We start from the raw sequence: 56,011 nt of genomic DNA on the forward strand, positions 1-56,011 counted from the left end.
CGCCGCCGAGATGGCCGCCCGCGCCGCCGGCGACAGCTCCGGGGGCGCGGCCGCCGCCCGCTCGAAAGCGCGGGCGGGCACCTGCGCACGCATCCTGACCCACCATTCCTGGAACGACACGATCCGATCGTCGGTGACGGGGAGGATCGCGACCGGGATCCGCCACCGCGCGCACAGGATCGCCGTGACCTGCGTCAGCGTGCGGCCCTCGGCAAGCAGCAGAGTCCGTGCCAGATGCGTCGCGATGTCGAGATCGCCGACGGTAAACCAGGGCGTGCCCATTCCGTGCGCGGCCAGATCGCGTGAGACCGTCTGCGTGTCTCCGAGGCGCCCCCAGCCGCGCTCGTCGTCGCCGACGCGCGCCAGTCGATACATCATGGTGTCGAGATCGGGGCAGAAATTATATTGTCATAATAAGTGGACGCTCACACGAACACGGCGACCCAGGAGAGCACGACCAACAGCCCCGGGATCAACGCGACGAAGAGCCGGCGCGGTCGATGGTTGCGAATGGCCAGGACGGTCATCCAGATCACGAAGGCCGTGGCGACGCACGCCAGGATGGTCGTGATCCAGCCCGTCTGGTATGTCAGCGCCCCGCCGGAGAGACTCTCCCATTGGCAGTATCTGCCGGCGGGGAAAGCCGTCTTGTGGCCTTCGACCAGCGATGTCGCCCCCTGAGTCACGACGTCCGGCGGCACAGGTCCGGTGATGCAGGCGTACTCGGCGTTCCCGCCGACACTGAAGTACTGGAAAACGGGCATCGCCAGAACGGGCAGCACACCCAAGCAGGCGAAGATGAAGAACACGAGGGAGCTCCCGGACGTCGTGGTCCGGGAGCTCCGCTCAGGTTGCTGATTGGTCATGTGGCTCGACGTTACTAGCAGTAGCTCGACACGAGCCCGAAGCCGTAGTCAAGCGACGACCAGCACTTCGGCGGGGCGGTCCAGCCAACGGAGGACTGCTCACTCAAGGTGAGCCGGTTGCCCGATGTCGATTCGCTGAGGCCCATGCAGTCCGTGAGGGACAGCCACGGCTGAAGGACACATCCGGTCGCGTTGACCGACTGCACCAGGCCGGAAGAGATGCGTCCGGTGGTGTCGGCACCGCGGAAGGCCATGATCTGCACGGCGACTTCCTGCTGTCCGTTCGGGTACGACGGAATCGCCTGCGGCGTGCGGAAGCCGATCGCCATCGAGTTCCGGTTGCAGTTGTCCCCGAAGTCGTTGTAGTCGGCGTAGGCGTTCACGTCCGAGGCCATGGCTTTCAGACCGGTCCCGGTGTTGACGAGGGCGGCCCACCACTCGTAGTCGTAGTTCTTGGCGAAAGGCTGGTCCTTGTAGCCGGCGGGGCATGCGGCCAGGCCGCGGGATCCTGCCTGATATGCGGGATTGGCGGTGGTGATGTTCACTTCCATCTCGAACCCGTCATCTGCGGACAGGTTGGAGGTCTTCGAGTCCGTGCCGTTCCAGGTGTAGTACTGGTCGAACAAGATGCGCAGCGGGTCTTCTCGCTGGATGATGATGTCGGCGTACTCCGGGAACCAGTTCTTCGCCTGGGGTGGCAGCGACTGGATCCCCATGTCGGACTTCTCGGTGCCGACGTTGGCACGCCGTTCGTCCAACAACGCGTCGATGCGTGCCGGGTCAACGGGATCCGCCACAAAATCGGGACCGGTGCTTTCGATCTCGAGCTCCGCGCTGCGCTTGGCGGCGTAGCGCGCTTCAGCCTGGTCTGCTGGCACCTCGATGATGGCCGCGACGAACTGCGGCTGGGTGCCGTAGCTCTGATCGAAGTTGCGCAGGAAGTCGTCGACCGATGTCTGAGGGTTCGCGCTCAGCTCTCCGATGATCTCAGGGTTCTCGAACCGCCAGGCAACAACGGGATGACCGTCGATCTCCTTCGTCTTCACGGCGTCGGCAGCACTCTGCGTCGCGCTGAAGGGGACCGTGACGCGCGTCACTTCGACGGTGCTCTCGGCCGTGGCCGTTGACGCCACGTCCGTGCCGCGCCCACTTGAGGACTCGTTGGTCGAGGCGTTCGCAGCCAGTGGCATCGCCAGCGATACCGCGAGTAGCGCAGCTGCTCCAGCCGCTGTGATGATCTTGCCTTGTTTCTTCATCTCATTCTTTTCGTGAAGTCGTCCGAGATCGAGACAGATGCAGCCGGCGAGGGTCGAGCCGCTGGGTCTTCGCGGAGAGCGAGGATCGCGCAAGCCAGAGCCGCGAGGAAGCTGACCATCGCGAGCCCCCAGATGAAGACCGCCGACTGGAAGGGGAGGATCATCGCGGCGAGGAGGAGGGCGACGCCCACGAGAGGAAGGATGAGTGTCACGCGCTGCGCGAATGTCTGCGGCATCGTCGTCTTTCTGATCGGGCCGCATCATCGGCGACCAGGCCCTCACCGACGGCGGCGCCCGCGTACATCGTTGCTGTCGCCGCGGTGACGCCTCTAGACATTCGACCGCTTCGTAGCCCCAGGGCTACGACTTCAGATCAGAGGCTGATGACGCCCAGCTCGGTAGCGCGGAGCACGACCTGGAGACGGTTCTCCACGCCCCACAGCTGGTTGATGTGCCGAATGTCGGCCTTCACGGTGCCTTCGGCGTAGTGAAGCTCGTCAGCGATTTCGGCGTTCGAGAGCCCCTTCGCGATCAGCTCGATCACCTGACGTTCCCGGTCGCTGAGCGCGGGGGAGTCGATGGCGCTACCGTCGCTGGCTTCGATGGCCGCTCGGACGAACCGCTCCTGGACTTCGGGGGAGACAACGCGGTCGCCGGCGTGGGCGGCGATGATGGCGTCGATGATCTGTTCGGGGGTGGAGTTCTTCACGAGGTAGCCGCAGGCTCCGGCTCGCAGCACTTCGAGGGCGCGCCATTCGGTGGTGAAGGTCGTCAGGGCCACCACTCGGCATCGAGGATTCCACCCCAAGACAAGTCGGGTCGCTTCGACCCCACTGAGCTCGCGCATCCGAATGTCCATGAGGACGACGTCGGGGTTGCCTGTCTTGCAGGCCACGACCGCTTCGGAGCCGTCCGTCGCTTCGCCCACGAGCGTGACTCGATCATCATCATCGATGAATGCGCGAAGGGCGTGCCTCACCAGGGGATCGTCGTCGACGACCACTACGCGCACGGTTGCACTCACGTCATCACGGTATCGCGGGGCCGTTGGCCGATCTCTAGCCCTGGGGCCATGATTCCGTGACCCGAGGACTCGTAGGGTTGAAGCAAGCATCCATGGTGCCGGCGACCTCCGCGAGGTCAGGCCGATGAAGCACTTGAGCGAAGGAGACCAGCGTGGGACTCGTCAACAACTACGGCATCGAAACACTCGTGCGTGTCATGGACGCCACGACCTACGACCTGGGCGACTGGCTCTGCCAGATCATGGGTATCTGTGCCTGAAGGCCGTCTGGCTTCCAGCACGAATCGGGAATCTACTCTGGCTGCACGGACTTCCATCGCGAGGATGCTGCGCTCTCCACGATTCTGGGAGCAGCGCTCTCTTCATCCCGTTGCGCGACTCGTTCTCGTCCTGGTCGTAGGTGTGCTGTTTCTGGTCGCCATCGGTTTCATCGTGGCAGGCGGGAAGTTCACGCGGTACGACCTTCTCGCCGTCGCGTTCTACGCGGGGCTCGCAGCGTTCGCGTGGCACCCGATGACTGCAGCGTTCATCGTCATGCTCATCAGCAGCGTCGGTGTCGTCTTCACAGAGAGCGGCGGCGACCTGCTTGAGCTCGCAATCGCGCTCAGCCTGGTGGCTGTGACCTGCGCGCCGTGGGTCATCGTGGCGCACGTCGTGCTGCTGGGCTTGCTGACGACATTCATCGCAGTGGACACCTCGACCCTGGCGACGGGCGGAGTGTTCGGCATAGTGGGCATCGCGGCGATCGCCTTCCTCGTCGGGGTTGCGTTCCGGCTGGTGGCTGCCCGAGAAACAGTCCTCGTCGCTGAACGTGCTCGAGTGGCCCAGAACCTTGCGGCGATCGCACGGGAGGACCAGGAGCAGATCGCCGACGAGCTTCACGACGGGATCGCGCATGACCTCACGCTCATCCTGTTCCACGCGCGGGCGCTACCTCGACAGCCGGACCAGGCTGCGCGAGAGGTCTCGCTCACAACGATCGAGGAATCGGCCGAGCAGGCGCTCCACAGCATCCACTCGCTGCTCTCCCTGATGCGCGACACCGCGACGGAAGGGCCAGAGACCCGCTCAAGCCGGTACGACGGCAGCGCGGTCGAAGCAGTCAACTCGCTCGGCGATCTCTTGCGCGACGCTGGGGTCCAGACGAAAATCGCCGTACCCAGTGCGCCGCTGGAGGTGGCGCCGGCGGCCGAGCAGGTCCTCATTGAGACCGCGATCGAAGCGGTCATGAACATCATCAAGCACTCCCCGAAGTCCAAGACGGCAAGCATCGAGATCCACGACGGAAACGACCGCGTGGAGTTGATCGTGGAGAACGCCGGCTCCTCGTCCGCGAGTAGCGCGAATCCCGCACCGGGCGGGCGGGGTCTCAGGAGAGCGCGGCAGCGCCTCGAACAGATCGATGGGCAGCTGGAATCTGGGCCTACTTCCGCTGGGTGGATGCTTCGGGCGTCCGTACCGAGGTGAGCAGAAGTCGCTCGAATGAAAGCTCCCGAATGGGCTGCATGGTGGTCTCCAATGAGAGACGGATCAAGACCTTCGCTTGATCGATAGTCCCAGGGCCATGGATGCGCTTTCGGGCCTGAAATCCCTGACGATGAGTGACGAGCCCGACATAGAGTCGGCCGGGCGTTCTACGGAAACTCACTCTTCGACCATTGGAGGAAAAGTGCGGGAATTGACTATCGGATCCACCGAGATCTCGGATCGCTCAGCGGCGTATGTCATTGCTGAAATCGGGCACAACCACGGTGGGGACCTCGAGGCGGCGAAGAAGTTGTTCACGGCGGCAGCTGAGGCCGGCGCATCCGCGGTGAAGCTACAGAAGCGGGACAACCGTCAGCTCTTCACGAAGGAGATGCTCGAGAAGCCGTACAGCGGGCGCAACAGCCACGGTGCGACGTACGGCGAGCACCGTGAGGCGTTGGAGTTCGGCGAGAGCGAGTACCGGGAACTCGCCGCATTCGCAGCAGACCTCGACATCGACTTCTTCACGACCGCCTTCGACAATCCGAGTCTCGATTTCATCGTGCGGTTGGGACTGCCTGCGATCAAGATCGCATCCGGCGACCTGACCAATTCCCCGCTGCTGGAGGCGGCTGGCCGCACCGGCATCCCGGTGATCGTGAGTTCGGGTGGTGCGAACCTGTCCGATGTCGTGACTGCCGTCGGCGTGCTCGATGGGGTGGGTGCGCGATTCGCTTTGCTCCAGTGCACGGCGACGTATCCCGCGCAGGCGGAGCAGCTCAACCTGCAGGTGATCGACACCTACCGCCGGCTGTTCCCGGACACGGTGATCGGCTATTCCGGCCATGATGTGCTGGCAACCGTGCCGGTGGCGGCGTATGCGTTGGGGGCGCGGATCGTCGAGCGCCACTTCACCCTCGACAAGGGCGCACCGGGGAGTGACCACCATTTCTCGCAGACACCGGCGGAGATGGCAGCGATGGTCGAGGATCTCGCCACAGCGCGTGCCGCGCTCGGTTCCCCTGTGAAGCGACAGATTCCCGAGGAGGCTCCGGCGCTGGCGAAGATGTCCAAGACCCTCGTCATCCAGGGCAGCCACTCCGCAGGAACCATCGTCGAGCACGACATGCTCGCCGCGAAGACCTCAGGTCGCCCGGGCATCCGCCCAGCTGCCCTCGACGAGGTTCTTGGCGCCCGGCTGGCTCGAGATGTGGACGACGAACACGTGCTGAGGTTGTCGGACCTCGTCGACGCACCGCTGTGACCTTCGGCAGGCCGGTCGCGCTCATCACGGGCGCGGCCGGCGGCCTCGGAGGCGGCATGTGCAGAGCGTTGATGGCGGACGGATGGACCGTTCTCGCCCATGTCCGGCGCGAGGAGCAAGGTCGCGAGCTCGCAGACGCCGGCGCCAACATCGTGACAGCCGACCTGGACTCTCGCGTGGGAGTTGAGGACCTGATCGGGCAGGTACAGAGCGCCACTGGGCGGCTCGACGCACTGGTCAACAACGCAGCCCTCGGTTACGGACCACCAGACGCCGTTCGCGAGGAGACGACCGACGGTTTCGAATCGCGGCTCGCGGTCAACGTTCTGGCACCTTTGACGATGGTGCACGGTCTCGGCCACCTGCTTTCGAGAGGTGGGCAGGTCGTCAACCTGGCATCGACGAATCAGGAACTCGTCGAAGACGGAGACCTCCAACTGACCGCTGAGTGGACGCGGGAGCGTTCGTATCGGCAGTCGAAGGCTCTTGTGCTTGTCCTCACGGAGGTCTACGCCCGGCAATGGGCGGCGCGGGGTATCGCCGTGAACGCGATCCATCCCGGTACGCGGTTGCCGACGAAGATCGTGCTCGAGAGTGGCACTGAGCCGATTGGTTCGCTCGAGCTCGGAATCGACACCTGTGTCGATCAGCTCCTCACACCCCAATCCCGTACTGGACAATTCATTCGCGCCGGCGAGGAACCTCTCGATCTCGATACGTTGTACCCCGACCGCTCGAGGAATGACGACCTCGTCGAGCGACTGGAGGGGCTTGTCGTATGACGCTGAGCATTCGCGCATGGGTATCGGTTCGGTTCTTGACCTTCTACGTCAGCTGGGCGGTCTTCCAGTCGTATTGGGGGCTCTGGCTTGCCGAACGTGGCTTCTCCCTTTCCGAGATCGGCACGGCGGTCGCCTGCTCGTTGATGGCGCGCACGCTGACCGTCGCGGTGATCTACCCGGCGCTCAATCGCCATGCGACTCTGCTGCGACTGAGCAGGATCGTCCCGTGGGTGATCACTGCGGCCGCGATTCCCTACCTCTTCGTCGTCGGGTTCCCGATGCTGCTCGCGGTGTCGATCGTCTTCGGGCTGATCTACCCGATCATGCTGCCGCTGAACGAGACAGTCGCCACCGTCGCTGCCCGGCAACAGTTACTTCCGTACGGGCCGACGCGCGCACTGGGCTCCGCCGGTTTCATGGTCGGCACGCTGATCGCGGGGTGGCTGAGCTCCGCACTGGGCCCAGAAGTACTCGTCTATGCCCTGATCGGATCATGCCTGCTGGCAGCGGTCATCGGCATCATCCACCCCCGCGAGGCTGAGGCTCTTTCGGTGCGGGGATCCGGCACCCGAGGGTTCGCCAACCTGTTCCACGATCGGGCGTTCCTCGCATGTCTTGCGATAGCGATCCTCGTGCAGGGCTCACATGCGGCCTATTACAGCTTCGGAGCCATCCGCGCGGGGGAGATCACGACGCCCTTGATGGTGCCATTCCTCCTCGTGCTCGCGCCGTTGAGCGAGTTCATCTTGTTCTCGCTTGCACGTCGTCGTTTCGAGGGCTTCGGGTATCGAACGCTCTTCGCCCTCGGCGCGATCGTCGCCGCAGTGCGGTGGGTCCTCCTCGCCTTCGCGGGGAACTGGCTCGTCTTCGCCCTCTCGCAGGTACTCCATGCGGGTTCCTACGCGACGACGCATATCGCCTTCACCATGTACGTCCGTGATCGCGTCGCGATCGAGGACCAGTCTGCGGCGCAGGGACTGTACGCCTCGTTGGCCATGGGACTCGGCACGGCAGTCCTGACCTTCGTTGCTGGGTTACAGGTCGGCGCCAGCTTCACCACCGCGCTGCTCTCGATGGCTGTCGCTGCCCTCGCCAGCCTCCTCTTCCTCCCGATGATCCGAACCGACCGAAAGGCCATGTCATGACGCTCGACCTCACCGGCGCCAACACCCTCCTCGTCACCCCCTTCCGTGCGGATGGAACGCTCGACGATCGCTCGCTCGAACGGCTCATCAACCATGTCATCGATGGTGGAGCGCGCGGCATCATCCTCCTCGGCTCCACGGGGGAGTTCTTCGGCCTGACGCACGAGGAGCGACTCCGCGTCATTCGCAGCGGCGTCGCCTACGTCGATCAGCGTGTGCCGGTCACTGTTGGCGTCGGAAGCGACGGTGCGGCAGAGTCGATTGAGCTGAGCGCAGCGGCCGAGTCTGCGGGTGCGGACTGCATCATGGTCATCCCACCCATCTACTTCGACACCAGCGCCGCAGCGCAGCTCGCCCACTATACGGCTGTGGCGGCATCCACCGAGTTGGACGTGATGTTGTATGACGGGTCCAACGGGATTCGTCTCGACCCGGAGGTTCTTCGTCGAGCACACGACACGGCACCCAACATCAGGTACGCGAAGATCGCGACCGCCGACCCTGCACTCTTTGAGGCTTACCGCGATGCCGCACCGGCGGTGACGACGATCGTCGGAGAGGACATGATGCTGTTCCAGGGACTCCGCGCGGGCGGACGAGGCTCTGCCACAGCGATCGGCAACATCCTCCCGCGTGAGATCGCTGCGCTCCACGACGCCTTCGAGAATGGCCACGTAGATGCCGCATACGAGATCGCAACGCGGCTCTCCCCGGTCACGATGTATCTCTCGATCCCCAAAGGCGGGTTCATCGCCAAGTTCAAGCAAATCCTCGCCCTTCAGGGCGTCATCGAGTCAGACCACGTGCGAGCACCCCTGCGCGCGCTGACAGACGAACAGAAATCAGAGCTCACCCACGACGTGCTGCCCCTGCTGGCGCGCTGATGGTGGACCAGGTCGACGGGGTGCTCTTCGATCTCGATGACACCCTTCTGAACCACTCAGGGGCGGCCGACCGCGCCTTCGTACAGTGGGCGACCGAGGAGCACATCGACCCGAACGAGCGGAACCGGAAGCTCTGGCGGGAAGCCGAGGATCGCTTCCCGCCAGCACCACACCGTGGAGTGACCATGGAAGAGACGAGGTCGCTCAGGATGGGGAACTTCCTCTCCCGAGCTGTCCCTGACCGACCAGTCAGCGAGCCGGACGACCTTGCGAAGAAATACGCCGCTTACCTGACCTGTTACGAGGACAGCTGGGAGCTCTACAGCGACACTCTCGATTGCGTCCGGCGACTCCGCGAGCGCTTCCGCGTCGGGATCCTCACCAACGGCGCATCTCTGATGCAACGCCGCAAGCTCGACCACACGGGCCTTGGCGCGGCAGTTGATCTCGTGGTGGTCTCGGAGGAGATCGGCTATGCGAAGCCTGCGCCCGAGGCGTTTACGATGTCGTGCGAACGACTGGGTGTCTCCGCTGGGTGCGTGCTCTACGTGGGAGACAACCCGCGCATCGATATCGAAGGGGCCGTGGGAGCGGGCCTACAGGCCGCCTTGATCATTCGAGACGCTCCACGAGGGGAGCGCGCCCTCGAAGAACTGACGATGCTAATGCTTGCGAAGCCGCGCTAACACGTGCGATCTGAAGGGCACGGGCATCACGTTCGAGACTGGATGACCGTCGATCGTGGTAGCCCCGGCGGCTCTACGAGGCTAGGGTCGTTCGGGGAGTGAGAGGTCGCAAAGGGGCGGTCTCTCGAAATGCTCCGACAGGCTGGCGGACGCTGTGGCGTCTCGTCTTGGCGGCCTGCCAGCCGACCAGCTCATGGTCGCAGACACTCGTGACGAGATGTTCCTTGCTGCCGTCGAGGGCATGTTCATCGTTGGTCTGGTCGCCGCTGTCTTCGGGATCGTCGTCTTCCACGTCGCTCTGGGAGAGAGCCTGCGAGCTAACCCCACAGAACAGATCCCGATGGGGAGACGCCCGAAGGTGTCGCCGCGCGGGTCGGTCCAGCTGCGGGCACTGGGTGCCGGCCTAATCGTCTTAGGTGCCGTGCTGATGCGTACCGCTGGGTGGCACTGGACCGCGATGGTACTGCTCGCTGGCCCTGTCGCCGCACTCGTCGCGATCGGTCTGCACAACAGAAGGGTCAGTCGCGGCGCTTCATGATCTTGTCGACGCCGACGAGACCGGCGAGCTTCACGGCATCTCTGCCACCGATGATCCGGTTCAGCATGAACTTCTGCGGGAACCGGTCGAGCAGGGGGTTCTCTCCGTCGAACGATCTCGCGGTCTTGGCGGCGAAGATGCGGGTGGTGTCGAGGGCGCTGAAGCTGTCGATCGAGATGATCGAGTTCTCGGGATCACCCCAGACCAATCGGTCGAGCGACTTCGTCCCGGCCCAGTGCTGCTTGATGCGCGCCGTGATGCCGCCCGGGTGATCGGTGGCGCCGACATAGGCCTGGCGGTACTCGTCGAGTGCCATGACGTAGAGCCCTCGGACGCCGTCCCACTGAGTGAGGTCGGTGACCTCGACCATGCCGCGCTGGCTCTTGACCGCAAGCTGCACGGCTTGTTCGAACTCGGCGCGATCGAGCGAGGCGAAGTGGGCCATGTTGAGGTCGAAGTTCTCCAGTGCATAGGCGTGGAGCGCCGCACACCATTCGTCGGTGTAGACGCGGTGCTGTGCGTCTTCGTACCGCTCGTCGAGAACGTCCCAGAGCTCAGGGTCTTCCTCTCGGAACCAGGGGGTGAGAGATGAGCGCTTGTTGATCCGGGCGTAGGTCTCGCGCGTCATGCGCAGGCCGAGTTCTCGACTGCCACGGATTTTCAGGCCGAAGTGCTCGGCTCTGTCGATCGCGGGCGCGAGCCTCTCCTGCATCGACGGGATCGCCACGCTGACGCCCCAGACTTTCCGGGCCAACCTCGTCTGCCAGCGATGCCAGACGAGCCTGTGGCCGGAGTCGACCAGCGCCTGCAGGGTCGCATTCGCGTCTGCTCCGATCGCGACGTCGAAGATGCGCGTGGGATCGAACTCGTCCTGCTGGCCCTCGGGGATGAGGCCTGTCTCGTCGAGATCCCAGGGGTCGGCGTCGCGCACGAGGAAGCCATACTCCGTCAGTTCGCGTCGCAGCTCGGATGCCTGCTGGACTGATGGTGCCCACACATGCGTCGCGCGCGGCGTGCTGGTGATCTTCAAGTCCATGACGCTCAGGCCTCGGGTCACCAGCGCGATGCTTCGGCGGCCATCTCCGCTCGAGCGGCAGAGAGCCGAGCGAGCTTGCCGGGGTTCCTGTCCAGGTTGATCGGCGGCGTGAAGCGCACGATCACCGCGGTCTCGACCTCTTTCAGCGGCACGGGCATGTCCGCCGGCGCCGGCCACACTGCGAGAGTCAGCCGCGCATGCATCCATTCGTTGAGCCTGGCGTCACCGCCGTCCGCGAGGGCGTAGTTGGGGAAGCGCTCGGGACGGACGAGGTTGCGCGGCACGGCATGCAGATCGAGCGGCTCCCGCAGGAGAGCGGCGAACGAACGCCGGACGGTCGATCCACCGGTGCGCGGGGCGGACCTCGGGTTCGTAGCGAAGTGGCCGTTCAGGTCACGGGAGACCAGGCTCTTCTCGGCCTTGCCGATGTAGAGCGGTGCGTCTGGCGCAGGCTCTTGCTGGAGGTCCCGCCACGCCTGATCATCGCCGTAGATGGCGTACAGGCCCGGACGGGCAGGAACATGACGCACGGCATCCGTGATCGCCCAGCGCTCTCCGGTGAGCGCGGCGACGGCGGCCGCGGTCAGTTCCTCCAGCGCGGGCGCACTGATCATGCCAGTGACTCTACTTGTGACGCGCGAGAGTATCGGGTCGTCTCACTCGTCGAGACCCCAGGAAATGAAGGACCGGACGGCGTCCGCTACTGCGCTGTGCCGGTCTTCGCGGATCGCGGTGATTGGAGTGTCCTCGTGAAGTAGTGGATTTCCGCCGACAAACCACTGTCGAGCGACCTGTTCTCCGTCGGACGCTACCAGTATCGCCCACTGTCGGTGCGCGAAGGTTAGCCTCCGCGCGGCGTCTGCACGAGGTTCTGGGCCGTCGTCTTTCGCCCAGCGGAACGGCAGCTTGCGATCCTTCGACCCAGCAAGCGCGGCGACCATGGTCGGGCCGAGTGAAGCGTTCAGATCGCGGGCCACCTTGTGGATGCTCATCCTGGTGGTGCGTCGGTGCTGGCTCGAAGGGGTTAGCGCTAGAGTGCGCGAGTCCTCGCGACTGGGTGGATGCGTTGGAACGATCTGATGGTCGGTGTGAGGGACCTCAGCCGAGCAAGTCCACCCCGAACTCGGAGACCACCGTGCGCAGTTCGGCGAGGTAGCGCTGTGCCTGCTCGGTGAGCGGGATGGCCGCGTGCCCGATCCAGCCGATCTCGATGTTCTCGTCGACGTCGAGCGGGATGGCGATGATCTCGGGGTCGAGGTCGTCGCTGATGATGCCCGTCGAGATGGTGTAGCCGTCGAGGCCGATCATCAGGTTGAAGATGGTCGCGCGGTCGGAGACGCGGATGTCCTGGGGGCTGGAGAGGGTGGAGAGGATCTCCTCGGCGAAATAGAAGGAGTTGTTCGCGCCCTGGTCGAAGGTGAGCCTCGGCACGTCGGCGAGATCGTCGAGGGTCACGCGATCTCGGGTGGCAAGGGGGTTCTTGCGGGAGATGAAGATGTGCGGCTGTGCGACGAAGAGCGGGTGGAAGGCGAGCCCGGAGTCGCGGAGCAGCTTGTCGATCACGTTGCGGTTGAAGTCGTTCCGGTAGAGGATCCCCAGCTCGCTGCGGAGCGTGCGGACGTCTTCGATGATGTCCCACGTCCGCGTCTCCCGCAGAGAGAACTCGTACTCGGCAGCCGAGGTCGCCTTCACCATCCGCACCAACGCGTCGACAGCGAACGAGTAGTGCTGGGTCGACACTCCGAGCAGGCGTCGCGACGGCGGACGACCGAGGTAGCGCTGTTCGAGGAGCGCGACCTGCTCGACGACCTGCCGGGCGTACCCGAGGAACTCCACACCGTCGGTCGTGAGCGTCACGCCGCGGGCGGAGCGGAGGAGGAGCACGCGCCCCACCCTGCTCTCCAGATCCTTCATCGCCGCCGACATGGTGGGCTGGGCGACGTAGAGCAGGTCGGCGGCGGCGCTGATCGATCCCTCCGCAGCGACCTCGATGTAGTAGGTGAGCTGTTGCAGGGTGATGCCGCTCGAACGCTTGGCCATAGATTCAGCCTATGTCACGGCATAGTTCGCGCGCATTACCCGATGGGCGCCCGCACTCGTCATCATGGAGAAACCCCCGATCGAGGCCGAGCCCGGCCGATCATCCCACCGATTGGCCGCTCATGGCATCCGAATTCACGTTCCGCATCACGACGACCCGTTTCGACGAGGATTACTCGCCCTCCGACGACTCCCGCATCACCACGAACTTCGCCAATCTGGCGCGCGGCGAGCACCGTCAGCAGAACCTCCGCAATGCCCTGACGATGATCGACCGGCGGTTCAACGATCTGGCGCACTGGGACAACCCGAGCCGTGACCGCTACACCCTCGAACTCGAGATCGTCTCGGTCGCGATCCAGTTCGCCACGGAGGGGGAGGATCGGGAGTTCCCTCTTCTCGAGGTGCTGGAGGTGACCATCGTCGACCGGTTGACGGGCACGCGCACCCAGGGGATCGTGGGCAACAACTTCTCGTCGTACATCCGCGACTTCGACTTCAGCGTGCGGTTGCCGGCGGCCAGCGAGGCCGCGGGTGGTTTCGCCGTCCCCGACGACTTCGGCGACCTGCACGGCAAGCTCTTCCAGCACTTCCTCGATTCCGAGGCCTACCGGGAGCGCTTCTCGCTGTCGCCCGTCATCTGCATCAGCGTCTCGACGAGCAAGACGTACCGCCGCACCGAGAACCACCACCCCATCCTCGGTGTCGAGTACGAGCAGAAGGACGGCTCGCTGACCGACGAGTACTTCGGCAAGATGGGCCTCTCGGTCCGGTACTTCATGCCGCGAGGCAGCGTGGCCCCGCTGGCCTTCTACTTCCGCGGGGACCTGCTGAGCGACTACACCAACCTCCAGCTCATCGGCACGATCAGCACGATGGAGACGTTCCAGAAGATCTACCGTCCGGAGATCTACAATGCGAACTCCGAGGCCGCGAGCATCTACCGGCCGACTCTGGAACAGCAGGACTACTCGGTGACCAAGATCGCCTACGACCGCGAGGAGCGCAGCCGGCTCGCGGCCGAGCAGGGGCAGTACGCCGATGCGCACCTCATGACCCCGCACGGTGAGCTGCTTGAGCAGTGGGCCGCCGGCACCTCCGCCGCATCCCTGGTGGCCGTCGGATGACGAACCAGAGATCGTCGATCGTGCGCGAGCTGCTCCCCACCTCGATCGTCGGCAGTCTGCCGAAGCCCTCCTGGCTGGCCGAGCCGGAGACGCTCTGGTCTCCGTGGAAACTGCAGGGCGACGCCTTGATCGAGGGTACGCAGGATGCTCTGCGCATCGCCGTCCAAGAGCAGCGCGAGGCCGGCATCGACATCATCAGCGACGGGGAGCAGACCCGGCAGCACTTCGTCACCACGTTCATCGAGCACCTCACCGGCGTCGACTTCGACCAGCGCGAGACCGTGCGGATCCGCGACCGGTATGACGCCAGCGTGCCGACGGTGGTCGGGGCCGTGAGCCGCGAGAAGTCCGTGTTCGTGGAGGATGCGAAGTTCCTGCGTCAGCAGACCGATCAGCCGATCAAGTGGGCGCTGCCCGGCCCGATGACGATGATCGACACTCTCTACGATCGTCACTACAAGAGCCGAGAGAAGCTGGCGTGGGAGTTCGCGACCATCCTCAACCAGGAGGCGAAGGAGCTCGAAGCAGCCGGGGTCGACATCATCCAGTTCGACGAGCCGGCGTTCAACGTCTTCTTCGACGATGTGCAGGACTGGGGCGTGGCGGTGCTCGAGCGAGCGGCGGAAGGACTGCGCGCGGAGACCGTGGTGCACATCTGCTACGGATACGGGATCAAGGCGAACACCGACTGGAAGGCGACCCTCGGCGCGGAATGGCGGCAGTACGAGAAGTCCTTCCCGCTTCTGCAACGCTCGATCATCGACACCGTCTCACTGGAGAGCCACCACTCGCACGTTCCTCTGGACCTCATCGAGCTCATTCGCGGAAAGAACGTCATGCTCGGGGCCATCGACGTGGCCAGCCCGACCATCGAGACCCCGGACGAGGTCGCCGACACCCTCCGCAACGCCCTCCGATTCGTCGACGCCGACAAGCTCATCCCGAGCACGAACTGCGGCATGGCTCCGGTGTCGCGTGACGTCGCGCGTGGCAAGCTCCGAGCACTCAGCGCGGGAGCCGCCATCCTTCGCGACGAGCTCGTGCCCGCAAGGGTCTGAGGCTCCGGCGAGGAGGCGGCTCCGGCCCGATCGGTCACCCCCCGGACGGGTTCTCGAGCGGCTTCCCGTTCTCGTCGGTCGTCTCCGCCTCGAGCACCTCTTCGGTGTCGGGCCCGTCGTCGGGAGCGCCGCCCGATGCGGTGTCAGCTTCTTCGTCGGGGCCCGGTGCGCCCTGCGTGTTCTTCGGGTCGCTCATATCCGTCTCCTTCGTTCGGTCTCGCGAAGCTACTCCTGACGGAGGGGGAACGTCAGGGGGTTGACCGCGGAGATGAATCGCTCTCGGATCGGTGAATCGTGATGACGGACTCACCGTGGTGAGCGCGATCGAGTTCCGGGATGAGTCGCGGTCGAACGCGTAGGGACGTCCACGAGCCCGTGACACCGACGCGCGGGCGGTAAGCGTCGCCCCGTCAGAAGCTCGACGCGACCGCTTCTTCGCGGATGATGTCGACGCCGCGACGGTAGCTCGTGACCTCGAACTCCGGGAATCGCCCGACGAACTTCGATGAGTCGAACCTGTTGTCGTGCTCGTACCGCGGCAGGAGCTCTCTGATCTCACGCGCCTGGCGAGACGCGAGACCGGCCGTGCTCAGCGCCCACTTCGGGACGACGGTGTACCCGGACCCGGCTGGTCGACCGAAGGCGGACTCTGCCATGGCGACGAACTGCCGATAGGTCGGACGGTCGGAGTCTGTGGGGAGGTGCCACGTCTGGTGAAAGGTATCGGCGGCGTTGCCCAGCGTCGCGAGGGCACGACTCGCGTCCGGCGTCCAGATCAGAGTGCGCTGCCGGTCGTCGCGCACCGGTACGAGCGGACGTTTGCCGCTCTTGATCCTGTCGATGACGAGCGCGTTCGTGAAGCTCTGCGTCCGCCCGGGGCCGTAGAACTCCGGCGCGCGGGCGATCAGCACGGGGATGTCGCCGCGCGCCATCTCGTCGAGCACCATCGACGCCATCGCTGCACGCACCCTGCCCTTCGGGCCGACCGGTTCGAAGGGCGTGTCCTCGGTCTGCAGCCGGTCATCCTGCGGGTACATGTAGGTGTTGTCGAAGTAGGCGAAACTCGCGCCGGCGGCGCGGGCCGCGTCGAGGGCGTTCCTCACCATCGTCGGGAACTGCCGTTCCCACAGCTCGGTGTCTGCGGGCAGGCCGGCGGTGAAGTAGACGACGTCGCTGCCGTCGACCGCGGCGGCGGTCTGTACGGCGTCGAGAAGATCGGCTCGTACGAGGGTGTCGGTGGCGTTGACCTTGCGGGGGTTGCGGCTGACGAGTCTGAGGTCGGACGTGTGGTTCCGGTTCAGCTCGCGTGCGAGTTCCACGGCGATCTGTCCGTTCGCGCCCAGTATGGTCTGCATTCCTCGACTCGACTTTCGATTGCGTCGTTTCGATTGCGGTATCCGACACGGTATGTTTACACTGCTTACATGATCGTACGAGGGGATGTTGTCGGTGTCAACTTCTGAGAAGACCTACCATCACGGCGATCTCCGTGCAGCTCTTCTGGATGCGGCGATACAGGCTCTCGAGGCCGGGGAGCCGTTTTCGCTTCGCGCCGTCGCGCGTCGGGCGGGGGTCTCGCCGGCCGCCCCGTATCGGCACTTCGCCGACCGGGAGGCCTTGGACTCCGCCGTCGCGGTCGAAGGCTTCAAGGACCTGCAGGCCGACCTCGCCGCCGCTCTGGAGCGAGTCCCCGCCGCCTCGCCGGCGCCCGTCGTCATCGCGCAGCTCGGAATCGCCTATGTGACCTTCGCCTTGCGTCGTCCCGCGGTCTTCCGGCTGATGTTCGGCAACGAATGCGACGAATCCGACAGCGACCGTGTGCGGGCGTCCCATGGGTTGCACGCCGTGTTGAACGACGCGATCGAAGAGCTGTTCTCCGGGGCTGACGTGCCGAGCCTGTCCACGGCGCTGTGGAGCATGGCCCACGGCCTCGCCTTCCTGCACCTCGACGGCAAGTTCCGTCCCGAACCCGCCGAAGCGGTGGCTGAGCGGGTGCGGTCGTCCGTTGCGGCGATCTTCGCGATCTCCACCCATGCGGCCCCGCCATCGGCGGCCGATTCGATCCCCGGGAGGCTCGCATGACCAGACGCATCCTGCACGTCGTCACCAACGTCGGACACTACGACGACCCCGACCACCCCACCGGGCTCTGGTTGTCGGAACTCACCCACGCATGGGAGGTTTTCGAGGAGCGAGGTTTCGAGCAGCGGATCGTCAGTCCGGCTGGCGGGCCCTCGCCGCTGGAGCCCCGGTCGCTGAAGTTCCCCAGCTACGACAAGACAGCGAAGGCATGGCGCGCCGACCCCGCACGCATGGCGTTGCTGGAGACCACTCTGCGGCCCGACCACGTCGATTCCGCCGACTACGACGGGATCTTCTTCACCGGGGGTCACGCGGTGATGTACGACTTCCCGGAGAGTGAAGGACTGCAGCGGATCACGCGAGAGATCTGGGAGCGGGGAGGGATCGTGTCCTCGGTCTGCCATGGCTACTGCGGTCTGCTCAACACGCGACTCTCGGACGGCTCTCTCCTGGTCGACGGTCGCAAGGTCACCGGCTTCGCCTGGCAGGAGGAGGTGCTGGCCCGTGTGGACAAGCTCGTGCCGTACAACGCGGAGGAGGAGATGAAGAAGCGCGGCGCCCTGTACGAGAAGGCGCTGCTGCCGTTCGTCTCCTATGCCGTCGTCGATGGGAATCTCGTCACGGGCCAGAACCCCGGCTCCGCGAAGGAGACGGCAGAGAAGGTCGCCGCACTGCTCTGAACGCGTCGGCGAGCGAGAGGGCGGCGAGAGCGAAGACCGTACCGACGTCTCGCTAGTGTGACGGCATGACCGACGAAAACGGCCCCGCAGTGATCGCCGATCTCTGCCGCCTCCCGAATCCCGAAGCGATCGATCGCACGACCTTCGTCGAGCTCGGCGGCGTCGAGCAGTTCGTCTCGATTCGAGGGCGCGATACCCGCAACCCTGTGCTCATCGTCTGCCATGGCGGCCCGGCCCTCCCTTCGCTGCCGTCATCGTGGATCTGGCAACGCGCGGTCGAGGACTACTTCACCGTCGTGAACTACGACCAGCGCGCCAGTGGGAGGTCTGCGGCGGGGGCGCACGACGGGATGGATCTGAGCGTCGAGCGGTACGTCGAAGACCTCGAGGAACTGATCGCCTGGCTCCGGCATGAACTCGGGGTGAGCACGGTCGGCGTGCTCGGGCACAGCTGGGGAACGATCATCGGCCTCACCCTGGCGGAGCGGCGGCCGGACCTGCTCTGGGCCTACATCGGGGTCGGGCAGGTGATCTCCGGTCCGGAGAACGAGGCCGAGAGCTTCGGTTTCGCGATGCGCAGCGCACTCACGGACGGGAATGAGCAGGCCATCGCCGAACTGCAGTCGCTCGGCGAGTATCCCGGCACGCAGCCTCTCACGATCGAGCGCATCGTGACGTGCCGGAGATGGGCGCAGCACTACGGCGGACTCTCCGCCTACCGCTCAGACTTCGCCTACTTCACGGACGCGGCCGGACTGTCGCCGTATTACACGACTGATGAGCGGGCATTGATCGGCGTCGGACAACAGGTGACCATGCCCCACGTGCTTCCGGCGCTGCTGTCGTTCGACGCTCGTGCGAAGACCTCGTTCGCGGTGCCGATGCTGCAGTTCCTCGGACGCTATGACTGGACCACGCCGACGGCTCCGGTGGAGCGCTGGATCGACGAGGTGTCGGCGCCGTCGGTGGACGTCGTCTGGTTCGAGAACTCCGCACACCTGTGCATGTTCGAGGAGCCGGGGAAGTTCGTCGTGAGCCTGGTGGATCTGGCACTGCCCCATGCGCCTTCCGCCTGAACGGGCGGCGGGGTTCACGCCTGACGTCGACTCACAGGTCGGGCGTCTGCACCTCGGGGCTGTCGATGCCGTCGAACGTCGGAAGCAGGTAGCGCTCCGCGTCCTCCCGGCTCATCGGGTGCAGCGACGGGATCAGAGCGGCGATGTCCTCCGCGGTCGCAGCCGTCGATCCGCCGACACGTTCGGCGTCGTACCCGCCGAACGCCATGATCCACATCGTGGTGCCGGTGCCCGCTTCGTAGCTGTAGACGGCAGTACCGTCTGACCGCGACCACTGGTCGCCTGTTCGCACGCACCACGACGGCAGCTGGTCGGGACCCCGATCCCACTCCCGCCCAGGTCCGCCGATGAAGTTGCACGGCGCGAGGGGGTCGGGTTCGACCGCGTTCCACTGGATGATGATGCGAGCGACGGAGCCGGTCTCGCTGCGCACCCAGGTCGCGGCATCCGTCCCGGTCGCTCTGACCTCGACGTTCGACCAATCGTCGAGGTCGGTGACGAGCGGGAACTTCCCCGACCTCATCCAGCTCGCCTTCACCTCGGCCGAACGGTCTGCCTCGGCATTCGCGCGATCGACGGCCGTGGTTTCGGTCGGTGTCGGGACGAGGGCCAGCACGGCCACCAGCGCCGCGGCGGATACCGCGCCCGCGACCCGCAGCGGCATCGGACCGAGGAAGATTCCCAACGTGAGAGCCGCGAGAGCACACACCGCGACATGCAGCAGGGCATCGGTCTGAAGAGCCAGAGGACCGAGGGTGCCGCGCACGAGCCCGAACGCGCCCGCGCACGTGAGCACCCCGGAGGCAACCACCCCACCGAGGATCGCCGGCCGTCCCGTGAACGCCGTGCTCAGGAGCGCGATACCGCCTGCGAGCACGGCGAACGCGATGAGGATCGCCGCTATCAGGACGAACGGCAGACCGCCGAAGAGTGCGACGACCGTTGCGTAGGACACCGCGTAGTCGATCAGAAGCATGAGCGGGATCGTCAGTCCGATCACCGCCAGCGAACGTCCGGCCGTGCTCCGCGGAGCAGGCCGGGCTTCGACGACCGCGCTATCGCTGGGGCTCACCATGCGTCGAGGCTACGACATCCGACAGCGCCTGCCGCGGACCGGCCCGTCACGAGGTCCAGACGATGACGTTCATCGGGCGCCCTCCGCGAACGCCATCGGGATCTCTACCATCTGTTCGCGGGCGCCGACCCAGAGGGCGGAGGCACCGGGTTCGGCCGTGACAGGCACCTCGACGCTGCCGCTGAAGGTGCCGTCGTCGATCGCGATGTCGCCCAGGAAGACGGTGCCACCAGGGCCCCGCCACTCCACGGACACCAGGTCCCACGGCGGATCGGAGGAATGGTTGGTGTCGTTGCACGGGCCCCAGTAGCGTCCGTTCACGGTCACGGTCTGACCTGATGCGACGTTCGTCGGCGAGGCGGTGGCTTCGGGGGCGACGCACGATCTGGCCGACTGCTCCGCACAGCCGGTCGCGATCAGCGCGGCGAACGACAGGGCGACGGCGCTCGAGAGCCGGCGGATCCTCATCGACGACATGTTCCTTGATACCTCGCCCTGGCACGGGACGGTGCACTTCGACCTCAGATCGATACCCGAGACCGTCAGGAGAGGAGACGCGCAGAGGCGCGTATTCTCGGAGCATGGGAACTCTCGAGTACAACAGTTCACGCCCTCCGATCGTGATCGACGATGCGACGTTGGCGCACCTGAAGATCGTGATCGGCACGAAGCTCCGTCGACACGAGAGCTTCATGATGACGTGGCTGCCGGAGGAGAAGAACCCTGCCGGTCGGCTCACCATCTGGATGCACCCCGCGATTCCGCTGGCGCTCGCTTTCGACGGCTCCAAGATGCCCGAGATCGACACCAAGCGCATCGAGCGGATGATGGAGAACCTCAACGCCCGCGGAGAACTCGTCCTCGATCAGCTCGGCTAAAAGTGATCGGCGAACAGTCGGAGATCGTTCCCGTCCCCGCCGTCCGCCATTCACTTCTCCGAGCCCGGCACCCATTTCTCCGAGCCCGAAGCCCGCGTCACCGTCCCTAGAGCGGGAGCATGCAACGGCGCTCCACTCCGGTCAGTCGCGTCGAGCATCCTCGGCGTGAACACCCTCGGAGCCACCGCCCGTGGGCGGCACCGTGGGCGGGGTGCCCTTGCCCTTCTCCGCACCGAGGTTGTCGTTCTCGTCCTCGTTCTCGTCGTCGTCCTCGTCTGTCTCGGGGCCGTCGTCGGTCGAGGGCATGTCGGGATCGATGCCTTGGGCTTCGACTGCGGGTGTGTCGTCCGTGTGGTCCTGCGGGTCTGACATCATGTTCTCCGTTCATCGAGGTGGATTGATCGCCCATTCTTGCCTCTGTGAGGCGTGCACGTCTGCCCGTTGACAGGCGTGCGCGAGCGAGCGGAGAATCCCCGCCTGCGTGAGCGTGATCGCCGGGTCAGGCGGTCGCGAGGGGCGGATGATGCGGGATCGGGATCGGTCGGCCGGCGCGGCGCGGCGCATGGAACCGCTGGACGTCTTCCCACACGTCGGCGGCAGTCATGTACGAACTCGCGAGCGGGAGGTCTCGCAGCCAGACGACCTCCACCTCCGCGGCATCGACCTCATAGATGCACGCGACCGTGCGTCGCGAGTCATTCTGGGCATAGCGGTGATCGAGGATCAGCCACTCGGTATCGGTGATCTTCCTCAGCTCGAATCGGGGATCGGGCATTGTGAACAACTCAACACTCCCATCGGTGGACCGGTATCGGCTGCCGAGGAGCGCACCACCCCGCGCGGCGCGGTGCATGCGTCCGCGCGGTCAACGGGCGCTCTTCAGCCCGCCAGAATTCACTGGAATTGTAATCCGAACCGATATATTGCTCAACCCGCGGTGCTCACGGTGCTCGCGGTTCACCGAGTGCACGGCTTGCGCGCGAGTGCACGGCCTGTCGGCGCGAACACCCCGTGCACTCGGCGAGACCCCGTGCGCTCGACGAGCAGGTAACACCGTGGGCGCGGATCAGCGGCGGACGCGGGCCCGCGTCTTCGCCACGCTCGCGAGCGTGGCACGCACCGGGGTGCCGAGATAGAGGCCGAGCGAGGCACCGGAGGCCAGGCCGATGCCGATGACCGCCGCATCGATGAGCGATCCCCCCGCGAGCAGCATGCCCGTGGAGGTGCCGGCGGCGTGGACCATCTCGAGCAGCCCCTGGAACACCGCGACTCCGGGGACGAGTGGCACGATCGCGGCGGTGGTCACCGCGACCGAGGGCACGTGCAGGTTGCGTGCGATCAGCATCCCGAGGAAGCTCGCCAGCAGGGCACCGACCGCGCTCGCCGCCGCGGGGTGCAGGTTCAGCGCCACCGATGTCGAGTAGCCGGCGAGGGTGACAGCGCTGAGCAGCGCGCTGACGAGGATGATCCGTATGCCGGCACCGTTGAACACGGCTACGGCGACCGCGATGATGATCGCTCCGGCGAACTGGTTCACGAGCGGTCCGAACGGCGCGGGGTCGTCGGGGAGGTCCATGGTGAAGCCGAGGACGCCGCCGAGTTCCAGGCCGACGAGGATGCCGATCACCACGCCGAGGGTCTGCATGGTGAGATCGAGGATGCGTCCGCCGGCCGTGAGGGCGAAGCCGTCGATCGCGTCCTGCGCGGCGCCGACCACGGTCAGGCCGGCGAGCATCAGCACGATGCCGGAGGCGACGATGATCGACGGGCGGATGCCGACGAACGGTTCGATCCCGGCGGTACCGAGCGCGGAGACCACGACAGCCACGACCGTGGTCACGAATCCTCCGGCGATCTGGCTGAAGAACAGCGGCACCCGGAGTCGCGCGAGCCCCGCCTGTGTCAGTGCCGCGCACAGCGCCGCGACGAACGTGAGACCGACGATGATCGGGGCGGCGCCGAGCATGATGCTGACGCCGACGGCGAGCAGGGCGCGCGCGACGATCACGACCGGCTGCTGGTAGCGGAACGGCACCCGCCGGATGGCGCGGAACGTGGTGCGCGCGGATTCGAGGTCGAGGCCGCCGTCGATGTCGGCGACCAGTGCCTGCACGCGCTGCAGCTTCGCGTGATCGGGAGCGGTGACACGCACGACGCGCACGAGGGTCTCGGGCCAGACCTCGCCGCTCAGATGGAACGACACCGTGATCGAGTTGTAGGTGACGTCGACCTGCACGCCCCGCATCCCGTAGGCATCGCACACGCGGGTGATCGCGAGCGTGACCTCGTGTGCTGAGGCGCCGACGGCGAACATCGATTCACCGATGCGGGTCGCGAGATCGAGCACCCGGGGGACCGTGCGCTCGTCGATGACGGGCATCGCCTCGGTGTGCGCGACGGCCGAGGGATCGGTGTGCAGCAGACGGCGCACGGAGGAGAGCAGCGGCCGGCGGGATCTCGCGGACATATGCTCCATTCTCCCGCCCGGGCGCGTGATCGGGGGCAGGCTGTCCGGTCGTGGATGCACTCGCTCGCGGTTAGCGCGTCGGACGTGGTCCGCACAACCCCCTTGGGGCCTGCCCCGCGTGATGGCACCGTCGAAGACATGAAACTCGTATCGTACGCAGGCCAACAGGTGGTCACGACGGACGACGTCGCCGAGGCGCTCGTCGCTCTCGCCGCCGCCCTCGCGAGTGAAGGGGAGTCGGCGGCTCTGCGGCTTCCCATCGTGGTGGACGGGAAGAAGGATTCCGCTGACCTGATCGTCGGCGTCGGCAACGATCTGCTCGTCGGTCCGCAGACCTCCGACGGCGATGACCCCGACTTCTCCGAAGACGCCGCCCAGATCCGCATGCACCCCCTGTTCCCGCAGCGGACCCCCGGCGACGACGAGGACGACGGCGGATTCGGGATTCCCTCGGTCGACATCGACATCGAGCACGGTACCCGCGCTTAGCGCACCCGCGGGGCCGCTGTAAAGGGGAGCGCGGTGAGCGCGCCGCACGCATATTCTGCTGGGGTGCCGCACTCTGCCCCACCTGATCATGACGTCCTCTGGGCGTGCGTCGAGGAGGGCTTCCACGTCGGGAGCCGCCGCGGCGACTTCCTCGGATATGTCGACAGGCAGGCGGGCGGCGCGTATCGCGCGTTCGACGCCCGGTCCCGTATGCTCGGCGACTTCGCGACGCTGGCAGCAGCCACGAACGCGGTGGAGCAGCTGACGGGGGAGCCCTCGCCGACGGTCCACGACGGTGAGCAGGGGGTGGCGCTGTGAACGGCGGCACGGCACCCGGGTTGATCTCCTTGGTGTACACGAGCACCGCGTCTCAGCCGCTTCGCGCGACGGCTCTCGAGCATCTGCTGACCGTGTGTCGACGTCTCAATCTTCGACGGGGCATCACCGGGATGCTCCTTCATCGGGAGGGGCGGTTCATTCAGGTGCTGGAAGGGAATCCGGACACCGTGGCGCGCGTGCTCGAGAGCATCCGAGGGGATTCCCGACACCATGATCTGCGGGTGCTCCTGGAGGAACCGATCCGCGAGCGTCGGTTCGCGGACTGGACCATGGGGTATCGGCCACTGCAGCGCCGCGCGAGTGCTCCCACCGGGTACCGGGACTCGTTCGCAGATCTGGATGCGGGATCGGATGTCGGCACAGCGGTGAGAGCGTTGACCGAGCTCACGCTCTGGTTCCGTGTGCGCGCGGATGATCGGTCCTCATCGTCGGTGGAGACGGACCTGGATGAGGTCCTGGATGAGGACGGGGTGCCGCGGCACGACGACGCGATCGTCTGAGCGGTCACGCGTCCGGGCCGGCCGGGCCGGGAACGGTTCGGAACGGTCCCCTCGGCCCTGCTCCAGAGCCCCGCACTGCGCGCAGATCTCGGTCGTAGATCTCGGTGTCGGACGCAGGGTTCAGTCCTGCGCGAAGACCTCGGGGTGCGCGGCGATGAGCTCGGCCTGCTCGGTCCATGAGAGGCCCACGATGCTCAGCACCACGCGGACGACGGTCGAATCGGCGTCGGCCGTGGTGAGCCGCAGTTCGCGCAGCGTTGCTCTGGCGGTCTCCTCGATGAGGAAGGCGAGCAGATCGGCCGGCATATCTCCCCGGAACGCCCCCGAGTCCACTCCGACGCTGGTCAGATCGCGGATGCGGCGACGCAGCGGCGCCAGGGCGAGCACTGTATCGGCCAGATGCGCATCGTCGAGGGCGATGTTGGCCGAGGCGCGCACGGCGGAGGCCTCCCGCCACAGCCGTGTCGCCATCCGTGCCAGGGTCACCCGGGGGTCGGACTCGTCGGTCGTCTCGGCGATCGCGTTGAACCGCTGCGCACCGACCGCGATCACCTCGCGGAGCAGGCTGTCGCGGTCGGCGAAGTGGCCGTAGACGGCGCGACGGGTGAGGCCTGCCGCCTGCGCGATGACATCGAGCGACGCCGTGGGGTTGGTCGCGAGCACCGACTGCGCCGCGCGCAGCAGGGCTTCCCGGTTGGCCAGGGCGTCGCGTCGACGCGGCGGGTTCGGTGCGGTCACTTCGGGTCCTTCGGGTCCTTCGGGGGCGCGGGGATCAGGACATCAGCTTGGTCGACGCGAGCGCCTCGACCAGTTTGCGGTTGTAGGTCATCAACGGACGCCGCAGCACGAGTCCGAGGAGCAGCGCCGGAACGATGAACAGCGCGAGTGCGCCGAGCGCCCACCAGAAGTCGGCCTGGTAGACGCCGGCGATCGCCGATCTCACCATGTTCACGGCATAGGTCGCGGGGAGGAAGGGACTGACGCTCTGGAACCAGTCCGGAAGCAGCTGCAGGGGGTACGCGCCGCCCGACCCCGAGATCTGGATCACGAGCAGCAGCACGGCGAGCGCCTTGCCCGCGTTGCCGAACGCGACAACCGCCGTGTACACGATGAGCGTGAACACCGTCGAGATCGCCCACCCGGCCAGGATCAGCAGAAGCGGATGCGCGGGTTCGATCTGGACGAAGAGGATCAGGCCGAGCGTCAGCAACGTGCTCTGCGCGAGACCGACCAGACCGAAGATGCCGTAGCGGCCGAGGTACTTCTGCGTCGGCGTGAGTTCGGGGCGGTCGGGGAGCGTCTCGGCGTTCACATCGACGCGGATCGTCACCGTCATCAGAAGGGCACCGACCCACAGGGCGAGGATCATGTACAGCGGGGCCATGGCCGCACCGAACCCGGCCACGGGGAAGACCGCGGTGCGATCGAGGCGCACGGGCTCGGCGAGCGACGTGGCCAGCACACCCGGGTCGGCGCCGATCAGCGCGCTGAGATCGCCGGTGTCTGCGGCCTTCGCGATCGACTGCTGCACGGTGTCGAACCTGTCGGCCAGGGCGTTCAACGATGCGGACAGCTGCGTCGTGGCCTCCTGCGCTCGCGACAGCGTCGACAGCACGGAGTCGGATGCTCCGGACAGCCCGGAGGTGATGCCGGACAGGTCGGAGCGGATCGCCGACACGTCGGACCCGATCTGCGTGAGCGTGGACGACAAGGCGTTCAGCTGCGCCTTCAGCCCGTCGTCGTAGGTGCTCCGGGCGTCGGCGATCGCCTTCTTGGCCTCGGCGATCGCCGCCGTGATCTCCTGGTGCGAACTCTGTGCCGAGTCGTTGCCGGCCGCGATCTCGGTCGCCGCAGTCTGCAGGCGCTGCTGCAGCGCCTGCTGCCGCGCGATCGCCTCGTCGAGTCGGCTGATCACGGCGTCGAAGTCGGGCTGGGCGGATTCGGGAAGGTTCGGTCCGACCTGCGTCACCAGCGTGTTCTTCACCGCGGCATACTGATCGATCTGCTGCTGCACGCGCTCCGCGAGCGTGGTGATCGCCTGCACCTGGCTGCCGCTGAGCGAGGCGGCACCTGCGTAGAGCTCGTCGATGCGCTGGCCCACCGCGTCGTAGCTGTTCGATGTGGCCGCGAGGGCGTCCGCCAGCGACTGCGCCGCCGTCTGCAGGGTCGATTTCAGCGTGCTCGCCGCATCCACTCCGCTGCCGAGAGCGCCCGAGGTGTCCGAGAACGCGTCGCCGGCCTCGTCGACCAGGGCCGACGCGCTGTCCAGCAGCGGTCGGCTCGTCTCGAGCAGGGCCGTGAACGTGTCGGCCGTGCGCGCGCCCGAGCGCAGCTGAGCGCCCACGCTTCCCAGTCGAGTCTCGATGCGCGTGAGCGTCGCCTGCGTGTCTTCATCGGTGAGGTAGTCCGACATCGACGAGACGAGGCCGAGCGCCACGTCGCCGAGTGTCTCGGCGAACGTGTCGCTGATCGCGGACGACACCCCCTCCGCGCCCTGGCCGGTGATCTTCGGCGCCAGGGCGTTCTTCTTCTCGTTCGTGTAGAGCGCGATGTGCGTGCGGTCGCCGCCGTCGGCGTAGAACGTCAGCATGTCGGCGCTGAACGTCTCGGGCAGCACGATGGCGGCGTAGTACTCGCCCGACTTGGTCCCATCGATCGCGTCGTGCTCATCGGTGATCACCCAGTCGAGCTGCTCGTTCCCGCGGAGCTGGGAGAGGACCTGCTCGCCGACGTTCACCCGGATCGGGACCAGGTCGCTCTCGTACCCGGCGTCGGTGCTGGCGACGGCGATCTTCAGGTCCTTGGTGTTCGCGAACGGGTCCCAGCTGGCGATGACGTTGAACCAGGTGAACAGGGAGGGGATGACGACCAGGCCGAACAGGACGATGCACGCCATCACGTTCTGGGTCGCGTGACGCATGTCGCGGGCCGTCAGGTGCAGGATGTCCTTCACGCGCGGTCCTCCCCTTCTGCGGGCTCGTCGTCTGCGGTGGGTGCCTCTTCCTCCGGGGGGAGCGGGTCGTCTGCCGCCTCGGTGGCGGTCGCTTCCTCCGTCGGCTCGGAAGCCGCGGGATCGGCCTCCGGTTCCGCTTCCGTGTCGCCGGTCGTCTCCGACTGTGCTTCCGGATCGAACCACTCCGTGAGCAGTGCGTCGGCCTCGGCGCCGGCGATCGGCGCCTCGGAGGTGTCCCGGTCATCCGCCTCAGCGGGTGCGAGCGGGGCGACCGGGGCGACCGGTGCGTACCGGGCCGTGTCGAGCGGTTCCTCTGCCGTGGGTGGCAGAACCGCTGCAGGGCCGGCGGGGCCGGCGAGAGCGAGCTGGCGCAGTTCGGCGTCGTCGAGAGCAGCGACCTCTGCGCCGTGCTCGAAGCTGTGCTTGATGTACTCGATGGCCACGAGGAACCCGATCACGAGCAGTATCCAGAGGGTCCACAGTCCCAGCAGCAGCGCTTTCGATCCGGGGAGCGCCCAGGTGAGGACGCCGAGAACGACGAGCCCCGCGACCCCCGTGAGCACTGTCGTCTTCAGCAGCGTCGGGTAGCGGCGTGTGAACGGCTCGGCCCGCCGAGCGAGGTCGTCGCGGTACTCGGCGCGGTTCGACAGCGCCCGGATGACGTCGGTGAGCCGGTATCCGCTGCCGACGACCTGCACCTTCTCGCCGATGAGGAGGTCGGTCGAGAGCACCTGCCGGTTGAAGAGCAGGGTGAAGTTCGCGAGGCGGCGACGCAGGACGAGTCCGAGGAGGAAGGCGAGGGCGACGAACACGGCGAGGGCGCCGAGGAAGCGCCAGTAGTGGCCGTCGTAGAAGCCCCCGATCGTCTCCCGCATCGCGTCGATGCCGTAGGAGAAGGGGAGGAGGGGATAGATCGCACGGAAGAATCCGGGCATCAGCTCGATCGGGTACAGGCCGGACGCGCCAGGGATCTGCATGATCACCAGCAGGATGCACAGACCGCGGCCGACGTGCCCGAACGCGACGCAGAGGGCGTAGATGATGCTCACGTACGCGAGGGCGATGAGCACACCGGTGCCGACGAACGCGGCGGCGCTCGCGGTCTGCACGCCGATGATGAGGTTTCCGATGCACACGATCAGCGCCTGGCCCACGGCGAGCGTCGCGAAGAGGAAGAAGCGGCCGAAGTAGGCCTCGCGCACCGTGACGCCCTCGACGCCCTCCGTGTCGACCTCGACGCGGAAGATCACCATCAGCACGAAGGAGCCGATCCACAGCGAGAGGTTCGTGAAGAGCGCGGCCATCGCCGACCCGTAGGTGTCGACCGGGAACACCAGGTGCTCGTCGACCTCGACCGGAGAGGAGATGAACTGGGCGATCTGCTCGGGTTCCAGATCGGTCAGGGTGCCGAGCAGGCCCCATTCGGATGCAGCGTTGAGCGCGACGACGTCGGTGCGCGACGTCTGCAGACCCTGCTCGATGCCCGCGAGGTCGTTGTCGAAGCTCTCCAGCGCCGACGAGGTGGCGACGAGTTGCGAGTCCAACCCTGCCAGCAGCTGATCGGCCTGTGCGAGGACGCCCTTCTGCGCGTCCAGCGCGTCTGAGAACGACCCGACGCTCGCCGACAGCTGCGACATGGCGCTGTTCAGTGAGGGGACGGTGCGGGTGAGGATGTCGCGCATCGCTGATGAGGCGTCGCGGGTGTCCTGCATCGCCTGGTCGACCGCGTCGGCTGTCGCCTGAACGGAGCGCACCGTGTCGGAGGCGGCGGTCTTGAGGTCCTTGAGGTCGGCGAGCAGCTGCTGGTCGGTGGCGTTGCGCTGCTGCAGCGAGGCGATGACCTCGGTCAGGCGCTGCTTCGTGTCCTCGCTGAGGTCGGTGTCGTCCAGGAGCGCCTGCAGCCGGGCGACTGCCGCTTCGTTCGCCTTCAGCACGTTCGAGACGTCGTCGATCCCGGCGTCGATGCGCACCCCCGCCTGCTCGAGGCTCTGGGTGAGACGGGTGATCGAGACGTTCGCCTTCGATGAGACGTCGGCGAGCAGCGTCGTGCCCCGCAGGAACGCGGTGGTGGCACTGTCGCTGAACGCGATCACCTCCTTCTGCGTCTCCGCGATGATCGACTGCGTCTGGGCGAGCGACTTCTGCACATCGCCGAGCGTCTTGTCGACGTCGCCGAGCGTGTTCCGTGCGGACGAGAGCGTGCCGCGCGAGGAGGCGAGCCCGTCCTGGGTCTCGGCGAGGTTCTCGCGGGCCGAGGCGAGTGTCTGCGTCGCCTGGTCGAACGCATCGAGGGTGTTGTCCCTGGCGTTCAGCAGCCGCAGCTCGGTGGAGTCGCCGACGTCCTTCAGCGCGTTCGTCGCCGCGAGTGCCACCTGCTCCTTGAACGCGCTCGTGACCTGCTTGTCGAGTTCGGAGGCGCCGACGTCGGTGATCTTCGGCGCGATCGCCCCGGCCTTCTCGTTGACGTAGTACTGCAGCGACGGTTGCGTGAAGTCGCCGCTGGTGATGCTGAGCAGGTCTTCGCTGAATGCGGCGGGGATGACGATGGCCGCGTAGACGTCGCCCTTCTTCACGGCCTCCTGGGCCTCGTCTTCGCCCATGAAGGTCCAGCCGAGCTGGTCGTTGTCCTCGAGCTGCTCTGTCACCTGCTCGCCGATGTCGATGTGGCCGGTGAGGTCGGAGGTGGCGCCCTCGTCGAGGTCGACGACCGCCACGCGGATGTTCGCGGTGTGGGCGTAGGGGTCCCAGAACGCGTTGATGTTGAACCACGCGTACAGGGCAGGGGTGATGAGCACCCCGATGATGATGATCCACGCTTTGGGGACGCGGGAGAGTCTCTTGACGTCGCGCTTGTAGACCCGCCAGCTCTGTTTCACAGGACGAGTTTACACATTACGTGCACATCAACGTGCAAGTTAGCTGGAAGCGGATGCATGCGTCAGTCCAGGGTCGTGACCGTCAGCTCGTTGGTGGCGGTATCGCACATCGTCAGCTGCCACATGGGCGAGCCGTCTTTCATCACCCGTGCCATCTCGACGATGAGCGGGCTCGGGTACTCCTCGCCCGAGAGCTGCGCCACGCTGTAGGCGCTGCTGCCGTTCATCTGCTGCTCGGCCTCGGTGAGCTCGGTCTCTCCCGTCGCGATGACCTCCAGCGTGCCGACGTCGACCAGTGACTCCCTGCCGAAGCTCGGATCCTCGACCCGCTCCCCGAACATGTCGAGGCGGGTGTCGGCGCTGCGCAGCCGCCACGCGAAGTCGGAATCGACCCACTCCAGGCGCAGACCCACGATGGTGCCGCCGATCGCCTCGGTCTCTCCCGGCAGCGATTCGAGGAAGTCGGAGGGCCACGAGACCTCCGAGGGCAGGCAGGTGCCGGGGAAGCCGTCGCCCACCGCCTGAGGCGGGCTCGGGAGCGTCGCCGAGCACCCGGCGCAGGCCAGGGCTCCGAGGAGCACCAGCGCGCCGGCGCGCAGTCCGGGTGTCATGGGCATCGATGCCTCCGTGGTCGTGATCGTCGTCGTCGCGGCTTCTGGGATCCTAGCCCGAGGCCGTCGGGGGATTCCGGACGGCGGGTCGTAGAGTCGCCTGATGAACGACATCGCACTGATCACCGGCACCTCGTCCGGAATGGGGCTCCACGCCGCCGTCGAACTGGCACGACGAGGCCTGCACGTGGTCGCGACCATGCGCGACACCGGGAAGGCCGGGGCGTTGCGGGACGCTGCGGCCGAGGCGGGCGTCGAGGTCGACGTGCGCGCCCTCGACGTCGTGGATCATGCGGCCGCGGCCCGGCTGGTGGCCGAGATCGAGGCGGAGCTCGGCGGCATCCGCGTCCTGGTGAACAACGCCGGACAGGGGAACGTGGCGACCGCCGAGCAGCTGACGATGGAGCAGATCCAGGCGCAGCTCGACATCAACTACCTGGCGCCGGTCAACCTCGCCAAGCTCGTGCTGCCGGGGATGCGCGAGCGTGGCAACGGTCGCATCCTCACGGTGACGAGTGTCGGCGGAGCAGTCGGCCAGCCGTTCGCCGATGCCTACTGCGGGGCGAAGTTCGCCGTGGAGGGCTTCATGCAGTCGCTCGCGGTGGTCGCCGAGCGCTTCGGTGTCGGGATCAGCGTGATCGAGCCAGCCGCGGTCGCCAGCGCCTTCGTCGAGAACGCGATCCGGCCGGAGAGCGGTGGTCCCTACGGCTCGCTCCTGGATGCGTACATCGCGCGCAGCACCGGGGCCTTCGCGAACGCGCAGTCGGCCGAATCCGCGGGGGCGGCGATCGCGGCAGCGGTCCTCTCCGACGAATACCGCTTCCGCTGGCAGAGCTCGGAGGGTGCGACGCGGTTCGTGGGTGTCTCCCTCGCCGACACCGACGGCAGCGGCGTGCTCGGCTTCACGCGATCGTGGATCGCGGCGGGCTGAGCACTCCGCGCTCACGCGCTCGTCGATCGCGCGCGGTCGCCGGTCGGGCCTCGTCTTGACCGCAGCCCGGCGCCGGCACCTCCGACCCGGCTCCGACGGCACTTCCGAAGAACCCGCGTCGGAGCAGCGACGATCAGCGGTCGCTCTCCAGGGCGAACGTGTTGCCATCGGGGTCTGCGAACCACACGATCCGACCTCCGCCGGCCCTCGCCGTGATGCCCCGAGCATCGTGGCTCAGTCCGTCGTAGCGCAGGAAATCGAGGCCGTTCGCCGCGAGCTCGTCGACAACCTGATCCAGGTCGTCGACGTGCCAGGTCGCGACGGTCGCCTGCGAGGTGCCTGCGGTCGTCGACTGATAGACGTGCAATGCCTCGTCGCCGCCTGAGCGATAGACACGACTGCCACCCGAGATCCGCGCGCTCGGACCCGACCGTGCCAGGGGGAGCCGCAGAGTGCCCTCATAGAAGGTGACGGCGCGGTCGATGTCCGACACGGCGACGGACGCGTGCAACGGGAAGTCGCTCAGGTGCCTCGGAACCGCGGTTCTCTCGGGGCGATCCGCGATGTCAGCGGCTTCGGGAGCGGCGGGCCGCTCGTCGGTGCTCAAGACCGACATGAGGATCGAGTCGACCCACTCGCCGTCCCAGAACAGCGTGTCGCGTTGGCGGCCCTCGTACCGGAACCCTGCCTTTTCGTAGGAGCGCTGCGCGCGGGGGTTGAACGAGAAGACGTCGAGACTCACGCGGTGCAGCCCGATGCGGTCGAACGCGTGATCGAGAACGGCGCGGGTCGCCTCGGTGCCGAAGCCGCGCCCGAGCCGGCCGGGATTCAGCGCGATGCGGAAGTTCATCGACGCATCGTCCGGCTCCAGCTCGTTGAGGACGATCTCGCCGACGTACTCCTCGGAGCCGAGCTCGATGATCGCCCAGTCGGTGCGATCGTCGCGGTCGGCGAGGGAATCGAGGTGTCGCACCACCGCCTCGCGGGTGAACACCTGACGCGTGCCCGTGAGCCGCATGCTCTCGTCGTCGAGCAACCCTTCCCACACGCCGTCGAGGTGGGCGACGCCCAGGGGTTCGAGGCGAAGTCGCGGGGTCGACAGCGTGGCGACGTCCGTGAGCGCCGAGACGTCGACGGCCGGTGGGTTCATGCCTACGCCCCCTCGAAGACCGGACTGAGGAAGCGGCGCTCATAGCGGCGGATGCACCGCGTCCTGCGCGCGAAGTCGAACGCCTCGACGCACTCCGGGTCGGTCTTCGAGGCCGTCCGGTAGACCTCGTACTCCGTGAGGGAAGGGAAGGTGAACAGGGCGAAGGCCTCGTCGCTGTCGCCTTCGCTCGGCAGGAAGTAGCCGTGGTGGGTGCCGCCGTGCTTCTCCACGAGCCGGATCCAGGTGCGCCCGTACTCGGTGAAGTCATCCAGCTTGTCGGGGTCGATCTCGTAACGCAGATGAACGGTGATCATGCGGATGATCTTTCCAGATCGGTCCGGATGTCGCAGAGCCCGGACACTACGCTGAGCACGTGACGAACGCGCGCGATATGGTCCACATCCCGGGCGGCACCTTCCTGATGGGGTCAGACGACTTCTATCCCGACGAGCGCCCGGCGCACCGGCGTGAGGTCGCGTCGTTCTTCATCGACCGCCACCAGGTGACGAACGCACAGTACGCCGAGTTCGTCGACGCCACCGGGTACGTCACCGTCGCCGAGCGCGAGCTCGATCCTGCTGCGTTCCCCGGCGCCGATCCCGCCGATCTCGTGCCGGGCGCGATGGTGTTCACACCGACCTCCGGGCCGACGAACCTGGGCGATTGGCGCAATTGGTGGCGCTGGCAGCCCGGCGCGTACTGGCGTCGTCCGTTCGGCCCCGACTCGACGATCGACGATCGCCTGCAGCATCCGGTCGTGCATGTCGCGTTCGAAGACGCGGTCGCCTACGCCGACTGGGTGGGGATGCGGCTGCCCGCCGAAGCCGAGCACGAGTACGCGGCACGCGGGGGAGTGGACGGCGCCCCCTTCGCCTGGGGCGACGAGGCCTACCCGGGCGGCATCGCCCAGGCGAACTCGTGGCTCGGACGTTTCCCCTACGACAACCAGGGCGTGGGAGGCACGGCGCCGGTCGGCTCGTACCCCCCGAACGGCTACGGCCTCTACGACATGATCGCGAACGTCTGGGAGTGGACGACCGACTTCTACACCCCTCGGCACATCCGCCTCTCCGACACCCCCGTCGACGCCGGCAAGCGCACCAACCTGCTCGCCGTCGCCAGCGCGCAGGAGGGTTTCCCCGACATCCCGCGCCGCGTGCTCAAGGGTGGGTCGCACCTCTGCTCACCGGACTACTGCCTGCGCTTCCGCCCGGCTGCGCGCTCGCCGCAGGCCGAGGACACCGGTATGTCGCACATCGGATTCCGTCTCACCCGCTCCGAGTGAGGCGCCCTGCGCGCAGCTGCGAGAAGGTGCTTGGCTTCGAGCGAGGGCGATCGCCCCGTCTCACGCGTCGAAGCAAGGAGTCGTCATGGCTGACAAGCCCAACATCCTCATCATCTGGGGCGATGACATCGGCATCAGCAACCTGAGCACGTACTCCGACGGCCTCATGGGCTATCGGACGCCGAACATCGACCGTATCGCCGACGAGGGTGTGAAATTCACCGACTACTACGGCGAGCAGAGCTGCACCGCCGGGCGTGCGGCCTTCATCACCGGCCAGAACCCGTATCGCACCGGACTCACCAAGGTCGGGATGCCGGGGGCGAAGCTGGGTCTGCAACCCGAAGACCCCACGATCGCCGACGCGCTCAAGCACCACGGCTACGCGACCGGGCAGTTCGGCAAGAACCACCTCGGTGACCGTGACGAGCATCTGCCGACCGCGCACGGCTTCGACGAGTTCTTCGGCAACCTGTACCACCTCAATGCCGAGGAGGAGCCGGAGCACCCCGACTATCCGACCGACGAGGAATTCCCGGGCTTCAGTGAGAAGTTCCGCCCGCGGGGTGTGCTCCACTCGTGGGCGAACGAGGACGGCACCCAGCGGATCGAGGACACCGGTCCGTTGACGAAGAAGCGCATGGAGACCGTCGACGAGGAGTTCCGCGATGCGGCCGCCGACTTCATCCGCGCCCAGGCCGAGGATGACACGCCCTTCTTCGTCTGGTTCAACTCGACGCACATGCACTTCCGCACCCACACCAAGGAGGAGAGCAAGGGGCGGGCCGGGCGTTGGCAGTCCAACTATCACGACACGATGCTCGACCACGATGACGTCGTGGGGAGCCTGCTCGACCTTCTCGACGAGCTCGGGCTCGCCGAGAACACGATCGTCATGTACTCCACCGACAACGGCCCGCACATGAACAGCTGGCCGGATGCGGGTATGACCCCGTTCCGCAATGAGAAGAACTCCAACTGGGAGGGCGCGTACCGCGTGCCCGCGATGGTCCGCTGGCCCGGACACATCCCCGCCGGTACGACGCTCAACGGCATCGTGAGCCACAACGATTGGTTCGTCACGCTGTTGGCCGCCGTCGGAGACACCGATATCGCCGAGCGGTTGAAGGCGGGAACCGAGCTGCACGGCACGGACTTCACGGTGCACCTGGACGGGAACAACCAGCTGGACTACATCACGGGTGCCGTCGAGCACAGCCCACGTCGACACTTCTTCTACGTCTCGGACGACGGCGACCTCACGGCGCTGCGCTTCGAGAACTGGAAGCTCGTGTTCCTCGAGCAGCGTGCCGTGGGAACGCTGCAGGTGTGGCAGGAGCCCTACATCGAGCTGCGCTTCCCGAAGCTGTTCAACCTCCGCACCGATCCATACGAGCGCGCCGACATCACATCGAACACCTATTGGGATTGGGTGCTCGACCACGTCTTCCTGTTCGTCCCGGCACAGGCGTACGTCGCGCGGATGCTGCAGACGCTCGTCGAGTTCCCGGCACGGCAGGAATCGGCGTCGTTCACGATCAACCAGGTGATGGCGAAGCTGGAGTCGACGGCCGGCAACTCCTGACGAATCTGGGCCGGTCGGCCCGAGCCGGTCGCGTGGGCCCGTCACTCTGAGGGTGGCGGGCTCCGTGCGGTGACGAGCTGTCCGGCGCAGGAGCGCACCCGCTCAGTCTCGGGGCGGGCCCGACGACTGACGGATGATGAGCTCGTGCGCGGTCTCGATCGTCCGTGCCTCGTCGCTCGCGGGGCGGAGGATGAGGGAGACGGCGTGCTGGCCCATCTCGAACATCGGGATACGCGCGGTGGTGAGGGCGGGGGCCACGTCCGCGGCGACGGCGATGTCGTCGAAGCCCACGACCGACATCTCGTCGGGTACCCGGATGCCGTGCTGCCGCAGCTCGCTGAGGATGCCGATCGCCATCGCGTCGTTGAGGCCGACGATGGCGGTGACGTCGCGGTCGAGGAGCTCGCGGGCGCCTTCGATGCCGCCCTCGCGGGTGAATGCCTTGGACACCACCGTCAGCTCGACGCCGGTGTCGTCCGTGCCCTCACGCAGGCCCGCGATACGGTCGGCGACCGTGTTGAGGTCGAGTGGACCGGCGACGACGCCGATCCGGCGGTGTCCCCGTTCCGCGAGGTGCCGTCCGACGGAGACTCCGGCGCGCTGGTTGTCGGGCAGTACGGCATCGACCGGCAGGTGGTGGCGACCGATGACCGCGACACGGCCGCCGGCCAGGGTGAAGTCCAGCAGCGCCTCGGTCATCCCCTGTTCGCGATCCGGATCGGCGTATCCCGATCCGGCGATGATGATCGACCCCACGCGTTGGCGCAGCAGCGACTTCACCTGCGCGAGCTCGCTGTCGGGCGTGCGGTCGGCCTGGGCGATCTGCACCGAACGGTTCTCGAGAGCCGCGCTGCGGATCACACCGCTCGCGATGTCGGAGAAGTAGGGGTCGCCGATCTCGTGCACCACGAGGCCGATCGTCGGTACGAGCCCCCCGGCGAGGCCCCGTGCGTGCATGTTGGGTTCGTATCCCAGCTGCGTCGCGATCCCGCGTACATGCGCGGCCACCTCCGGAGAGATTCCGGAGCCGCCGGTCATGGCTCGTGACGCGCTCGCGAGCGAGACCCCGGCGGCTTCGGCCACATCGATGAGTCGTGGCGCCCCTTCACGCTTCACGAAACCTCCCCCATGGAGCAAGATCAACGCTGATTGCGCGGAAGGTTGCTCTTCGTTCTTCGGTCCCACTATAGTGGCGGAAGCGCTTACGAAAGCGCTTTCGCTACGATGACGTAGGAGACTCGGATGACTGCACCCAGATACGGTCGACGGATCGCTGCAGCGATCGGAACGCTGTCGATCGCCGCGCTCACGGTTTCGGCCTGCTCGGCGACCGGCGATCAAACCGAGGGGGGTGGCTCCGACGATCCGATCGTCATCGGCATCTCGCTGCCGCTCACGGGAGACTTCTCGGAGCCGGGCAAAGGCGTCGAGCGCGGTTACGAAGCCTGGCGCGACATCGTCAATGAGAACGGCGGCCTCCTGGGCCGACAGGTCGAACTGAAGATCCTCGACGACCAGTCCAACGCCGACCGGGTCGTCTCCGACTACGAATCGTTGATCGCGCAGGACGGGGTCGACCTCGTCTTCGGTCCGTTCTCCACGCGTCTCGTCGTTCCCTCCGCCCGCGTCGCGCAGGAGTACGGGATGCTCTTCGTCGAGCCGGCCGGTGCCGCGGAGGAAGTCTTCGATCAGGGCTTCGACAACCTCTTCTACGCCGCTCCCGCCATCGCGAACGACCACTACAACAACCTCGCCGACTACCTGCTCGCGCTCCCGGAGGGCGAACGCCCGGAGACGGCAGCCGTCGCCTCGATGGACGACCCGTTCGCGCAGGGCACGGCCTACGGCCTCAGGGACAAGCTCGAGGATGCCGGCGTCGAGATCCTCGTGAACGAGGTGTACCCGCCGAACACCACCGACTTCTCCACCATCGCGGCGAAGATCGCGCAGTCGAACGCCGACATCGTGATCGGCGGCACGCAGTATCAGGACGCCGTCAACCTGATCATCGCGCTGCAGCAGCTCAACTATCAGCCGGAGCTCGCCGCATTCTCCACCGCTCCGACCAACCCCGAGTTCGCCGCCGCCATCGGCGGTGCGACCGAGGGCATCCTCGCCCCCACCGGGTACTCGCCGAAGTCGCAGTTCCCCAGCAACATCGAGTTCGTCGAGAAGTACACCGAGATGCACGGCAATCCGCCGTCGGAGGACGAGGCCAACGCCTACACGACCGGTCAGGTCGTCGCCGCTGCGGTGGAAGCCGTCGGCTGTGCCGAGCAGGGCGAGTGCCAGCAGGAGCTCATCGACTGGCTGCGCGACAACGAGGTCGAGACCGTCGTCGGTCCGCTCAGCTGGGATGAGACCGGCAAGCCCACCGGCGCCCACCTCATCCAGCAGTGGATCGACGGCGAGATCCTGATCGTCCTCCCCGAGGACGTCAAGGAAGCCGACTTCCTCTTCCCGAAGCCGACGTGGTGATCCACCCGTGAGTGGAGCACTGCTGCTGCAAAGCCTGATCCTCGGCGTCCTGCTGGGAGGGCTCTACGCCCTCCTGGCGGCCGGGCTCACGCTGTACTTCGGGATCATGCGCGTCGTCATGATCGCGCACTCGGCCTTCCTCATCCTGGCCGCTTACCTCGCGTGGTGGTTCAACCGGGAGACGGGCATCGATCCGCTCGTCTCGCTCATCGTCACCGTGCCCCTGTTCTTCGTGACCGGTGTCGTGATGCAGCGGCTGCTCGTCTCGCGACTCAAGCCGTTGACCCTGACCATGATGTCGGTGCTGCTCACCTTCGCCGTCGCGCTGATCATCGAGGGAGCTCTCGGGTTCTTCTTCACGGGGACCCAGCGCCGCATCCCGCTGCCGTACGCCAGCGCGAGCCTCGACTTCTTCGGCGCACAGGTGCCGGTGGTCAAGCTCATCGCGTTCGGCCTCGCGGCCGTGGCCCTCGCGCTCCTGTTCGTGCTGCTCAAGTACACGAAGTTCGGTCAGGCGCTGCGGGCGACGATCCAGCATCCCGAGGCTGCGCGGCTCGTCGGCATCAACACCGATCGAGTCGCCGGGTACGGATTCGGACTCGGGCTCGCCACCGCGGCGATCGGCGGCACCGCGCTCTCGCTCGACGCCACGATCTACCCCTCCCTGCACTGGCACTGGATCGGACCGCTCATGGCGATCATCGTCGTGGGCGGACTCGGCAGCATCCCCGGTGCCGCCATCGCGGCTCTCATCCTCGGAGTCGCGCAGAGCCTGCTCCAGCTTCCGCTGGGGCCGACGTGGGCGCAGACGGTGTTCTACGTCGCGCTCTTCGCCACGCTCATGTTCCGTCCGCAAGGTTTCTTCGGAGGTCGTCTTGCCCAGCGTTTCTAGCAGAGAGCCGATCGCCACCGAGACGGTCGTGATCGCGCCACCCGCCCCTGTGCGTCGCCCCTCCACGAAGTGGGTGGGCATCGTCCTCCTGATCGTCGGGGTCGCGCTCGTGCTCTCCTTCCCGACCATCGCCCCGAACCCGTACATCCTCTCGGCGGGCGTCGTGATCCTCAACTACGCCGTGTTGTCGACGGGGTGGAACTTCATGGGCGGATTCACGGGCTACATCTCCCTCGGGCATGCCGCGTACTTCGGGCTCGGCGCCTACGGCACCGGACTGCTGATCAAGTTCCTCGACCTTCCCGGGTTCGTGGCCTGGATCCTCGCCGCCGTGCTCGTCGTGATCATCGCGATCCCGATCGGCATCGCCGCCCTCCGGGTGCGCGGAGCGTCGTTCGTGATCGTCTCCATCGCCTTCGTGCTGATCATGCTGCTGGTGTTCCAGAGCTGGCGTGACGTGACCGGCGGATCCGAGGGACTGAACGTGCCACGTCCGTTCGACGTGCTGCGGCCGGAGCACCACCGCATCTTCTACTATCTGTTCGCCGGGCTGCTGGCCGCAGCTCTCGTGGCGTGGTGGATCATCGACCGGTCCAAGTTCGGAACGGCGCTCAAGTCGATCCGCGAGGACGAGGACAAGGCACAGGCGCTCGGGGTGCCGACCACGCGGTACAAGCTCATCGCCTACGTGCTCTCGGCGCTGTTCGTCGCGCTCGGCGGCGGACTCTACGCGCTGTGGTTCGGCGATCTCGACCCGATCTTCCAGTTCTCGATCCTGATCGGCTCGTACATGGTGCTGATGGCGTTGCTCGGCGGGGTGCGGAATCTCTTCGGCCCGCTGCTCGGGGCCGTCGTCGTCGGCATCGCGCTCGAGTACTTCAAGCTCGAGTTCGGCGACACCCAGTTCCACCTCATCGCCACCGGCATCCTGCTCGGCATCGTCGTGCTCTTCATGCCCGACGGCATCATCCCGGCCGTGAAGGGGCTCTTCACCCGGAAGTCCCACGCGGCGTCGATCCGTGAGGTGACGGCCGGCGAACTGCTCGAACAGAACAAGACCCGAACAGCGGATGCCCCGACGAAGGAGACCTCGTCATGAACGCCCCCACCGCACAGTCCACGACGCTGGAGAGCCTGAGCACCGTCTCGATGACCAAGTCCTTCGGCGGCGTCACAGCGGTCGACGGCGCCACGGTCACATTCCAGGAGGGCAAGGTCAACGGCCTGATCGGGCCGAACGGCTCGGGCAAGACCACCTTCTTCAACTGCGTGACCGGCATGATCAAGCCGGACTCGGGAGAGGTGCGCTACCGGGGGCAGGCGATCACCCGCAAGTCGCCTGACCGCATCGCCCGCGCCGGGATCGGACGCAGCTTCCAGCTGTGCCGGGTGTTCCCGCGCATGACGGTGATGGAGAACCTGCTCGTCGCGGTACGCAGTCCGAGCGTCTGGCATCAGCTCCGATCGGCAGCCGACCCGGACGAGTTGGAACGGGCGCGGGGATGGCTGCGACGCGTCGGCATCGACCACCTCGAGCACGCCGAGGCGCGCAACCTCAGCTACGGCCAGCAGAAGCTGCTGGAGCTCGCGGGGGTGCTCATGGCCGAACCCGACACGATCATGCTCGACGAGCCGGCGGGAGGCGTGAACCCCGCGCTCATCGGACGCATCGCCACCCTGGTGCGCGAGCTCAACGACGAGGGCAAGACGTTCATCATCGTCGAGCACAACATGGAGATGGTCATGAGCCTGTGCGACCACGTCGTGGTGTTCGACCGCGGGCGTCAGATCGCCGAGGGGACCCCGGCGATCATCCAGCAAGACCCCCGAGTCCTGGAGGCCTACCTTGGAGTCTGAAGCGAAGAATCTGCTCGAGCTGCGCGACATCGAGGCGGGCTACGGCCGTGCGGCGCTCGTGCTGCGCGGTCTCACCGTCGAAGTGCCGCCCGGGTCGGTGGTCTGCCTCGTGGGCCCCAACGGGGCCGGCAAGTCGACCGTGCTCAAGGTGGCCAGCGGCATGCTCAAGCCCCGGTCGGGGACGATCGAGGTCGACGGCCGAGACATCACGGGGGAGGGGCCGCAGTCGATGCTGCGTCACGGGCTCGCGCACGTGCTGCAGGGACACAGCGTGTTCCGCGAGATGACGGTCGGTGAGAACGTGATGCTCGGCGCCTTCACGCTCAAGGATCAGAAGGTCATCCAGGAGCGCGTCGAGTTCGTGCAGAACCTCTTCCCCATCGTGGGGGAGCGGTGGAAGCAGCTCGCCGGCCTGCTCTCGGGCGGCCAGCAGAAGCAGGTCGAGTTCGCACGGTCGCTCATGGTCAGCCCCAAGGTCGTGCTCCTCGACGAGCCGTCGATGGGTCTCGACCCCAAGACCACCGAGAAGGTGTTCGAGCAGATCGTGCGCATGCGCGATGCGGGCACCGCCGTCCTGCTCGTCGAGCAGAACGCCCGGCGCGCGCTGGAGACCGCCGACATCGGGTGCGTCCTCGACCTCGGCCGGGTGCACATCTCGGGTCCGGCATCCGAGCTCCTGGCCGATCCGACCCTCGCCGCGCTGTATCTCGGCGGCAAGCCCGCCGTCCCCGACGCGGGATGAAACCCGGGCGGGAGGAGGCAGCGACGGCCTCCTCCCGCCTTTCCCGTCCATCCGGCGAAAGCGCTTCCGAAAGCGTTTATGCCCCGAACTGCAGTACCGCTCGAGCCTTCTCCGCTGCAGTGCCGGCCCGGAGAGGGGCACGACCATCGGCACGACACCACACGACGACGACGTTGAGAGGTTTCTGATGCACGAACGAATCATGCGAACCGCGAGCTCGAGCTCCCGATCGGTCGCACCGCCTCCTCGATCCTTCGGCATACGACGAACGGGTGCGGTCGTCGCCGCGGCCGCCGTGGTCGGAGCGCTGCTGACCACGAGCCCTGCTGTCGCGGCGGAGCCGTTCACCGAACTCGTCGACTTCGAGGCCTACGAGCGCGTCGCACTGAACGGGCAGGACGGATGGACGTCGTCCGCGGCTCCCCGTGTGATCGCCGATCCGCTCAACGGTAACAACCAGGTCGTCGAGTCCGTCGGCGGCGGTCAGCAGTCGTATCGCGCGATCCCGGCCATCGCCGAGGGCACCACCGGCACGCTGTTCTTCCGCTTCCTGCGCACCGGCAGCGTCGACACCTCCTTCGGGGTGACCGATGTGGATGCGCCGAACGACTACGCGCACAGCCGCGCCTATGTGAACAACCAGAACGACGACGTGCTGCGCGTGCGCGACGGCGGGTCGTTCGCGCCGGCGGGCGTGTGGTCGAAGGACGCCTGGCAGTGCGTGTGGATCGTCGCCGACAACGCGGCCGACAAGGTCACCGTGTACAGCCAGGGCGGCGCATACGAGCAGCAGACCCGCCTCCCCGAGGGCGCCGAGCAGCAGTTCGGTTTCCGCCAGGCGGTGAACGGCGCGCTCGACCGATTCTTCTGGAAGAACGGCGCCACGAGCACGGGTCGCCTCCTGCTCGACGACGTGGCCGTCGACAACACGGGCGAGAACCTCGCGATCGCGACGGGCAACCCGGGCGACTGCGCACCGGGCGGCACGGCGAACGAGCCGCTGCTGAACCCGCTGCCCGACCCGGGAATGGCCGACCTCGGCATCGAGGTGACCGAGCTCGCGCAGCTGCCCGCGTCGCAGACGACGCCGGCCACGCAGGACCCGCGCCTCGTGCGCCACAACCGCATCACGCACCTCGACGAGGTGCCGGACGACTCCGGCCGGCTGATGGTGCCCGACAACAACGACATCCTCTACCTGGTCGACAAGGAATCGGGCGAATACGTCCCATACCTCAACGTCCGGAACGAGTTCATCGACAACTTCCACAACAGTGCAGGGCTCGGGACGGGCCTCGGCTCCGCGGAGTTCCACCCCGACTTCGCCGAGAACGGGCTGTTCTACACCGTCCACACCGAGGGCGGCACGGCGCTGACCGAAGACACCCCGGACTTCCCGGCGTTCGGCACCACCGCGTTCCACAGCGTGATCACCGAGTGGAAGGCCGACGACCCGTCGGCGGAGACCTTCGCCGGAACGCACCGCGAAGTCATGCGCATCCCGTTCGCGGGTCGTGTGCACACCGTGCAGCAGATCGCGTTCAACCCGACGGTGTCGGAGGGCGATGCCGATTACGGCAACCTCTACATCCTGGTCGGAGACGGCGGCAACGGTGTCGGCAACGGCAACCCGCAGGATCTGGCCACACCACAGGGCAAGATCCTGCGCGTGAACCCCACGGGCGACGACAGCGAGAACGGCGAGTACGGCGTCCCGTCCGACAACCCGTTCGTGGACGAGGCGGATGCCCTGCCGGAGATCTACGCGGTGGGCATGCGCGACCCGCACCGCATCAGCTGGGACACCGAGGGCGACCACACCATGTATCTCGCGCACATCGGCGAGTGGCAGGTCGAGTCGATCTACGCCGTCGAACCAGGAGACAACTTCGGCTGGTCGGTGCGGGAGGGTTCCTTCCTCGCCGAGAACCGGCAGATCTTCCAGCTGCCGAAGGACGATGCCGAGAACGGCTTCACCTACCCGGTGGCCGCCTACGATCACAATCGCGACCCCGGCCAGACCGGTGATGCGGGAGTGGCCGTGAATGGCGGATTCGTCTATCGCGGTGAGATCCCCGAACTCCAGGGGCGCTACCTCTTCACCGATCTGGTGCGCGGTTGGGTGCTGTCCACGGATGCCGAGGAGATGGTGCGCAACGACGGCGACATCGACGACCTCGCCACGATCGAGGAACTGCGGGTCTTCGCCGACGGTGAGGAGACCACGTTCCAGAAGCTGGTCGGCGACAAACGCGTCGACCTGCGGTTCGGCTCCGACGCCGACGGCGAGCTCTACCTCGTCTCCAAGGCGAACGGCAAGATCTGGAAGGTCACAGGGGCGCGGACGGTCGATGAGCCGACCAACCCGTTCGTCCTTCCGGCGCTCGCCCCGAACGTGGTCACGCACCATGACTTCGACCACCCGGACGCGGCGACGCCGACGATCGAGGTCGATCAGGGGCGCTCCGGCACCGATATCTCGCTGATCAACGGCGGGGTCGAGATGCGGGTCGCGGACCGCGCCTATCCCGGTGCGGGAGAGGCCCTGCAGACACAGCAGATGAGTCCGCGGACCACGTCGAACGACGACTGGAAGGCGGGCATCTACGACGCGGACGGCGTCGATTCGCTCGGCGCGTTCGCCGACACCGACAAGGCCGCCGTCATGGGGTGGTTCAAGCCGACCGGCGATCACCCGGCCCCGAACTCGGGCACGGCGAACCCCGACGACGTGTACAACGCGATCGGTCTCGCGGGCGTGCTCACCGGTACCTCCGACGGTCACGCGGTGCGGGCGCTGCTCGAGGTCATCACGGTCGACGGCGAGCTCAAGCTCGTGGCGCTCGGGCGTCGAGTCGACGGCGCAGGTTCGTGGACGTTCGCGGCCGACCTGCCGTGGAACGAGATCCTCAAGAAGGGGCAGTGGGTTCACCTCGCGGCGACCTTCGACTTCGCGGCGGGCGAGATGAAGCTGTTCATGAACGGCGAGGAGCTCGCGGGGAAGTACACCGCGGCGAACCCGTGGGGTGGAGGAGCCACGTCCGACACCGCACCGGCCGGCATCAAGATCGGCGGCAGCTTCCCGCAGAACACGAAGGAGGCCAATCCGTTCAACGGGCGGATGGACGACATCATGCTGCTCGACACGGTGCCGACGGCCGAGCAGGTCGCGGCGCAGTATGCGCTGTACGCCGTGCCGCCGGTCCAACCGCCGACGCCGCCGACCTGCACACCGGACGGCGAGGTCATCACCGACGTGATGGAGGAGGGCGACTGGGCGCCGCGGACACCGGCCAAGTGGGACTTCCCCGGTGACCAGATCGTGCTCACCGAGGCGGGCACCAACCCGAACGACGGGATCCGCCGGCCGTTCGAGTACGCCGTGCTCACCGAGGGGCCGGAGCTCGGCTCGTTCGATCTCACCGGCGAGGTGCGCCTCGACGAGAAGGCCTCCGTGAACAACCGCGACGTGATCATCGTGTTCGGCTGGAAGTCGGACACGGAGTACTACTACGCACACCTCTCGCAGGACAACTCGATCTACCCGCACAACGGCATCTTCAAGGTGAACAAGGCGGATCGGGAGCGGATCGACGATCAGTGGGACGGCGCGATCGGTGCTCCACCGGCGGTCACGGACGAGGAATGGCACGACGTGCGTGTGGTCCGCTGTGTCGACAGCGGCGACATCGCCGTCTACGTGGACGGCCTCGACACCCCGCTGATGACCGCGAACGACACGACGTTCCCCGAGGGCCGGGTGGGCTTCGGCTCCTTCGACAACTTCGGACGCCTGCGCGACCTCTCGATCACCGCGGCGGCCGTGGACACCACGGCGCCCGCGGTGACGGTCAAGAGCGGTGCGGAGTTCACGGTCGGACGGGACGGCGTCTACAGCAGGGCATCATTCCAGCTCCAGGATGTCGGGATGATCGATCGGCTGACGCTGAACGGGGTGCCGAAGGACCTCACGGACGCGGTCTGGTCGGACCTCAACGGTGTCGTCCCCGGCGCGTTCGGGGCGGTCGAGGGGGAGAACACCCTGGTCGTGTACGACGTGGCCGGCAACGCCACCACCGTGCGATTCACCCTCGACGTCACCGGTCCCGCGGTCACCGTCAAAGGCGGTGGAGCGTTCACCGTCGGTGCGGACGGCTCGTACGGCCTGGTGTCGTACAAGCTCAACGACGCGGGCAGGGTGGATCGGCTGGTCCTGAACGGGGTGGGGAAAGACCTGACGGACAACGTCTGGTCAGACCTCAACTTCGTGAAGCCGGGAGCGTTCGGAGCCGTCGCCGGGGCGAACACTCTGATCGTGTACGACGTGGCGGGCAATGCCACGACCGTCCCGTTCACCCTGACGGGTGGTTCGCCGTGACGAGCGCCGCAGGATAGTCCGCCCTCGCGGGGCGCGGGGCGAGGTCTCGCGCCCCGCCAGGGCGGTGCCGGGCGGTGCGTGGAGGAGGAGGTTGCCGGGGGCAGTGCTTCCACGGGGGAATCCCCGGGAGCTTCCCTCGATACGATTGCCGTTCCCCCTTTTCGCACGGCAGACGAGGACGGTTCCGCGTGGCGGCTCGGCAATCAGGAACCGCGGACCCATCGGGCAGCCCCGTTTCCGCCTCGCGCTACATCCTCCGCTCGAGGCTGTTGCGCGGCGTGTTCGTCAGCCTCGTCATCTCCGGAATCGGGATCTCGGTCACGATCCCGCAGATCACCCTGTTCCTCGTGGGGGAACTCCATCTCTCGACGGCGCAGGCCGGCCTCTACTTCCTGACCAACCTCACCGCTCCGATCGCCGGGTATCTCGTGGGCTCGCTGTCGGACCGCGCCGGCTCGCGACTGCTGGTCTTCCGCCTGTCCGCGCTCGCCGGATTCGTCGGCTGGGTCCTGATGGCGGTCGCGATGCAGGCATGGATGCCGTTCGCCATCAACATGCTCCTGCTGAGCACGGCCGGTGCCGGTGCTGCCCAGCTTCAGGCCGCGGTGAGAGATGAACTGAATCGGAGCCCCACACCGGCGGACAACGAAGTCGTCGCGGTGATGCGGATGGCCATGGCGTTCGGGTGGATCGTCGGCCCGGTCATCGGCGCCGTGCTCGGAGCGGTCATCGGACTGCGTCCTCTCCTTCTCGTCACCGGGCTCTGCGTGCTGCTCTCACTGGTCCCGCTGATCGGCGTGAAGACCGATACGGGGGCCGCGCGCAGGGCGCTGTCGACGCCGATCCGCGAGCCCGGTGCCGCCGCGCCGGCCTCGGCAGCGCCGTCGGCACCGCACCCGCGCTCCATGATGCCGCTGCTCGTCTTCACGGCGATCTACGTGCTCATCATGTGCGGCGAAACGGTCAAGCTCGCCTATCTGCCTCTGTACATGGACGGCGAGCTCGCGGTCGACGCCGGAGTTCGCGGCGCGATCATCGGCTTCCAACCTCTCGTCGAACTCCTTCTGATGCCGTTCGCCGCACGGCTGGCGACGCGATTCGGTCTCGCGCGCGTCCTGTTCGCGGGCGCCCTGATGGCGGTCGCCGCGCACGTCTCCTACGCTTCGGCCGGTCAGATCTTCCCCCACCTCGTCCCTCTCATCGTGGGACAGGTGCTCATGGCGGGTGTGATCGCAACATTCGGCGTGCTGGGCATCACGGTGGCGCAGCGACTGGTTCCGGCTCGCGTGGGGATGGCGACCAGCGTCTTCATGAGCTCCTATGCGATCAACGCCGCCGTCGGCGGTTTCGTGGGAAGCCTCGGTTCCCTGTGGCTGGGACTGCCGCAGCTCTTCTGGATTCCTGCCGTGATCTCGGCTGTCGGTGGCGTCGCCCTGATCGTCCTCAACAGGTGCGTGCCGCTGGATCCTCCTGACCGCAGTCCCTGACAGTGCGCGGAGCTACCCGGAGTACGGACGCACGCAGGTGTCCTGCGCCGCGCTCTGCCCGTCGACGTTCGCCGGCAGGCTCTCGGGCTGCGTCTCGGTGCCGGGCTGCGCCTCGGTTCCGGGCGTCGTCGCTCCTTCGGACGGCGAGGCGACCGGCGGGGTGGCCAGCTCGCTGCCGCGGCCGGTGTGGTCGGCGCTGATGTCCACCGTCTCGCCCGAGGTCACCCGCTCCATCAGCGCGGCCGCTGCCAGCTCATCGGGGACGACACGATCGCCCGCCGGAAGGTGCGGATAGGAGACGAACGCGAGGTTCTCGAGGGGGAGGTCGCTGAAGACCTTCGCCATCGACGCGAGAGTGCCGAGGTCGGCGAGCGGCGTGGACAGCGTCATGTTCCTGGTCGCCGCATCGGCGATCCCGTAGAGCTTCACCGGATCCGTCAAGGTGGACCGATCGCGGAGCGTGCGCACCAGAGAGGAGAGGAACACCTGCTGCGTCGAGATGCGGGCGAGATCGCTCCCGTCGCCGATGCCGTAGCGGGAGCGCAGGAGCGCCAGAGCCTGTTCTCCGCTGAGGTCGTAGGTACCGGCTTCGGGGATCTCCAAGCCGGAGTGCCGATCGTGTACCGGACCGGCGAAGCAGATGGGCACGCCGCCGACCGCGTCGGAAGCGTCGATCACCCCGGTGAAGCTGATCTCCGCCGCGTAGGCGAGATCGATCCCGGTGAGTGCCGTGACCGTGGAGGCGACGCACCCCAGTCCGCCGCGGGCGAGGGACTCGTTGAACTGCACCCGGTGACCGGCATCCCAGGTCTTCCCGGAGTCGGGGTCGGTGCATGCGGGCATGTCGACGAGCAGATCGCGCGGGAAGGAGATCACGGTCGCCGCGTCGTGCGACTCGTTCACGTGCAGCAGCAGCGTCACGTCGTTCCTGCTGCCTTCGACGTCGCCGCCCTCACCGTACTGTGCCCCCTGCCCTGCGCGACCGTCGGAACCGACGAGCAGTACGTCGAACTCGCCGTCGAAATCCGCGACGACGGGTGGCTCGTCCGTGCGTACGGGGTGCAGCTCGACCGTGGTGACGTTCTGCGACAACCGGATCGCCGCGACCGCGGCCGTTCCTCCGCCGATGACCAGGACGGCGATTGCGGTGAGGGTGAGGAAGCGCCGCAGGCGTCTCCGGCGCTGTCCGCTCGGAGACGCCTGTCTGTGCGGAGAAGGGGACGGGGGAAGACTCATGGACACGACCTCTCGACATCGGCGAACGGCCAGTGTCGAGGAGGAATGTCACACGAGTGTCACACGCGGGGCATGGTCACACGGAACGTCGCCCCGGGCGACAGGACCAGGAGTGTGAGGTCTCCGCCGAGGAGCCGTGCGTTGTCGCGGGCGATCGCGAGACCGAGCCCCGTTCCCACCCCGTCGGGGCGCGAACGGTCGGTGGTGACGAAGCGGTCGAACACCCGCTCCGCGTCGGCCTCGGCGATGCCGGGGCCCTGGTCGCCGACGTCGATGTGCACCGCGTCCCCGTCTTCGTGCACCCGGACGGTGAGGGGTGGTCGCCCGTGCCTGGAGGCGTTCGTGAGCAGGTTCGCCACCACGGTGTGCAGCCGGGCGGGGTCGGTGTGGATGCGGAGATCGGGGGAGACCGACACCTCGACGTGATCGACCCCTGTCGCGTCGATCACGTCGTCCAGCAGATCGGGGAGAGAGACGGTCGTGCGGTGCACGCGCGCGACCCCGGCGTCGAGGCGGGAGAGTTCGAGCAGGTGCTCGATCAGCGAATGCAGGCGGCGGGTTCCGGTGCGTACGACCGCGGCGGCGACCGCCCGCTCCTCCGCCGTCGTCTGCTCGTCGTCGTCGAGGAGTTCGTCGACCGCCATCATCGACGTGAGGGGCGTGCGCAGCTCATGGGCGACATCGCTGACGAGCCGTCGGGACTCCGCTTCCCGGCGCTGCAGCTGCGCGATGGTGGCCCCCAACTGTTCGGAGGAGAGACGAAGAGCGTCGGCCACCCGGTCGACGTCGTCGAACGACGGTTTCCACGCCGGTGGCCCCTCGCCGGACCCGACCGCCTGCGCGGTGTCGACCAGACGGCGGAGCGGGCGTGTCAACGCTCCGCCGAGCAGGCGTTCGAGCAGCACGACGAGCACCACCACGCCGCCGCTCAGGAGCGCCCCGGAGATGACGAGCTCCCGCACCTGCTCCCGCTGCGGCTCCATCGAGTACGCCGTGACCACGGCGAGTCGGGCGCTCGGGTCCTGGGGGAGATCGTCCCGCACCACGGAGACGAAGAAGACATCGCGCCCTTCGAGCGTGGTCATCAGCGACGTCAGGTCTCCGGAGCGACGGGTGTCGTCGATGGCGAGCGCGTCCGGCACCTGGTCCGGCCGGAGCTCGCCAGCGCTCCGGCCGCTGTCGAGGTCGATGATGACCGTCTCGCCGGGAAGGATCTCGGCGTAGTACTTCCAGGTGTCCTCGGGGGACCCGGTGGAGATGGACGTGAACAGGGCGTCCGCGGTGGTCGAGAACTCGTCGAGCAGCCCCTGTTGCCGGGATTCGTAGACGATCCGTCCCGCGGTGAGCACCACGACCCCGGTGACGAGGACCGACACCGCGATCGTGCTGCCCACGAGGGCGAGCGCGATCGCCGCACGGAGGGTGGGGCGACGACGACGTGCGGTCATCGCAGCCGGTACCCGATCCCGCGGATGGTCTCCAGCTGCGGCGTCGAGACGTTCGCTGCGGTCAGTTTGGCACGCAGCCGCTGGATGGCGGTGTCCACGACCCGCGGGGTGTCGGGCGGGGACTGCGCCCAGACCGCGTCGATCAGTCGGGAGCGGCTCAGAGCGTGTCCGTCGTTCAGGGCCAGCTCGTGGAGGAGCCGGAACTCGGTGGCGCTCAGCGGGAGGGGCTCCCCGTCGGCCAGCGCCTCGGCGGAGTCCTCGTGCAGTTCGAGCGACCCGACACGCAGGGGCTCCACGGTGAGGCGGGAGCTGCGACGCAGAACCGTCCGCAGGCGTGCTTCGAGCACGGCCACGCTGACGGGCTTGGCGATGTAGTCGTCGGCTCCGGCGTCGAGGCCGACGACGACGTCTGCATCCTCGTCTCGCGCGGTGAGCATCACGGTCGGGAAGCCCCATCGGGTGCGGATCTCTCGGCACAGCGCGAACCCGTCGCCGTCCGGGAGCATGACGTCGATGATCGCGACATCAGGGACGATGAGTTCGGCGAGCCGGCGGGCCGAGGCGACATCCTCGGCTGTATCGACGGTGTGACCCCGGCGTCGCAGAGCGGTCGTGAAACCGAGGCGGATCTCCGCATCGTCGTCCACGAGCATGACCTTCATCAGGCGCCCACCTCCTCGGCCATCGTGCGCTTGCGATGATAGACGGGCGCGCCCGTGCACATGCTCCATGCCCGCGGTCGCACGCGCCGCAGGAGATCGCACGCGGCGCAGGAGGCCGTCAGGCGGACCGGCTACCCTCGTGGCATGCGCCGAATCGTGGTCCTCCCCTTCGTCCTCGCTGCCGGACTCGCCGCCGGGCTCCTCGCCGGGTGCTCGCAGGTGACGCAGATGGCCGGCGACGCCGTGGGCATCGATGTGCAGGCCACCTGCACGACGATCGACGACGCCTACGGGAAGTACCAGTCGCTGCTCGACCAGGGTGAGGTCTCGGCGGAGCAGGCCGATGCCGCCCGCGATGAGCTCGTCTCATCGCTCGAGGGGCTCGCGGCGAACGTCGACGGCCAGCTGGGAGACCTCATCCGCTCGGGTGCCACGCAGATCGGCGGCATGACAGACCTGCAGGCTCCCGAGACGGTCGAGGCGATCGAGCAGCTCAAGGACTCGGCCTCGGCGTTCTGCGGCTGATCCTCCGGCCTGTGAGACGATGCCGGAGATGAGCACTGCGGTTGAAGACGAGCTCCGCGTCCTGCGGGCCCGCGCCTATGGTCCGACGGCGGACATCGAGAACGACCCGGCCGCGCTCCGGCGCCTCCAGCAGCTGGAAGCGATGCGGCAGCCGAAGCCCGCGGTGACCGATGCCGTCATCCCCGTTCCCGACGTCGAGCAGCTCGGGCGGGCCGCCCGAAACCGATCGGCCGACTCCGCTCGGCACGAGACATGGCCGGGAGAAGGCACGCCGGAGCCGGAGGGGGATGCGCTCGACGTGTTCGCCGACGCCCCCGCCGATGTTCCCGCCGATCCGTCGGATCCGGTCGCACCGAAGGAGGAACCGGCGGAGCGCATGGCGGCCTGGTTCTCGGAGCGCACGACCACGGTCCTGTGGTGGGTCGCGATCGTGGCTGCTGCCGCGATCTCGGCGGCCGTCACCTTCGCTCTCGTGAAGATCGCTCCCGTCGCCGTCTCCTCCGGAGCGCCGCAGATCGCCACCCTCGAACCCACGTCGGCCCTGCAGATCCCGGCAGGGTGGATGGGGGCCGGCCCGAGTTCCGCCGTGTTCGACTTCTATGGCCTGGCTCTGATGGAGACCACGGGAGGGTATGGCGGCGGGGGCATCGGAAGCGAGTGCTTCACCGTCGCCCGCGCCGACCAGGTTCCGAAAGCGGAGGAGTTCGACGCCTCCTCGAGCTGGAGCTATGACGGACCCATCTACACCGGCTGCGCCGTCGGCACGTTCCCCGCGACCGTCGAGGTCCCGTTCGACAGCAGCGCGCCGAAGGAACTCAGCGAACGGTTCCCCTCGGGAACGGCGCTGCAGTTCGTGTACGACGGCGAGCGCGTCGGGGTCTTCCTCGACAGCGAGGGAGCAGACCGCTAGGCGACGACCGGATCCCGGTCGTCGGACGTGCCGGCTGTCACCGAGGCGCGCTGCCGTTCGGCGTACTGCGTGCCCCACCGTGTCAGTTCGACGAGCAGCGGCGTCGCGGTCGTGCCGAGTTCGCTGAGGCGATACTCGACCTTCGGCGGCACCTGCCGGTACACCGTGCGGGTGATGAGTCCGTCCTCCTCCAGCTCGCGCAGCTGGCGGGTGAGCACGCGCGCGGTGGGGTTCTCCAAGAGGCGCCCGAGTTCTCCGAACCGCAGCACCTCGTGCTCGCCGAGAAGCGTGAGGATGCTCGGCTTCCAGGCCCCGCCGAGGACCGCTATCGACACCTCGGCGTCGCATGACTCCGACCAGTCGCGCACGATCCGCTCGGTCTTCTCCCTCATCGCACCCTCCTCGTGCCGGTCGCCCATAGTATCCACTGTGTCAGTACGTGACAGGAATGACCGTACTTGCAGCTTCTGTCTGTACTTCACAGACTGAACACGTGACTTCCGCCCCCACCGTGACCGCTGCGCGTTCGACCCTTCGTCTCTGGTTCGCGATGGTGCCTCTGCTGCTCGGGATCCTGATCGGCGCGCTCGCCATCAGCAGCGTCTCCACGGCGCTTCCGGCCATCCGCGGCGAGCTCGCCCTCAGCGACACCGAGGGTCTCTGGCTCGCCGACGTCTACGCACTCTCGCTCGCAGCGACGCTCATCCTCGCGGCGCGGATCGGCGACGCCTTCGGGCGGAAGCGGATCGTGCTGATCGGCCTCGCCGGATTCGCGGTGCTCAACGCGGTCGGCGGATTCGCGCAGAGCGGACTGCTGCTCATCGCGGTCCGGGCGCTCCTCGGCGTCGCCGAGGCGTTCGTCGTCGCCGGCGTGGTCGCCACGATCGGTGCGAAGTACCACGCCAGGGAACGAGTGCTGGCGTACGGGCTGTGGACGGCGACGTTCGGAGTGGGCAGTGCGCTGGGACCGGTTCTGGGTGGGCTCCTCGCGGAGGGGCCGGGATGGCGCTGGCTGCTGCTGGGGAGTGTGCCCCTGGCAGTGCTCGCCGGCGTGCTCGCCCTCTGGCTGGTGCCCGATTCCCGCAGCTCCCGGGCGCCGTCATGGGATCTTCCGAGCATCGCCACGTCGATCGTGGCTCTCGGCGCGCTCGCCTTCGCCCTGCACGAGGCGCTCGTCGCCCCCGTGCCGGCGGGGATCGCCGCAGTGGTCGCCGTCGGCAGTCTCGTGTTCTTCGTCCTTCGCCAGCGGAGGCTGTCCGAACCGCTCATCGACATGCGCCTGTTCGGGATCCCGGGATTCAGTCCCGCCATCACCCGCATCCTCGTCGCGAGCGGCGTCTCCTCGGCATCCGTGCTCCTGGTGAGCCTGCACCTGCAGGACACGAGAGGATGGAGCGCCGCCGAGGCCGGTCTCGCGATCCTCCCGCAGGCGGCAGCCATCGCGATCGGCGGAGTGATCGCCCCGATCGCGCTCCGCTGGGTGCGGGCCGAAGCGCTCACCGTCGGGGCGCTGCTGCTGCAGGCCGGCGGAATGGCGTGGCTCTTCACCGATCCCGAGGTCGTCGCCGCGCCGCTGGCTCTGGTCGGCTTCGGCTTCGGCATCGGGGCGACGCTCGCGGCCACCGCGCTCTTCGATGTCACCACCGAAGACGACGCCGGTCAGGTCGGCGCGATCCAGGAGGTCGGCTTCGCGCTGGGCGGCGGTCTCGGGATCGCGGTTCTGGGAACGATCGCCGCGGTGGTCGTCGGCGGCTTCACCACGGCGGTGCTGGTCGCCGCGATCGTCGTGGTCGCCGCTGCCGTGATGCCGCTCGTCCGTCGCCGGACCGGGGCTCCGCAGCGGTCGATCGGCTGACGGGGTCGGTCAGCGCCGGTCCTGCTCCAGAGCGGTGCGCGCCAGCTCTCGCGCCACCTGGAACGGCTCGGCGAAGGTCTCCATCCCGACCGTGACGATCGCACCTTCGTAGAGCAGCATCATGGCCTTCGACATCAGGGCGGGTTTCGAGAGGCGCGCTTCGCGGCACAGCTCGAAGAACAGCTCCAGCAGCCAGGCCTTCTGCCGCGACACCTCGGGAAAGACCGGGTGGCCGTCGTGGCCGTCGCCGATCTCCGCTCGGGCGTTGATGGCACTGCACCCTTTCGGGCTGTATTCGTCGGACCAGGTGATCGCCGCGTCGAACACGGCGAGGACCCGATCGATGCCGGGCTCGGGAGTGCGGTCGAGGTGCCGGGCGACGTGAGCGCGCCAGAGTGCGTCGCGGTGCTGGAGGTAGGAGACGACCAGGGCTTCCTTCGAGCCGAACCGATCGTAGAGCGTCTTCTTCGTGACCCCGGCCGCGTCGGCGATGGTGTCGACGCCGACCGCATGGATGCCGCGTTCATAGAAGAGTCGTGACGCCGCGTCGAGCACGCGGGTGGCGCCGGGGGTGAGCGGGGCGAGTTCGGGAACCGGGACGGCCATGTCTTCACTATACCGCTCTGACTACACCGACCGGTATAGTCATGGAGATGAGTAAACAGATCGGTGTACTTCGTCTCGTGGTGACGGTGCTGGCCTCCGCGGCGTTCGTCGTGACGTGGAGCTCCGGCTTCCTCGTGCCCGCGATCGCCGTCGAGGCCGTGGCGCCCCTGACCCTGCTCGTGTGGCGGTTCGTGCCGCTCGCGGTGATCCTGGTCGTCATCGTGGTGCTCACCGGGGCCTCCGAGGGCATCACTCGCGTCGATGTCGGGCGGCAGGCGCTCATCGGCCTCTTCGCGCAGTTCGGCTACTGCGCATCGGTCTATGCGGCGATCGCGGCGGGCGTCGCGACAGGGACGACCGCGCTGATCGACGCAGTGCAGCCGCTCATCGTCGCGGTCCTGGTCGGTCCGCTGCTGGGCCTGCGCGTCCGCGGAGTGCAGTGGGCCGGACTCCTCGTCGGGGCGGCGGGTGTGCTCCTGGTCGTGCGGTCGCAGCTCGACGATTCGGAGGCGCACCCGTCCAGCTATGTGTGGCCGGCGCTGGCGATGGCCTGCCTGATCGTCGGCACGTTCCTCCAGCGCCGCTCGGCGCCGCGGACCGGCACCCTCGTCACGCTGGCCATCCACGTGACCGTGACGGCCGTGGCACTCGTGCCCATCGCCGCGGTCTTCGGAGCGCTCGCGCCCCCGGCATCCGTCTCGTTCTGGCTCGCCGCAGGATTCGCCGCCGCCTTCCCGACTCTCGCCGCCTACGGGCTGTACTGGTGGCTGCTGCGCCGGGTGGGC

Annotated in this window: 56 protein-coding genes and 1 pseudogene (1 of these 57 cut by a window edge); 30 read left to right on the plus strand and 27 right to left on the minus strand. The window is 67.2% G+C overall.

Annotation, left to right across the window (positions count from 1 at the left end; all coding sequences use genetic code 11):
• From B2869_RS13215 to B2869_RS13230, 4 genes and pseudogenes are all read right to left on the minus strand, one after another.
• Positions 1-387, minus strand: a pseudogene (locus tag B2869_RS13215) (2-phospho-L-lactate transferase CofD family protein); the annotation flags it as partial.
• 38 nt (positions 388-425) lie between these two features.
• The gene (locus B2869_RS13220; protein ID WP_292767408.1) at positions 426-866 is read right to left on the minus strand and encodes a hypothetical protein; all 441 of its coding nucleotides are present in this window, start codon (positions 864-866) and stop codon (positions 426-428) included.
• A 14-nt stretch (positions 867-880) separates the two neighbouring features.
• Positions 881-2,386: a hypothetical protein gene (locus B2869_RS13225; protein ID WP_292767411.1), complete on the minus strand. Its 1,506-nt coding sequence runs from the start codon at positions 2,384-2,386 to the stop codon at positions 881-883.
• Between the two features lie 109 nt (positions 2,387-2,495).
• Positions 2,496-3,146, minus strand: a complete 651-nt coding sequence (locus B2869_RS13230) for a response regulator transcription factor (RefSeq protein ID WP_292767414.1) — start codon at positions 3,144-3,146, stop codon at positions 2,496-2,498.
• A 402-nt stretch (positions 3,147-3,548) separates the two neighbouring features.
• Here B2869_RS13230 and B2869_RS13235 point away from each other — a divergent pair, with 402 nt between their 5' ends.
• From B2869_RS13235 to B2869_RS13265, 7 genes are all read left to right on the plus strand, one after another.
• Positions 3,549-4,613, plus strand: coding sequence for a sensor histidine kinase (locus B2869_RS13235; RefSeq protein ID WP_292767417.1), 1,065 nt, complete (start codon positions 3,549-3,551; stop codon positions 4,611-4,613).
• Between the two features lie 97 nt (positions 4,614-4,710).
• Positions 4,711-5,877, plus strand: a complete 1,167-nt coding sequence (locus B2869_RS13240) for an N-acetylneuraminate synthase family protein (protein ID WP_292767420.1) — start codon at positions 4,711-4,713, stop codon at positions 5,875-5,877.
• Positions 5,874-6,659, plus strand: coding sequence for an SDR family NAD(P)-dependent oxidoreductase (locus B2869_RS13245; protein ID WP_292767424.1), 786 nt, complete (start codon positions 5,874-5,876; stop codon positions 6,657-6,659). The genes B2869_RS13240 and B2869_RS13245 overlap by 4 nt, the downstream gene beginning before the upstream one ends.
• Positions 6,660-6,694: 35 nt before the next feature.
• Positions 6,695-7,804 (plus strand): MFS transporter, encoded by a 1,110-nt coding sequence (locus B2869_RS13250; RefSeq protein ID WP_292767427.1) that lies wholly within the window; start codon positions 6,695-6,697, stop codon positions 7,802-7,804.
• On the plus strand, positions 7,801-8,688 hold the full coding sequence (locus B2869_RS13255) for a dihydrodipicolinate synthase family protein (RefSeq protein ID WP_292767430.1): 888 nt from the start codon (positions 7,801-7,803) through the stop codon (positions 8,686-8,688). The genes B2869_RS13250 and B2869_RS13255 overlap by 4 nt, the downstream gene beginning before the upstream one ends.
• Positions 8,688-9,374 carry an HAD family hydrolase gene (locus B2869_RS13260; protein ID WP_292767433.1) on the plus strand — a complete coding sequence of 229 codons (687 nt, stop codon included), beginning with the start codon at positions 8,688-8,690 and terminating at the stop codon, positions 9,372-9,374. The genes B2869_RS13255 and B2869_RS13260 overlap by 1 nt, the downstream gene beginning before the upstream one ends.
• A gap of 193 nt (positions 9,375-9,567) precedes the next feature.
• The gene (locus tag B2869_RS13265; RefSeq protein ID WP_292767436.1) at positions 9,568-9,912 is read left to right on the plus strand and encodes a hypothetical protein; all 345 of its coding nucleotides are present in this window, start codon (positions 9,568-9,570) and stop codon (positions 9,910-9,912) included.
• Here B2869_RS13265 and B2869_RS13270 read toward each other — a convergent pair.
• From B2869_RS13270 to B2869_RS13285, 4 genes are all read right to left on the minus strand, one after another.
• Entirely contained in the window at positions 9,893-10,969 is a 1,077-nt protein-coding gene (locus B2869_RS13270; protein ID WP_292767438.1) for a hypothetical protein, read from the minus strand. The two genes, B2869_RS13265 and B2869_RS13270, sit on opposite strands and share 20 nt — an antisense overlap.
• Positions 10,966-11,562: a GIY-YIG nuclease family protein gene (locus B2869_RS13275; protein ID WP_292767441.1), complete on the minus strand. Its 597-nt coding sequence runs from the start codon at positions 11,560-11,562 to the stop codon at positions 10,966-10,968. Before B2869_RS13275 ends, B2869_RS13270 begins: the two co-directional genes overlap by 4 nt.
• Before the next feature lie 42 nt (positions 11,563-11,604).
• Positions 11,605-11,940: a hypothetical protein gene (locus B2869_RS13280; protein ID WP_292767444.1), complete on the minus strand. Its 336-nt coding sequence runs from the start codon at positions 11,938-11,940 to the stop codon at positions 11,605-11,607.
• 106 nt (positions 11,941-12,046) lie between these two features.
• Entirely contained in the window at positions 12,047-12,988 is a 942-nt protein-coding gene (locus B2869_RS13285; protein WP_292767446.1) for a LysR family transcriptional regulator, read from the minus strand.
• Positions 12,989-13,110: 122 nt separating this feature from the next.
• Between B2869_RS13285 and B2869_RS13290 the strand changes: the two genes are divergently transcribed.
• The gene (locus B2869_RS13290) at positions 13,111-14,115 is read left to right on the plus strand and encodes a DUF1852 domain-containing protein (RefSeq protein WP_292767449.1); all 1,005 of its coding nucleotides are present in this window, start codon (positions 13,111-13,113) and stop codon (positions 14,113-14,115) included.
• Positions 14,116-14,135: 20 nt separating this feature from the next.
• Positions 14,136-15,173 carry a methionine synthase gene (locus B2869_RS13295; RefSeq protein WP_292767611.1) on the plus strand — a complete coding sequence of 346 codons (1,038 nt, stop codon included), beginning with the start codon at positions 14,136-14,138 and terminating at the stop codon, positions 15,171-15,173.
• Between the two features lie 34 nt (positions 15,174-15,207).
• Here the strand turns inward: B2869_RS13295 and B2869_RS13300 are convergent, their stop codons facing one another.
• Both B2869_RS13300 and B2869_RS13305 read right to left on the minus strand, forming a co-directional pair.
• Positions 15,208-15,369, minus strand: coding sequence for a hypothetical protein (locus B2869_RS13300; RefSeq protein ID WP_292767452.1), 162 nt, complete (start codon positions 15,367-15,369; stop codon positions 15,208-15,210).
• Positions 15,370-15,583: 214 nt separating this feature from the next.
• The gene (locus tag B2869_RS13305) at positions 15,584-16,528 is read right to left on the minus strand and encodes an NAD-dependent epimerase/dehydratase family protein (protein ID WP_292767455.1); all 945 of its coding nucleotides are present in this window, start codon (positions 16,526-16,528) and stop codon (positions 15,584-15,586) included.
• 85 nt (positions 16,529-16,613) lie between these two features.
• Between B2869_RS13305 and B2869_RS13310 the strand changes: the two genes are divergently transcribed.
• From B2869_RS13310 to B2869_RS13320, 3 genes are all read left to right on the plus strand, one after another.
• A complete protein-coding gene (locus B2869_RS13310; RefSeq protein WP_373695380.1) occupies positions 16,614-17,255 on the plus strand; it encodes a TetR/AcrR family transcriptional regulator in 642 nt (213 codons plus the stop codon).
• Positions 17,252-17,935 (plus strand): type 1 glutamine amidotransferase domain-containing protein, encoded by a 684-nt coding sequence (locus B2869_RS13315; protein ID WP_292767461.1) that lies wholly within the window; start codon positions 17,252-17,254, stop codon positions 17,933-17,935. Before B2869_RS13310 ends, B2869_RS13315 begins: the two co-directional genes overlap by 4 nt.
• 65 nt (positions 17,936-18,000) lie before the next feature.
• Positions 18,001-19,011 (plus strand): alpha/beta fold hydrolase, encoded by a 1,011-nt coding sequence (locus B2869_RS13320; RefSeq protein WP_292767465.1) that lies wholly within the window; start codon positions 18,001-18,003, stop codon positions 19,009-19,011.
• Positions 19,012-19,042: 31 nt separating this feature from the next.
• Here the strand turns inward: B2869_RS13320 and B2869_RS13325 are convergent, their stop codons facing one another.
• Complete coding sequence (locus tag B2869_RS13325; RefSeq protein ID WP_292767467.1) at positions 19,043-20,086, minus strand: hypothetical protein; 1,044 nt, start codon at positions 20,084-20,086, stop codon at positions 19,043-19,045.
• A 69-nt stretch (positions 20,087-20,155) separates the two neighbouring features.
• Positions 20,156-20,554, minus strand: coding sequence for a hypothetical protein (locus B2869_RS13330; protein WP_292767471.1), 399 nt, complete (start codon positions 20,552-20,554; stop codon positions 20,156-20,158).
• Between the two features lie 113 nt (positions 20,555-20,667).
• On the opposite strand from B2869_RS13330, the gene B2869_RS13335 reads away from it, so the two are divergent.
• Complete coding sequence (locus tag B2869_RS13335; protein WP_021201290.1) at positions 20,668-20,964, plus strand: hypothetical protein; 297 nt, start codon at positions 20,668-20,670, stop codon at positions 20,962-20,964.
• Positions 20,965-21,105: 141 nt separating this feature from the next.
• Here the strand turns inward: B2869_RS13335 and B2869_RS13340 are convergent, their stop codons facing one another.
• The 3 genes from B2869_RS13340 to B2869_RS13350 form a co-directional block, all read right to left on the minus strand.
• On the minus strand, positions 21,106-21,336 hold the full coding sequence (locus B2869_RS13340) for a hypothetical protein (RefSeq protein WP_021201289.1): 231 nt from the start codon (positions 21,334-21,336) through the stop codon (positions 21,106-21,108).
• Between the two features lie 127 nt (positions 21,337-21,463).
• Complete coding sequence (locus tag B2869_RS13345; RefSeq protein WP_240750580.1) at positions 21,464-21,739, minus strand: hypothetical protein; 276 nt, start codon at positions 21,737-21,739, stop codon at positions 21,464-21,466.
• Between the two features lie 291 nt (positions 21,740-22,030).
• Positions 22,031-23,431 carry a threonine/serine ThrE exporter family protein gene (locus B2869_RS13350; RefSeq protein ID WP_029259899.1) on the minus strand — a complete coding sequence of 467 codons (1,401 nt, stop codon included), beginning with the start codon at positions 23,429-23,431 and terminating at the stop codon, positions 22,031-22,033.
• Positions 23,432-23,569: 138 nt separating this feature from the next.
• Between B2869_RS13350 and B2869_RS13355 the strand changes: the two genes are divergently transcribed.
• From B2869_RS13355 to B2869_RS13365, 3 genes are all read left to right on the plus strand, one after another.
• Complete coding sequence (locus B2869_RS13355; RefSeq protein ID WP_292767480.1) at positions 23,570-23,920, plus strand: hypothetical protein; 351 nt, start codon at positions 23,570-23,572, stop codon at positions 23,918-23,920.
• A 63-nt stretch (positions 23,921-23,983) separates the two neighbouring features.
• Entirely contained in the window at positions 23,984-24,238 is a 255-nt protein-coding gene (locus tag B2869_RS13360) for a hypothetical protein (protein ID WP_021201285.1), read from the plus strand.
• A 32-nt stretch (positions 24,239-24,270) separates the two neighbouring features.
• On the plus strand, positions 24,271-24,759 hold the full coding sequence (locus B2869_RS13365; RefSeq protein WP_292767614.1) for a BLUF domain-containing protein: 489 nt from the start codon (positions 24,271-24,273) through the stop codon (positions 24,757-24,759).
• Between the two features lie 120 nt (positions 24,760-24,879).
• On the opposite strand, the gene B2869_RS13370 is transcribed toward B2869_RS13365, so the two are convergent.
• From B2869_RS13370 to B2869_RS13385, 4 genes are all read right to left on the minus strand, one after another.
• Entirely contained in the window at positions 24,880-25,497 is a 618-nt protein-coding gene (locus B2869_RS13370) for a TetR/AcrR family transcriptional regulator (RefSeq protein WP_292767483.1), read from the minus strand.
• A gap of 34 nt (positions 25,498-25,531) precedes the next feature.
• Positions 25,532-27,712 (minus strand): YhgE/Pip domain-containing protein, encoded by a 2,181-nt coding sequence (locus tag B2869_RS13375; protein WP_292767486.1) that lies wholly within the window; start codon positions 27,710-27,712, stop codon positions 25,532-25,534.
• Positions 27,709-30,588 (minus strand): YhgE/Pip family protein, encoded by a 2,880-nt coding sequence (locus B2869_RS13380; protein WP_292767489.1) that lies wholly within the window; start codon positions 30,586-30,588, stop codon positions 27,709-27,711. The genes B2869_RS13375 and B2869_RS13380 overlap by 4 nt, the downstream gene beginning before the upstream one ends.
• 62 nt (positions 30,589-30,650) lie before the next feature.
• Positions 30,651-31,205: a hypothetical protein gene (locus B2869_RS13385; protein ID WP_292767492.1), complete on the minus strand. Its 555-nt coding sequence runs from the start codon at positions 31,203-31,205 to the stop codon at positions 30,651-30,653.
• A 97-nt stretch (positions 31,206-31,302) separates the two neighbouring features.
• On the opposite strand from B2869_RS13385, the gene B2869_RS13390 reads away from it, so the two are divergent.
• Entirely contained in the window at positions 31,303-32,130 is an 828-nt protein-coding gene (locus B2869_RS13390) for an SDR family NAD(P)-dependent oxidoreductase (RefSeq protein ID WP_021201280.1), read from the plus strand.
• A 133-nt stretch (positions 32,131-32,263) separates the two neighbouring features.
• Here B2869_RS13390 and B2869_RS13395 read toward each other — a convergent pair whose 3' ends face one another.
• Positions 32,264-33,280, minus strand: a complete 1,017-nt coding sequence (locus B2869_RS13395) for a GNAT family N-acetyltransferase (protein ID WP_292767497.1) — start codon at positions 33,278-33,280, stop codon at positions 32,264-32,266.
• Between the two features lie 2 nt (positions 33,281-33,282).
• Positions 33,283-33,594 carry an NIPSNAP family protein gene (locus tag B2869_RS13400; protein ID WP_292767500.1) on the minus strand — a complete coding sequence of 104 codons (312 nt, stop codon included), beginning with the start codon at positions 33,592-33,594 and terminating at the stop codon, positions 33,283-33,285.
• A gap of 77 nt (positions 33,595-33,671) precedes the next feature.
• Here B2869_RS13400 and B2869_RS13405 point away from each other — a divergent pair, with 77 nt between their 5' ends.
• Together B2869_RS13405 and B2869_RS13410 are read left to right on the plus strand one after the other, a co-directional pair.
• A complete protein-coding gene (locus B2869_RS13405) occupies positions 33,672-34,565 on the plus strand; it encodes a formylglycine-generating enzyme family protein (RefSeq protein ID WP_292767617.1) in 894 nt (297 codons plus the stop codon).
• 85 nt (positions 34,566-34,650) lie between these two features.
• Positions 34,651-36,150, plus strand: coding sequence for an arylsulfatase (locus B2869_RS13410; protein ID WP_021201276.1), 1,500 nt, complete (start codon positions 34,651-34,653; stop codon positions 36,148-36,150).
• Between the two features lie 102 nt (positions 36,151-36,252).
• Here B2869_RS13410 and B2869_RS13415 read toward each other — a convergent pair whose 3' ends face one another.
• A complete protein-coding gene (locus B2869_RS13415; RefSeq protein WP_292767503.1) occupies positions 36,253-37,266 on the minus strand; it encodes a LacI family DNA-binding transcriptional regulator in 1,014 nt (337 codons plus the stop codon).
• A gap of 126 nt (positions 37,267-37,392) precedes the next feature.
• Between B2869_RS13415 and B2869_RS13420 the strand changes: the two genes are divergently transcribed.
• The 7 genes from B2869_RS13420 (at position 37,393) to B2869_RS13450 (ending at position 47,984) form a co-directional block, all read left to right on the plus strand.
• Positions 37,393-38,628 (plus strand): amino acid ABC transporter substrate-binding protein, encoded by a 1,236-nt coding sequence (locus B2869_RS13420; protein WP_292767506.1) that lies wholly within the window; start codon positions 37,393-37,395, stop codon positions 38,626-38,628.
• A 7-nt stretch (positions 38,629-38,635) separates the two neighbouring features.
• Positions 38,636-39,520, plus strand: coding sequence for a branched-chain amino acid ABC transporter permease (locus B2869_RS13425; protein ID WP_292767509.1), 885 nt, complete (start codon positions 38,636-38,638; stop codon positions 39,518-39,520).
• On the plus strand, positions 39,504-40,619 hold the full coding sequence (locus tag B2869_RS13430; protein WP_292767512.1) for a branched-chain amino acid ABC transporter permease: 1,116 nt from the start codon (positions 39,504-39,506) through the stop codon (positions 40,617-40,619). Before B2869_RS13425 ends, B2869_RS13430 begins: the two co-directional genes overlap by 17 nt.
• Complete coding sequence (locus tag B2869_RS13435; RefSeq protein ID WP_029267597.1) at positions 40,616-41,377, plus strand: ABC transporter ATP-binding protein; 762 nt, start codon at positions 40,616-40,618, stop codon at positions 41,375-41,377. Before B2869_RS13430 ends, B2869_RS13435 begins: the two co-directional genes overlap by 4 nt.
• A complete protein-coding gene (locus B2869_RS13440) occupies positions 41,367-42,119 on the plus strand; it encodes an ABC transporter ATP-binding protein (RefSeq protein WP_029259912.1) in 753 nt (250 codons plus the stop codon). The genes B2869_RS13435 and B2869_RS13440 overlap by 11 nt, the downstream gene beginning before the upstream one ends.
• Before the next feature lie 202 nt (positions 42,120-42,321).
• Positions 42,322-46,497, plus strand: a complete 4,176-nt coding sequence (locus B2869_RS13445; protein WP_292767519.1) for a PQQ-dependent sugar dehydrogenase — start codon at positions 42,322-42,324, stop codon at positions 46,495-46,497.
• Between the two features lie 278 nt (positions 46,498-46,775).
• Positions 46,776-47,984 (plus strand): MFS transporter, encoded by a 1,209-nt coding sequence (locus B2869_RS13450; protein ID WP_292767521.1) that lies wholly within the window; start codon positions 46,776-46,778, stop codon positions 47,982-47,984.
• Positions 47,985-47,996: 12 nt separating this feature from the next.
• Here B2869_RS13450 and B2869_RS13455 read toward each other — a convergent pair whose 3' ends face one another.
• The 3 genes from B2869_RS13455 to B2869_RS13465 are packed head-to-tail and all read right to left on the minus strand — an operon-like array spanning position 47,997 to position 51,330.
• Positions 47,997-49,220 (minus strand): LCP family protein, encoded by a 1,224-nt coding sequence (locus B2869_RS13455; protein ID WP_292767524.1) that lies wholly within the window; start codon positions 49,218-49,220, stop codon positions 47,997-47,999.
• Between the two features lie 59 nt (positions 49,221-49,279).
• Positions 49,280-50,668 (minus strand): sensor histidine kinase, encoded by a 1,389-nt coding sequence (locus tag B2869_RS13460; protein WP_292767527.1) that lies wholly within the window; start codon positions 50,666-50,668, stop codon positions 49,280-49,282.
• Positions 50,665-51,330, minus strand: coding sequence for a response regulator transcription factor (locus B2869_RS13465; RefSeq protein WP_292767530.1), 666 nt, complete (start codon positions 51,328-51,330; stop codon positions 50,665-50,667). Before B2869_RS13465 ends, B2869_RS13460 begins: the two co-directional genes overlap by 4 nt.
• A gap of 144 nt (positions 51,331-51,474) precedes the next feature.
• Here B2869_RS13465 and B2869_RS13470 point away from each other — a divergent pair, with 144 nt between their 5' ends.
• Positions 51,475-51,855 (plus strand): hypothetical protein, encoded by a 381-nt coding sequence (locus tag B2869_RS13470; RefSeq protein WP_292767533.1) that lies wholly within the window; start codon positions 51,475-51,477, stop codon positions 51,853-51,855.
• Positions 51,856-51,883: 28 nt separating this feature from the next.
• Positions 51,884-52,765 (plus strand): hypothetical protein, encoded by an 882-nt coding sequence (locus tag B2869_RS13475; protein ID WP_292767536.1) that lies wholly within the window; start codon positions 51,884-51,886, stop codon positions 52,763-52,765.
• Here the strand turns inward: B2869_RS13475 and B2869_RS13480 are convergent.
• Positions 52,762-53,157, minus strand: a complete 396-nt coding sequence (locus tag B2869_RS13480; RefSeq protein WP_029267580.1) for a winged helix-turn-helix transcriptional regulator — start codon at positions 53,155-53,157, stop codon at positions 52,762-52,764. The two genes, B2869_RS13475 and B2869_RS13480, sit on opposite strands and share 4 nt — an antisense overlap.
• A 101-nt stretch (positions 53,158-53,258) precedes the next feature.
• Here B2869_RS13480 and B2869_RS13485 point away from each other — a divergent pair, with 101 nt between their 5' ends.
• Entirely contained in the window at positions 53,259-54,620 is a 1,362-nt protein-coding gene (locus B2869_RS13485; protein WP_292767540.1) for an MFS transporter, read from the plus strand.
• A 9-nt stretch (positions 54,621-54,629) separates the two neighbouring features.
• Here the strand turns inward: B2869_RS13485 and B2869_RS13490 are convergent, their stop codons facing one another.
• On the minus strand, positions 54,630-55,226 hold the full coding sequence (locus B2869_RS13490; protein WP_029267575.1) for a TetR/AcrR family transcriptional regulator: 597 nt from the start codon (positions 55,224-55,226) through the stop codon (positions 54,630-54,632).
• A 47-nt stretch (positions 55,227-55,273) separates the two neighbouring features.
• Here B2869_RS13490 and B2869_RS13495 point away from each other — a divergent pair, with 47 nt between their 5' ends.
• Positions 55,274-56,011, plus strand: partial view of a DMT family transporter gene (locus B2869_RS13495; protein ID WP_231479915.1) — the 5' portion only. Its footprint extends 210 nt past the window's final position; 738 of the gene's 948 nt are visible here — the first part of the coding sequence; the start codon lies at positions 55,274-55,276; its stop codon lies off the right edge, out of view.

This window comes from Microbacterium sp. UBA3486 (assembly GCF_002377845.1).
In the GTDB taxonomy this organism is placed as follows: Bacteria; Actinomycetota; Actinomycetes; order Actinomycetales; family Microbacteriaceae; genus Microbacterium; species Microbacterium maritypicum_A.

Excerpts from the sequence above, each read along its gene's own strand:
- B2869_RS13460 (WP_292767527.1), bottom strand. The coding sequence starts at position 50,668 with ATGACCGCACGTCGTCGTCGCCCCACCCTCCGTGCGGCGATCGCGCTC.
- B2869_RS13325 (WP_292767467.1), bottom strand. The coding sequence starts at position 20,086 with ATGGTGAGCCCCAGCGATAGCGCGGTCGTCGAAGCCCGGCCTGCTCCG.
- B2869_RS13265 (WP_292767436.1), top strand. The coding sequence starts at position 9,568 with ATGGTCGCAGACACTCGTGACGAGATGTTCCTTGCTGCCGTCGAGGGC.
- B2869_RS13410 (WP_021201276.1), top strand. The coding sequence starts at position 34,651 with ATGGCTGACAAGCCCAACATCCTCATCATCTGGGGCGATGACATCGGC.
- B2869_RS13420 (WP_292767506.1), top strand. The coding sequence starts at position 37,393 with ATGACTGCACCCAGATACGGTCGACGGATCGCTGCAGCGATCGGAACG.
- B2869_RS13480 (WP_029267580.1), bottom strand. The coding sequence starts at position 53,157 with ATGAGGGAGAAGACCGAGCGGATCGTGCGCGACTGGTCGGAGTCATGC.
- B2869_RS13275 (WP_292767441.1), bottom strand. The coding sequence starts at position 11,562 with ATGATCAGTGCGCCCGCGCTGGAGGAACTGACCGCGGCCGCCGTCGCC.
- B2869_RS13255 (WP_292767430.1), top strand. The coding sequence starts at position 7,801 with ATGACGCTCGACCTCACCGGCGCCAACACCCTCCTCGTCACCCCCTTC.
- B2869_RS13490 (WP_029267575.1), bottom strand. The coding sequence starts at position 55,226 with ATGGCCGTCCCGGTTCCCGAACTCGCCCCGCTCACCCCCGGCGCCACC.
- B2869_RS13305 (WP_292767455.1), bottom strand. The coding sequence starts at position 16,528 with ATGCAGACCATACTGGGCGCGAACGGACAGATCGCCGTGGAACTCGCA.
- B2869_RS13225 (WP_292767411.1), bottom strand. The coding sequence starts at position 2,386 with ATGATGCGGCCCGATCAGAAAGACGACGATGCCGCAGACATTCGCGCA.
- B2869_RS13285 (WP_292767446.1), bottom strand. The coding sequence starts at position 12,988 with ATGGCCAAGCGTTCGAGCGGCATCACCCTGCAACAGCTCACCTACTAC.
- B2869_RS13435 (WP_029267597.1), top strand. The coding sequence starts at position 40,616 with ATGAACGCCCCCACCGCACAGTCCACGACGCTGGAGAGCCTGAGCACC.
- B2869_RS13400 (WP_292767500.1), bottom strand. The coding sequence starts at position 33,594 with ATGATCACCGTTCATCTGCGTTACGAGATCGACCCCGACAAGCTGGAT.
- B2869_RS13385 (WP_292767492.1), bottom strand. The coding sequence starts at position 31,205 with ATGCCCATGACACCCGGACTGCGCGCCGGCGCGCTGGTGCTCCTCGGA.
- B2869_RS13320 (WP_292767465.1), top strand. The coding sequence starts at position 18,001 with ATGACCGACGAAAACGGCCCCGCAGTGATCGCCGATCTCTGCCGCCTC.
- B2869_RS13355 (WP_292767480.1), top strand. The coding sequence starts at position 23,570 with ATGAAACTCGTATCGTACGCAGGCCAACAGGTGGTCACGACGGACGAC.
- B2869_RS13390 (WP_021201280.1), top strand. The coding sequence starts at position 31,303 with ATGAACGACATCGCACTGATCACCGGCACCTCGTCCGGAATGGGGCTC.
- B2869_RS13330 (WP_292767471.1), bottom strand. The coding sequence starts at position 20,554 with ATGAGGATCCGCCGGCTCTCGAGCGCCGTCGCCCTGTCGTTCGCCGCG.
- B2869_RS13465 (WP_292767530.1), bottom strand. The coding sequence starts at position 51,330 with ATGAAGGTCATGCTCGTGGACGACGATGCGGAGATCCGCCTCGGTTTC.
- B2869_RS13220 (WP_292767408.1), bottom strand. The coding sequence starts at position 866 with ATGACCAATCAGCAACCTGAGCGGAGCTCCCGGACCACGACGTCCGGG.
- B2869_RS13345 (WP_240750580.1), bottom strand. The coding sequence starts at position 21,739 with ATGCCCGATCCCCGATTCGAGCTGAGGAAGATCACCGATACCGAGTGG.
- B2869_RS13300 (WP_292767452.1), bottom strand. The coding sequence starts at position 15,369 with ATGAGCGACCCGAAGAACACGCAGGGCGCACCGGGCCCCGACGAAGAA.
- B2869_RS13280 (WP_292767444.1), bottom strand. The coding sequence starts at position 11,940 with ATGAGCATCCACAAGGTGGCCCGCGATCTGAACGCTTCACTCGGCCCG.
- B2869_RS13290 (WP_292767449.1), top strand. The coding sequence starts at position 13,111 with ATGGCATCCGAATTCACGTTCCGCATCACGACGACCCGTTTCGACGAG.
- B2869_RS13310 (WP_373695380.1), top strand. The coding sequence starts at position 16,614 with ATGTTGTCGGTGTCAACTTCTGAGAAGACCTACCATCACGGCGATCTC.
- B2869_RS13340 (WP_021201289.1), bottom strand. The coding sequence starts at position 21,336 with ATGTCAGACCCGCAGGACCACACGGACGACACACCCGCAGTCGAAGCC.
- B2869_RS13445 (WP_292767519.1), top strand. The coding sequence starts at position 42,322 with ATGCGAACCGCGAGCTCGAGCTCCCGATCGGTCGCACCGCCTCCTCGA.
- B2869_RS13455 (WP_292767524.1), bottom strand. The coding sequence starts at position 49,220 with ATGAGTCTTCCCCCGTCCCCTTCTCCGCACAGACAGGCGTCTCCGAGC.
- B2869_RS13240 (WP_292767420.1), top strand. The coding sequence starts at position 4,711 with ATGGATGCGCTTTCGGGCCTGAAATCCCTGACGATGAGTGACGAGCCC.
- B2869_RS13405 (WP_292767617.1), top strand. The coding sequence starts at position 33,672 with ATGGTCCACATCCCGGGCGGCACCTTCCTGATGGGGTCAGACGACTTC.
- B2869_RS13260 (WP_292767433.1), top strand. The coding sequence starts at position 8,688 with ATGGTGGACCAGGTCGACGGGGTGCTCTTCGATCTCGATGACACCCTT.
- B2869_RS13475 (WP_292767536.1), top strand. The coding sequence starts at position 51,884 with ATGAGCACTGCGGTTGAAGACGAGCTCCGCGTCCTGCGGGCCCGCGCC.
- B2869_RS13470 (WP_292767533.1), top strand. The coding sequence starts at position 51,475 with ATGCGCCGAATCGTGGTCCTCCCCTTCGTCCTCGCTGCCGGACTCGCC.
- B2869_RS13395 (WP_292767497.1), bottom strand. The coding sequence starts at position 33,280 with ATGAACCCACCGGCCGTCGACGTCTCGGCGCTCACGGACGTCGCCACG.
- B2869_RS13350 (WP_029259899.1), bottom strand. The coding sequence starts at position 23,431 with ATGTCCGCGAGATCCCGCCGGCCGCTGCTCTCCTCCGTGCGCCGTCTG.
- B2869_RS13315 (WP_292767461.1), top strand. The coding sequence starts at position 17,252 with ATGACCAGACGCATCCTGCACGTCGTCACCAACGTCGGACACTACGAC.
- B2869_RS13335 (WP_021201290.1), top strand. The coding sequence starts at position 20,668 with ATGGGAACTCTCGAGTACAACAGTTCACGCCCTCCGATCGTGATCGAC.